At 60.2% G+C, this 57,671-nt stretch carries 50 protein-coding genes (2 of these 50 cut by a window edge); 26 read left to right on the top strand and 24 right to left on the bottom strand.

Going from position 1 to position 57,671, the window contains the following annotated elements:
- On the top strand, positions 1–304 hold the 3' portion of the coding sequence (locus LQE90_RS10155) for an HNH endonuclease family protein (protein ID WP_216529637.1). Its footprint begins 917 nt before the window's first position; the window shows 304 of its 1,221 coding nt (coding positions 918–1,221); the start codon falls outside the window, past its left edge; it ends in the stop codon at positions 302–304.
- Between the two features lie 882 nt (positions 305–1,186).
- Here LQE90_RS10155 and LQE90_RS10150 read toward each other — a convergent pair.
- Positions 1,187–1,600 (bottom strand): helix-turn-helix domain-containing protein, encoded by a 414-nt coding sequence (locus LQE90_RS10150; RefSeq protein ID WP_022349661.1) that lies wholly within the window; start codon positions 1,598–1,600, stop codon positions 1,187–1,189.
- Between the two features lie 140 nt (positions 1,601–1,740).
- Here LQE90_RS10150 and LQE90_RS10145 point away from each other — a divergent pair, with 140 nt between their 5' ends.
- The 3 genes from LQE90_RS10145 to LQE90_RS10135 are packed head-to-tail and all read left to right on the top strand — an operon-like array spanning position 1,741 to position 3,447.
- A complete protein-coding gene (locus LQE90_RS10145; RefSeq protein WP_006681531.1) occupies positions 1,741–1,944 on the top strand; it encodes a hypothetical protein in 204 nt (67 codons plus the stop codon).
- Position 1,945: 1 nt separating this feature from the next.
- The gene (locus LQE90_RS10140) at positions 1,946–3,016 is read left to right on the top strand and encodes a site-specific integrase (protein WP_022349660.1); all 1,071 of its coding nucleotides are present in this window, start codon (positions 1,946–1,948) and stop codon (positions 3,014–3,016) included.
- Between the two features lie 5 nt (positions 3,017–3,021).
- Positions 3,022–3,447: a plasmid mobilization protein gene (locus LQE90_RS10135; protein WP_032746262.1), complete on the top strand. Its 426-nt coding sequence runs from the start codon at positions 3,022–3,024 to the stop codon at positions 3,445–3,447.
- A gap of 3 nt (positions 3,448–3,450) precedes the next feature.
- Here LQE90_RS10135 and LQE90_RS10130 read toward each other — a convergent pair whose 3' ends face one another.
- The 4 genes from LQE90_RS10130 to LQE90_RS10115 are packed head-to-tail and all read right to left on the bottom strand — an operon-like array spanning position 3,451 to position 10,124.
- Positions 3,451–5,154, bottom strand: a complete 1,704-nt coding sequence (locus LQE90_RS10130; RefSeq protein ID WP_216529636.1) for a DUF262 domain-containing protein — start codon at positions 5,152–5,154, stop codon at positions 3,451–3,453.
- Positions 5,155–5,205: 51 nt separating this feature from the next.
- The gene (locus tag LQE90_RS10125) at positions 5,206–6,333 is read right to left on the bottom strand and encodes a DUF4238 domain-containing protein (RefSeq protein WP_087190429.1); all 1,128 of its coding nucleotides are present in this window, start codon (positions 6,331–6,333) and stop codon (positions 5,206–5,208) included.
- A gap of 1 nt (position 6,334) precedes the next feature.
- A complete protein-coding gene (locus tag LQE90_RS10120) occupies positions 6,335–9,397 on the bottom strand; it encodes a type III restriction-modification system endonuclease (protein WP_216529635.1) in 3,063 nt (1,020 codons plus the stop codon).
- A gap of 1 nt (position 9,398) precedes the next feature.
- Positions 9,399–10,124 (bottom strand): hypothetical protein, encoded by a 726-nt coding sequence (locus LQE90_RS10115; RefSeq protein ID WP_200799569.1) that lies wholly within the window; start codon positions 10,122–10,124, stop codon positions 9,399–9,401.
- A gap of 600 nt (positions 10,125–10,724) precedes the next feature.
- On the opposite strand from LQE90_RS10115, the gene tet(W) reads away from it, so the two are divergent.
- Positions 10,725–12,644 carry a tetracycline resistance ribosomal protection protein Tet(W) gene (gene tet(W) / locus LQE90_RS10110; protein ID WP_216529634.1) on the top strand — a complete coding sequence of 640 codons (1,920 nt, stop codon included), beginning with the start codon at positions 10,725–10,727 and terminating at the stop codon, positions 12,642–12,644.
- 28 nt (positions 12,645–12,672) lie between these two features.
- On the opposite strand, the gene LQE90_RS12570 is transcribed toward tet(W), so the two are convergent.
- The 3 genes from LQE90_RS12570 to LQE90_RS10090 all read right to left on the bottom strand — a co-directional run bounded on the left by LQE90_RS12570 (position 12,673) and on the right by LQE90_RS10090 (position 16,093).
- Positions 12,673–15,432, bottom strand: coding sequence for a helicase-related protein (locus LQE90_RS12570; RefSeq protein ID WP_216529633.1), 2,760 nt, complete (start codon positions 15,430–15,432; stop codon positions 12,673–12,675).
- A 4-nt stretch (positions 15,433–15,436) separates the two neighbouring features.
- On the bottom strand, positions 15,437–15,649 hold the full coding sequence (locus LQE90_RS10095; RefSeq protein WP_227561562.1) for a YlcI/YnfO family protein: 213 nt from the start codon (positions 15,647–15,649) through the stop codon (positions 15,437–15,439).
- Between the two features lie 168 nt (positions 15,650–15,817).
- Positions 15,818–16,093 carry a hypothetical protein gene (locus tag LQE90_RS10090; protein ID WP_052118776.1) on the bottom strand — a complete coding sequence of 92 codons (276 nt, stop codon included), beginning with the start codon at positions 16,091–16,093 and terminating at the stop codon, positions 15,818–15,820.
- A 547-nt stretch (positions 16,094–16,640) separates the two neighbouring features.
- On the opposite strand from LQE90_RS10090, the gene LQE90_RS10085 reads away from it, so the two are divergent.
- The 4 genes from LQE90_RS10085 (at position 16,641) to LQE90_RS10070 (ending at position 19,172) form a co-directional block, all read left to right on the top strand.
- Positions 16,641–17,012 (top strand): YraN family protein, encoded by a 372-nt coding sequence (locus LQE90_RS10085; RefSeq protein ID WP_096227021.1) that lies wholly within the window; start codon positions 16,641–16,643, stop codon positions 17,010–17,012.
- Between the two features lie 205 nt (positions 17,013–17,217).
- Complete coding sequence (locus LQE90_RS10080) at positions 17,218–17,982, top strand: ParA family protein (RefSeq protein ID WP_033499416.1); 765 nt, start codon at positions 17,218–17,220, stop codon at positions 17,980–17,982.
- Positions 17,969–18,193, top strand: a complete 225-nt coding sequence (locus LQE90_RS10075) for a hypothetical protein (RefSeq protein WP_216529632.1) — start codon at positions 17,969–17,971, stop codon at positions 18,191–18,193. The genes LQE90_RS10080 and LQE90_RS10075 overlap by 14 nt, the downstream gene beginning before the upstream one ends.
- Positions 18,183–19,172 carry a hypothetical protein gene (locus LQE90_RS10070; RefSeq protein ID WP_216529631.1) on the top strand — a complete coding sequence of 330 codons (990 nt, stop codon included), beginning with the start codon at positions 18,183–18,185 and terminating at the stop codon, positions 19,170–19,172. The genes LQE90_RS10075 and LQE90_RS10070 overlap by 11 nt, the downstream gene beginning before the upstream one ends.
- A gap of 593 nt (positions 19,173–19,765) precedes the next feature.
- Here LQE90_RS10070 and LQE90_RS10065 read toward each other — a convergent pair.
- Positions 19,766–20,950, bottom strand: coding sequence for a Fic family protein (locus LQE90_RS10065; protein WP_216529630.1), 1,185 nt, complete (start codon positions 20,948–20,950; stop codon positions 19,766–19,768).
- A 653-nt stretch (positions 20,951–21,603) separates the two neighbouring features.
- Between LQE90_RS10065 and LQE90_RS10060 the strand changes: the two genes are divergently transcribed.
- Positions 21,604–21,798 (top strand): hypothetical protein, encoded by a 195-nt coding sequence (locus LQE90_RS10060; RefSeq protein ID WP_216529629.1) that lies wholly within the window; start codon positions 21,604–21,606, stop codon positions 21,796–21,798.
- Here the strand turns inward: LQE90_RS10060 and LQE90_RS10055 are convergent.
- Positions 21,795–22,712: a DUF5655 domain-containing protein gene (locus LQE90_RS10055; RefSeq protein WP_231088286.1), complete on the bottom strand. Its 918-nt coding sequence runs from the start codon at positions 22,710–22,712 to the stop codon at positions 21,795–21,797. The two genes, LQE90_RS10060 and LQE90_RS10055, sit on opposite strands and share 4 nt — an antisense overlap.
- A gap of 239 nt (positions 22,713–22,951) precedes the next feature.
- Between LQE90_RS10055 and LQE90_RS10050 the strand changes: the two genes are divergently transcribed.
- From LQE90_RS10050 to LQE90_RS10030, 5 genes are all read left to right on the top strand, one after another.
- The gene (locus LQE90_RS10050; protein WP_216529628.1) at positions 22,952–23,386 is read left to right on the top strand and encodes an SWIM zinc finger family protein; all 435 of its coding nucleotides are present in this window, start codon (positions 22,952–22,954) and stop codon (positions 23,384–23,386) included.
- A 420-nt stretch (positions 23,387–23,806) separates the two neighbouring features.
- The gene (locus LQE90_RS10045) at positions 23,807–25,333 is read left to right on the top strand and encodes an amidase family protein (RefSeq protein WP_216529627.1); all 1,527 of its coding nucleotides are present in this window, start codon (positions 23,807–23,809) and stop codon (positions 25,331–25,333) included.
- Positions 25,334–25,635: 302 nt separating this feature from the next.
- Positions 25,636–26,658 carry a DUF5692 family protein gene (locus LQE90_RS10040; protein ID WP_216529626.1) on the top strand — a complete coding sequence of 341 codons (1,023 nt, stop codon included), beginning with the start codon at positions 25,636–25,638 and terminating at the stop codon, positions 26,656–26,658.
- A gap of 103 nt (positions 26,659–26,761) precedes the next feature.
- Entirely contained in the window at positions 26,762–27,721 is a 960-nt protein-coding gene (locus LQE90_RS10035; protein ID WP_216529625.1) for a DUF5692 family protein, read from the top strand.
- A 90-nt stretch (positions 27,722–27,811) separates the two neighbouring features.
- The gene (locus LQE90_RS10030) at positions 27,812–28,504 is read left to right on the top strand and encodes a TetR/AcrR family transcriptional regulator (protein ID WP_225749468.1); all 693 of its coding nucleotides are present in this window, start codon (positions 27,812–27,814) and stop codon (positions 28,502–28,504) included.
- A 120-nt stretch (positions 28,505–28,624) separates the two neighbouring features.
- On the opposite strand, the gene LQE90_RS10025 is transcribed toward LQE90_RS10030, so the two are convergent.
- Positions 28,625–29,545 carry a LysR family transcriptional regulator gene (locus LQE90_RS10025; RefSeq protein WP_216529624.1) on the bottom strand — a complete coding sequence of 307 codons (921 nt, stop codon included), beginning with the start codon at positions 29,543–29,545 and terminating at the stop codon, positions 28,625–28,627.
- 246 nt (positions 29,546–29,791) lie between these two features.
- On the opposite strand from LQE90_RS10025, the gene LQE90_RS10020 reads away from it, so the two are divergent.
- Positions 29,792–31,336, top strand: coding sequence for a flavocytochrome c (locus tag LQE90_RS10020; RefSeq protein ID WP_225749470.1), 1,545 nt, complete (start codon positions 29,792–29,794; stop codon positions 31,334–31,336).
- A 13-nt stretch (positions 31,337–31,349) separates the two neighbouring features.
- Here LQE90_RS10020 and LQE90_RS10015 read toward each other — a convergent pair whose 3' ends face one another.
- The 6 genes from LQE90_RS10015 to LQE90_RS09995 all read right to left on the bottom strand — a co-directional run bounded on the left by LQE90_RS10015 (position 31,350) and on the right by LQE90_RS09995 (position 38,527).
- Positions 31,350–31,625, bottom strand: a complete 276-nt coding sequence (locus LQE90_RS10015; protein WP_369412409.1) for a hypothetical protein — start codon at positions 31,623–31,625, stop codon at positions 31,350–31,352.
- Between the two features lie 470 nt (positions 31,626–32,095).
- On the bottom strand, positions 32,096–32,296 hold the full coding sequence (locus LQE90_RS12565) for a TOTE conflict system archaeo-eukaryotic primase domain-containing protein (RefSeq protein WP_418831147.1): 201 nt from the start codon (positions 32,294–32,296) through the stop codon (positions 32,096–32,098).
- Positions 32,297–32,687: 391 nt separating this feature from the next.
- Positions 32,688–34,193, bottom strand: a complete 1,506-nt coding sequence (locus LQE90_RS10010) for a SpaA isopeptide-forming pilin-related protein (RefSeq protein WP_216529621.1) — start codon at positions 34,191–34,193, stop codon at positions 32,688–32,690.
- A 228-nt stretch (positions 34,194–34,421) separates the two neighbouring features.
- Complete coding sequence (locus tag LQE90_RS10005) at positions 34,422–36,944, bottom strand: homocysteine S-methyltransferase family protein (protein ID WP_216529620.1); 2,523 nt, start codon at positions 36,942–36,944, stop codon at positions 34,422–34,424.
- A gap of 16 nt (positions 36,945–36,960) precedes the next feature.
- A complete protein-coding gene (locus tag LQE90_RS10000; RefSeq protein ID WP_216529619.1) occupies positions 36,961–37,653 on the bottom strand; it encodes a vitamin B12 dependent methionine synthase in 693 nt (230 codons plus the stop codon).
- Complete coding sequence (locus LQE90_RS09995) at positions 37,640–38,527, bottom strand: methylenetetrahydrofolate reductase (protein ID WP_216529618.1); 888 nt, start codon at positions 38,525–38,527, stop codon at positions 37,640–37,642. The genes LQE90_RS10000 and LQE90_RS09995 overlap by 14 nt, the downstream gene beginning before the upstream one ends.
- Positions 38,528–38,824: 297 nt before the next feature.
- On the opposite strand from LQE90_RS09995, the gene LQE90_RS09990 reads away from it, so the two are divergent.
- From LQE90_RS09990 to LQE90_RS09970, 5 genes are all read left to right on the top strand, one after another.
- Positions 38,825–40,516, top strand: a complete 1,692-nt coding sequence (locus LQE90_RS09990; RefSeq protein ID WP_216529617.1) for a SulP family inorganic anion transporter — start codon at positions 38,825–38,827, stop codon at positions 40,514–40,516.
- A gap of 229 nt (positions 40,517–40,745) precedes the next feature.
- Positions 40,746–41,192, top strand: coding sequence for a zinc ribbon domain-containing protein (locus LQE90_RS09985; RefSeq protein WP_216529616.1), 447 nt, complete (start codon positions 40,746–40,748; stop codon positions 41,190–41,192).
- Between the two features lie 196 nt (positions 41,193–41,388).
- Positions 41,389–41,808, top strand: a complete 420-nt coding sequence (locus tag LQE90_RS09980; protein WP_216529615.1) for a peptide deformylase — start codon at positions 41,389–41,391, stop codon at positions 41,806–41,808.
- A 228-nt stretch (positions 41,809–42,036) separates the two neighbouring features.
- Entirely contained in the window at positions 42,037–42,489 is a 453-nt protein-coding gene (locus LQE90_RS09975; protein WP_255713268.1) for an arsenate-mycothiol transferase ArsC, read from the top strand.
- A gap of 76 nt (positions 42,490–42,565) precedes the next feature.
- A complete protein-coding gene (locus LQE90_RS09970) occupies positions 42,566–42,976 on the top strand; it encodes a peptide deformylase (protein ID WP_216529613.1) in 411 nt (136 codons plus the stop codon).
- Between the two features lie 73 nt (positions 42,977–43,049).
- Here the strand turns inward: LQE90_RS09970 and LQE90_RS09965 are convergent, their stop codons facing one another.
- Complete coding sequence (locus tag LQE90_RS09965) at positions 43,050–44,051, bottom strand: asparaginase (protein WP_216529612.1); 1,002 nt, start codon at positions 44,049–44,051, stop codon at positions 43,050–43,052.
- Positions 44,052–44,366: 315 nt separating this feature from the next.
- On the opposite strand from LQE90_RS09965, the gene LQE90_RS09960 reads away from it, so the two are divergent.
- The 3 genes from LQE90_RS09960 to LQE90_RS09950 all read left to right on the top strand — a co-directional run bounded on the left by LQE90_RS09960 (position 44,367) and on the right by LQE90_RS09950 (position 46,911).
- Positions 44,367–45,788: an amidophosphoribosyltransferase gene (locus LQE90_RS09960; protein WP_216529611.1), complete on the top strand. Its 1,422-nt coding sequence runs from the start codon at positions 44,367–44,369 to the stop codon at positions 45,786–45,788.
- A gap of 161 nt (positions 45,789–45,949) precedes the next feature.
- Positions 45,950–46,312, top strand: a complete 363-nt coding sequence (locus LQE90_RS09955; protein WP_216529610.1) for a hypothetical protein — start codon at positions 45,950–45,952, stop codon at positions 46,310–46,312.
- Positions 46,313–46,332: 20 nt separating this feature from the next.
- Positions 46,333–46,911 (top strand): hypothetical protein, encoded by a 579-nt coding sequence (locus tag LQE90_RS09950; protein WP_181792605.1) that lies wholly within the window; start codon positions 46,333–46,335, stop codon positions 46,909–46,911.
- Here LQE90_RS09950 and LQE90_RS09945 read toward each other — a convergent pair.
- From LQE90_RS09945 to LQE90_RS09925, 5 genes are all read right to left on the bottom strand, one after another.
- Positions 46,878–47,861, bottom strand: a complete 984-nt coding sequence (locus LQE90_RS09945; RefSeq protein ID WP_216529609.1) for a helix-turn-helix transcriptional regulator — start codon at positions 47,859–47,861, stop codon at positions 46,878–46,880. The two genes, LQE90_RS09950 and LQE90_RS09945, sit on opposite strands and share 34 nt — an antisense overlap.
- Before the next feature lie 123 nt (positions 47,862–47,984).
- Positions 47,985–48,974, bottom strand: coding sequence for a diaminopimelate dehydrogenase (locus LQE90_RS09940; protein WP_216529608.1), 990 nt, complete (start codon positions 48,972–48,974; stop codon positions 47,985–47,987).
- 365 nt (positions 48,975–49,339) lie between these two features.
- Complete coding sequence (gene fdhF / locus LQE90_RS09935; protein WP_216529607.1) at positions 49,340–52,051, bottom strand: formate dehydrogenase subunit alpha; 2,712 nt, start codon at positions 52,049–52,051, stop codon at positions 49,340–49,342.
- Positions 52,044–53,888 (bottom strand): NAD(P)-binding protein, encoded by a 1,845-nt coding sequence (locus tag LQE90_RS09930; protein ID WP_253288238.1) that lies wholly within the window; start codon positions 53,886–53,888, stop codon positions 52,044–52,046. Before LQE90_RS09930 ends, fdhF begins: the two co-directional genes overlap by 8 nt.
- Positions 53,889–54,072: 184 nt before the next feature.
- Positions 54,073–55,053, bottom strand: coding sequence for a C-terminal binding protein (locus LQE90_RS09925; protein WP_216529605.1), 981 nt, complete (start codon positions 55,051–55,053; stop codon positions 54,073–54,075).
- A gap of 94 nt (positions 55,054–55,147) precedes the next feature.
- Here LQE90_RS09925 and LQE90_RS09920 point away from each other — a divergent pair, with 94 nt between their 5' ends.
- Positions 55,148–56,107 carry an L-lactate dehydrogenase gene (locus LQE90_RS09920; RefSeq protein WP_216529604.1) on the top strand — a complete coding sequence of 320 codons (960 nt, stop codon included), beginning with the start codon at positions 55,148–55,150 and terminating at the stop codon, positions 56,105–56,107.
- 66 nt (positions 56,108–56,173) lie between these two features.
- Here the strand turns inward: LQE90_RS09920 and LQE90_RS09915 are convergent, their stop codons facing one another.
- On the bottom strand, positions 56,174–57,010 hold the full coding sequence (locus LQE90_RS09915) for a TrmH family RNA methyltransferase (protein ID WP_216529603.1): 837 nt from the start codon (positions 57,008–57,010) through the stop codon (positions 56,174–56,176).
- 152 nt (positions 57,011–57,162) lie between these two features.
- Here LQE90_RS09915 and LQE90_RS09910 point away from each other — a divergent pair, with 152 nt between their 5' ends.
- Positions 57,163–57,671, top strand: the 5' portion of a protein-coding gene (locus LQE90_RS09910) for a hypothetical protein (RefSeq protein ID WP_216529602.1). The gene runs 73 nt beyond the window's last position; the window shows 509 of its 582 coding nt (coding positions 1–509); it begins with the start codon at positions 57,163–57,165; its stop codon lies off the right edge, out of view.

The raw sequence follows: 57,671 nt of genomic DNA, 5'->3' as shown, positions 1-57,671 counted from the left end.
GGGATCTCGCTTCACCGCGAAGACGTGGGTTGACATGATCTGCGGTGTTCTCTCCATGGTTTACGAACTCGATCCAGTTGTCTTCCATAAGTTCGTTCCTGAGGGTTCCGAATTCCCAGGAAGGTATTTCTCTTGGAAAGAAAGTGACTACTGCTTCAAAGTCGGAGAGGGGATCTACTTCAACCCAGGCAGCTCCACTTCGGTAAAAATTGAAACTCTCAAAATCATTTTTGAGGCAGCGGGCATTGATTGCTCGGAACTTTTGATTGAACTGTACAAGTCGAAGACCGAGGATCCCGATTAGCTACCAGGGGAGGGTTTGGTGGAGTTCGCTCTACCCCGCCCTCCCTTGGTTATATAATGCCAAACAGAGCCAAATTGTTACACGAATCGCCGTGACCCCCGTGACCCCAGAGAACAGCCCAAATGACCCGAAAAACCGTGACCCAAATTTGACCCCATGGATTTTCGGCAATTTTTGAGACTGGGTGTAAATAGGATTCACTAGAACAAACTGCGACAAACTGGGACAAACTGGAGAGAGTTTTTAACTATTGAGTGGGAGTAGGCTGATAGGGTTCTGACCTGCATTTTTGAGTGCCGCACTGTGCCGCTGAGTTTCGTTTCGTACGAGAGTCATGGCAAAGCCGCCAGCGATGTTGGTGAGTAAATACGATAACCGAGCCTCCGTTCCCGCGTTGGGACGGAGGCTTTTTCTTTGTCGTTTTACTCCCTTTCACCTGCGATTTCGCAATTTACTCCCCCGTGTTTCAAGACGGCAAGGCACGGTGCGGCATTCGGAGGAACGGGAGTAAGGATTCATCCCAAGTGAGTAGACGCGCGATTTTTGTCTCCGAGAGCCAAACGGGGCCGTTTCGGGGCCTGTGAAACTCAAATCGAACTCAATAGGCTTTTCGGCGGTCTTCTCACAGCGTTTTCCCAGGTGGTTAATGGGGAGTAAAGAATCTCGCCGCCTCAATGAAAACGGGAGTAACCAGGGGAAATGCCGCGGCGTACTGCCGCGTGCCGCCGTGTAAGCCACCGCGTCATTTACTCCCCAGGTGCGCCGGAAATGCCTTGGCATGCAATGGGGAGTAAAAACTCAGCTTACGCAGGCCCGAGCGGCGCTCGCCGCCTGGTCCACCGTCCTGATTCGGTTGCGTTGATCGCGAAATGCGGAGAGCCGCTACAGCGAGGCTTTCCAGTCCTCGTATTCGTCGGCGTCGATCTTGCCGTTTTCGAGCTGCGCGCGCTTCTCTGCCCACAGTTCGATCGCCATCGCGGCTTTGGGCGCGTGCGGCGCCTTGGGGTTCAGGGAGAGGCCCGTGCCGTCGGCTGCGGGCACGATGCCGAAGGAGTCCTCGAGCCGCACGAGCAGCGACATGAGGTCGCCCGCAGTCTCGACGCCGTAATCCTTGAGGGCGTTGACGGACACGCCGAGCGCCGCGGAGATGGACTCGAGCAGCTCGGGCTTCACGGCGCGGATGCCGCTCTCGTAGTGGCGCACGGCCCCCTCGGTCAGGCCGACCGCCTCGGCGAGCTGCGCCTGCGTCATGCCGCGCGACTTGCGGTACCGCCTTATGTTCTCGCCTACGGACATGAGCCCTCCTCCTGGAATTACGTACCAGCACATCTTATCAGCGTACGCAAATGTACGCAATTCTATTGACAGTACAGATATGTACGTTTACTCTGAATCTGTGAACCGTACGTATCCGTACGCCATTGATTGGAGGAGCCATGGACGAGAAGGTGGCGAAGACGCCGAGGCCGCACATGCTGGACGCCGACGAGGTCGCGGAGCTGCTGAGGATCAAGAAAGGCAGCGCCTACGAGGTGATCAGGAAGATAAACGCCGAGCAGGAGGCGCGCGGGCGCGTGGTCATCCGCGGGCGCGTTCGAAGCGACGTCTTCGACGCCCTGTACTTCCCGGAGGTGGACTGACATGCCCGTGTACAAGGACGACGGCAACGGCACGTTCTACGTGCAGTGCTACTACCGCGACGCCCGCGGCTCGAAGCGCCACAAGACGAAGCGCGGCTTCTCCTCCGAGGTGGAGGCCGCAGTGTGGGAGAGCCAGTTCAAGAGCCTTAACGGCGGGGCCATGGACATGACGTTCTCCGAGTTCGTCGAGGTGTACGCCTCCGAGGTGAAGCCGCGCATACGCGAGCACACGTGGATCACCAAGGAGTACATCATCAACGACAAGCTCGTGCCGTTCTTCGGGGACATGCGCATGTGCGACGTGAGGCCGATCGACGTCATCAGGTGGCAAAACGAGCTCACCGAGCACCGGGACGCCGACGGGAAGCCCTGGGCACCGACGTACCTGCGCACAGTGAACAACCAGCTCAACGCCATCTTCAACCACGCCGAGCGCTACTACGGCCTCAGCGACAACCCGGTGCGCAGGGTCGACAAGATAGGCTCGAAGAAGGGCGGCGAGATGCAGTTCTGGACCAAGGACGAGTACCTGAGGTTCAGCGAGGCCGTCATGGACAAGCCTCTCTCATTCCACGCCTTCGAGCTGCTTTACTGGACGGGCATACGCTGCGGCGAGCTCCTGGCGCTCACGCCGTCCGACTTCATGCTGGAGAGCTCGCGGCTGCGCATCAACAAGTCGTACCAGAGCCTCAACGGCGTTGACACCGTGACCGACCCCAAGACGCCCAAGTCCGTGCGCACGATCGTCATGCCCGCCTTCCTGCGCGACGAGATGGCGGACTTCATCGAGATGCGCGACGACGTCGCCCCCGACGAGCGCCTGTTCGCCGTGACCAAGCACTTCCTAGCCCACGAGATGGAGCGCGGGTGCAAGGCGTCGGGCGTGAAGCGTATCCGCATACACGACATACGCCACAGCCATGTGAGCCTGCTGATAGAGATGGGCTTCTCCGCGCTGGCCATCGCCGAGCGCATGGGCCACGAGGCGGTGGACATCACCTACCGCTACGCGCACCTGTTCCCCACGAAGCAGGACGAGATGGCCGCCGCGCTCGACGGGGCGAGGGGGTAAGAAGGATGCCGTGCGAGAACAGCGCCCGCAAGCGCAGCAAGACGATGGCGTTCCGCTGCACGCCCGAGGAGCGCAAGCTCATATGCGAGATGGCAGCCTGGAGCGGCATGAACAGGCAGGACTACATCATCGCCAAGCTCACCGATACCCAGGTCGAGGTGAGGCCCTCCGTGAGCGTGCAGAAGGCACTGAGGGACTCGATGGCGGAATTGGCCAAGGAGGTGCGGCTGGCGGCCTCCTACGGCGAGCTGAGCGAGTCCCTGCAACAGAGAATTGAGCACGTGATGAGGTTCTTCCTAGCGCTCGGCGAGCCTGTTGACGCGCCGACGGAAGAGACATCGCCACGAACTACGTTTTTGGAAGAGCCGGTTCCATCCGTCATCGATGCGGGTTCCGACACCGCAAGCATCTTCGAGATGGGACGCAGGTAGGGCCTAGCGCCAGACCTCCAACGCCTTGTCCGCAAGCCATTCGGCGCGATCGGCGATATCGCCCTCGTTCCAAGACTCCTTCTCTAGGGCGCCGGCCATGGTCGCAAGGCCGGCGGCGCAGAGGACAAGGCCGTCCTTGTATCCCTTTCCCTGCTTCTTGGTGGGCCAATCGGCATCGCGGATGGAGGCGTTGAGCGAATGCGTGATGATGGCGAGGTTGCCGAGCGTGAGGAGCTTCCGGTCCCTTCGCGTGGCAGCCTCATCGTCGAGGGCTCCCCATTTGTTGCGCCACTTCTTGGGCATCATGTGCTCGAGGGTGTACTGGTTGAACCCGAGCAGGGCCGTGCTGCTCATGCCTGGGCGAATGGCGCTTTCCAGCAGATAGAGGACGCCCTTGGACTGGAGGTTGTACAGACACGATTCCTCGAATGCCGCTCGAACCTCGGCGTCGCCGGGCATGTACGTCGTCGCCTCGTCATTGGCTTCGAGAGCCTTCCTCAGCGCCTCCGCGTCCTTCACCTCGTTCAGGATCAGCGAGGTGAACAGCCTGTTGTAGTTCTTCGTGGTCGCCTGAACCAGCGTTCGGCGGACGATGTAGCTCTCAAGCAGGGCGTAGATCTTAGATTCCTCGCCCGAAGACTCCGCGTTCTTTCGAACGTAGAGCACGTACGGGATGAGCGTCGAGTTCTTGAGGCCGAATATCAGCACGTTCAGGCGCTCGACGCCGGAAGCGGAGGGGATGTCCGCGTCGCAGTAGCCAGGGTCGAACGTGGACTCGAACGCCTCGGCATACGCCTTCATGTTGTCGAGAATCTCGACCTTGTCGCCGTTGCAGTACCTGCCGATGAAATCCTTGTAGGACTGGAAGAGGTTCGAAGTACGCGAATAGAAGAGCTTGTCCTCGGTCGTGACGCCACGCCTCTTGTCCTGGACCAGAATCTGGAGGAACGCGTCGAAGAAGAGGTCGACGAGCGTGCGCTTGATGCGCCCGGTAACGATCTCCTGCTCCCAATACTCCCTCTTCTCAGCCGTGGGCTCGAAGACGTCTTCCCAGCACTCCTTGAACGCCTGCTCGTTCTCGCGGTTGAAGAAGTAGTTCTTAAGGAGCTCCGCCGTCGTCAGGCGCACCCCGAGCGAGTTGATGGTGTCGAATATCTGCTGCTCGTCCTCGCCCTCGGTAAGGTCGATGCAGACGAACTGGACGTTCGACTTGATCGTGTTCCTGTCGACCTTCTCCGGGTCGATATTCTTGAGGAAGTAGTTGTAGGCAAGGACGATGGCCGAGGAGCCCTCGAGGGGTTCGCAGCCCGTGGCGCTGACGACCTTTTCGAAATCCTGCCGGTCGTACTTGCCGTGCCGCAAGGCGACATCGCCGGTCTCCAGGACGAAATCTCGCTCAAACAAATTGTTGGTGCCGTTTTTTGCACAGAGTGCCTTGAAGAAGATGACCATGGTCGTGAGTCGCTGCTGGCCGTCGATGACGGTGCGAACCTCGGAGACCTCGGACCAGGTGTTGCCGGAGGAGGCCTGCTTCAGGATGATGGAGCCCAGGAAATAGGGCCGCTTCGAGGCCGTGACGAACTCCATGTCGCCGAGGAAACGCTCCCATTGCTCTTCTCCCCAGACGTACGCCCTTTGGTAGAAAGGTATTTCGAGCAGGCGCGATCCGTTGAACACGCCGCTTATCGTTGCTTTTCCTGCATCCATCCTTAAAGCCCTATCTATCCTTTGCGGTTATTGCTGGCGGGGTCAATTTTATCAATACGCTGCTTGACCCTTTAATGTTCCCGGTCCTTGCCGTCTTCTCCCCAGAAGGTGCTCGAAGATGATGCGCAGGTCCTCGTCATCAAGGCAGCCGCCCTCGAGGCAGCCACGGTCGATGGTATCGATCATCGTCTGCCCCTTCTTCTTCGAGCGGTCGTAGATCACTGTGTCGAGGGATAGCTCCCTGCCGTCGCGCGTGAACATCTCGTGCATGAATTCGGCACTGTTCGCTTGACTCCAATCGCGTACCGCGTGCTCGAGCGGGCCGCTTCCCCTCGATATGGCGACATCCCAATGCTCGCAGTTAAGCAGAAGAAGTCGGTTCATGAACTCGACGCCCGAAAAACCGAGTCTCGCAAACGGCGGAAATAGAGGGTCATCTGAAAAGACCGCAGCATACTCACTGCTCAACGGCATATACGCGAGATGAAAATCGTACGAGTCGTCCTCGGGCCCGATGATGAACATAGGCATCGACGTCGTAACGAACCCTGAGCCGACGGGTGCCCTAAGGATGGAGAAGCTCTTCTCAAAAAAAGCCTTTCGAATACGGTTAACTGGCACAATATCATCGTTGGAGAAGAGCATGGTTGCGGCGGCGGCAAGCTCGACCACCGCTTGGGAATCCCCGCGCCAATCCGACCAATCGAGCAAGCCGAGCTCATAGGGTGTCAGATGAACGTTTCTGAGCAGCTCTTCGGCAGTCTCGCGTGACCATTTCTTGTCGACGCGCATACTGATAGGGTGCCGGACGATGATATTTGCTGCCAGCTCGCAAACGGCGGCTTTCCCATCAGAATACCCTTCGTCTTCGCACTGGTCTTCTTTCTGGCGTTCCAAAAAGCGATCGTAAAGCGGCGCGATGCGGCTCTCGAGCTCAGATAGCTTAACCTCGATGAGGTTCTGCGCATAGAATCTGTCTGTCGCATCGCCTGTCGCATCGGCATGCTCGACCTCATAAAGATCGCGCATGCTGCAAAGGTTCTCGCAATTCGTGCGGAAGAAGGAGCCCTTCTGTCTGCTGTAGGCATGAAGCTGCCCGGAGGAATCCGCGAAATGGCGCAGGTAGAACCGCGGCACCCAGTGCTGCTTTCGCGTCATCTTTCCGGGCAGCTTCGACATCCTAAGCCTTCACCGCCTCGTATTGGTAGGTCGTGCGCACGTTGTAATGGAAGTCGTTTCCGAGGTCCAGCGCCTCGAAGTGCTTCTTGGCGCAGACGATCTTGATCTTCTCCGCGTCGCGCAGGGCGGGCTCGCCGTTCTTGCCGCCCTTGGTCTCGGTCACGAAGTACACGCGGCGCTCGCCGTCGGCCTCCTCGACGTACGCCCAGTCGGGGTTGTAACTGCCGAGCGGCGTGTCGATCTTGAACGCCGAGGGCAATTTCGCGAACACGAGAACCTCCTCCTGCTTGTCTAGAGCCTCGGCAAAGGAGCGCTCGACCCCCGCCGAGTCGTAGACCACGTAGTTGTACAGGCTCTTGCTCGTCATGTCCGGCTTCCACGCGTTCTGCCCAAGGTAGGCCGTGTAGTCGTCAAGCTCGAGGTCGCGCATGGTGTACCACTCGTCCTCGGGAAGGCGCACGTACTTGATGCCCTGGGCGATGAGGTCGTTCTTCACGCGGTTGATCTTGTCGCCGACCTGCGCGAGGAAGGTCGCGGGGTCGATCTCGAACTCGTCGAGGCGGCTGCAGCCCTCGAGGATCGCCTTGATGGTGCCGCGGGTGAGCCCGACGGCGTCCTGCAGCTCTGCGATCGGGTCGGGAAGGTCGTATTTCACCTTTCCCGAAACGGACACCACGGAGGTGCCCGTGCCCTCGGCGCTCACGCCCGCGTCGTCGATGCCCAGCGAGGCACGCTCGCTCGTCACCTGGGGCGGGCGCACGGCGAGCATGCCGTCGACAGCTTCGATGGCATGCTCGATGAGCTTGCCGGAGTCGACCTCGACCTGGAAGCGCGTGCGCTGGCGGATGCGGTCCCACAGGGCCTGGAACGCAGGGTCGAGCGTGACGTCCTTCTGCAGCTCGACCGAGACCTCCTTGGCCTTGTCACGGATCTGGACCCTCTGGGACTTGTGGATGATGATCGCCTCGACCTGCTCCTTGGCAGGCTCGAGCTCGGCGGGGAGCTCGACCTTGCCCTCCTCGGCGGCCGCCTTCAGCTCGGGCGTCACCGCGCCCTTGCCGTCGACCATGCCGGTCGCGACGAGGTGGTCGTAGACCTGCTTGGACTTCTCGTAGCCCAGGCGCTCCTCGACGCCATCATCGCCCTTGACCGTGACCTTCGTGAAGCTCTCCGGAGTGATGACGCCGAACTTGAAGTCCTCAGCCTCAAGCTCCTTCTGCAGGCCGTTGGCGAAGTCGTCGTAGCTCTCGTTCGCGATGACGGTGAGCACGTTCGCCTCTGGGTCGTACAGGCGCTCGCCATCCTGGTTCACGCACAGGCGCAGACCGCGGCCGATCTTCTGGCGCTTGGTCAGGTTGTCCTTTGTCTCGACGAGCGTGCAGATCTGGAACACGTTGGGGTTGTCCCAGCCCTCCTTGAGCGCGGAGTGGCTGAAGACGAAAGAGACGTCCTTGTCCGCGTCCTTGCCGTCCGGGAAGGAGATGAGCGTCTCCTTCTTCTGCATGATGAGCTCGAAGGCCCCGGCGTCGTCGGCGGTGCCGGCGGCTCCCTTGGAGTCCTTGAACTTGCCCTTCTTGTCCTTGGCGAAGTATCCCTGGTGCACGGCGTGGGGGTCGCGCACCAGCGGGGCGCCGACGGCTTCGTAGCACTCGAGCCACGTGCCCTTGCCGATCCCCGCCGCCTTTGCGATGCGACGAGGCGCCTTCGAGTTCAGGGCACCTGCGTACTCCTCCTCAAACATCAGGGCGTACAGGCCGCCGTGGACTTCGGGCTCGTAGACGCGGTATCGGTCGACGCGGTCGATGAAGAAGAGCGAGAGCACCTTCACGCCGCGCGGCCACAGCTCGAACTGGCGGGCCAGGTGGTCCTCGATGGTGCGGCGGATCTGCGCGCGCTTGACGACCTCCTCGTTGACGTCGCCCAGCGCCTCGCCGAGCTCGAGCACCTCGCCGTTCTGGAACTCTATGAACTCGTCGCCCACTGCGGCGCCGATGTTGTTGACCACCCAGCCGCTCTCGTAGTCGCTGTTCTCGCCGCTCTTCTGGTAGAGGTCGTTGCCGGTCTTCACCGTGACGGCCTTGCGCTTCTGCGTGCCGTCGGCCTGGCGCACGTCGATGGACACCTTGGCGGAGAACGGGTCGGACTTGACGGACTCGAGCCTCACGTACGCGCCGTTGAGGTTCGCCTCGGCCTTGATCGAGTCCACGCAGATGCCCTTCACCAGGTGGCGCTCGAAGGCGTCGACCGGCGTGAGGCGGTAGATCATGTTGTAGGCCTGCTTGTGCGTGGCCGAGTAGCGCAGCACGAACAGCGGGTTCAGGCTCTTGATGGCGGCCTTGGCCTGCTTGGTGTTGTCGACGCTCTGGGGCTCGTCGATGATGACGACGGGCTTGCAGGCGCTCACGAGCTCGCGAGGGCTGAAGCCGCCGGTGAGCTTCTCGCTGGGACGGTGGAAGAGGTTGCCCTCCTTCGCGGTGCCATCCTTCTCGAGGCCCTTGTTGAACGCGTCGATGTTGATGACCATGACCTGGATGGAGCTCGACGTGGCGAAGTTACCCACCGGCCCCATGTCCTTCGAGTCGTACACGAAGTAGTCGAGCGGCGTGCGGTCGTAGAGCGTCTCGAAGTGCCTGCGGGTGGTCTGGAGGCTCTTGAGGACGCCCTCGCGGATGGCCACGCTCGGCACGACGATAACGAACTTGGTGATGCCGTAGCGGCGGTTTAGCTCGTAGATGGAGCGGATGTAGACGTAGGTCTTGCCGGTGCCGGTCTCCATCTCGACGGTGAAGTCTCGCAGGCGCCCATCGGTGAGGACGTCGGTTGCCGGGAGGCAGCCCTCCTCCTGCACGGCGTGCAGGTTGTCGAGGAGCTGGCCCGGCGCCACGCGAAGCTCGTTGCCGTGGCCGACCATGAGCTCGCCGATTGCCGTCTGGCCTTTGCGGCCGGAATCGGCGGAGAATACGCTGCCAATAAATTGTTGTCCGCGGAACAGGTCGCAGGTTGCTTCGATGGCCTCCAGCTGGTGCTGCTGGTCGGATGAGAACTTGAACTCGAGCGCCGCCATGCTAGACCGTCCTCAATTCGATCTCACAGCCCATGCGCTCGCCGGCGTGCTTGAAGATCTGCACGGCGTTGAGCTTGAGGGTGTCGTCGAGGACGGAATCGAGGATGAGAACGCGCCTGGGCTCCATGTCGGCGATGGCCTCGAGCGCCTCAATGGTGAGGCCTCGGGACATGCAGCAGACGAGCTCGTCGCAAGCGACGGACCAGATGGGATAGCCCGCGGCTTCAGACTTCTCGACGGGCAGCGTGAGCTCGAGGCCCCATTTGAGCATCATCTCGAAGACGATATCCATATCGGAGCGATCGGGCTTGACCACGTCGAAGAGGAGCTGACCGGGCTCGGGCTTCTCAATGCCGGACTCATCGAGCTCGAACACACGGAAGCCGATGTCGGGAAGCTGCTTGGGTCCCTCGCCAAGCTTGAGTTGACGGTTGGATTCCTCGAGCTCGGTTTTGATTTTGTCGCCTGCGCGGCGAATGCGTCCTTCGCCTATGTCGCAGAGAGTCTCATACCCGTCCTTGTAGGCGTCGCGTTTCGGGTCACAAGGCTCTGGAAGCTGGACAAGGATAAACTGATAGCGATCATCTTTTCCGAGCTCCTGCAGGAACATGGCATGGGCGGTCGATGCTGAGCCTGAGAAAAAATCAAGCACAATATCACCCGTGCTTAAATGCTCATGTACGGTAAGGAAGCAAGCAACCGAAAACAAGAGATAGACCGCCAGCACTACACTATTCCGAACCAAAGACCAAAAGATAAGCATTGTGGGAAAATCTAAACTTTTGGATTTTCCTACAATGCCAACTACGGCGGAATCCCTCCCACTCCTTATATCTTTCTGTATACATTGAATTTGTATTTAGTAAAATGCAGACAACACCACGGATCGGCTTTTGGTTGGACAATTCCAACCAAACACCACAGCAGACAGCAGAAAACATTCTGAACGCTAGGAAGCCGGTATGATTGTTACATATAAGGGGAAGAAAAATTTCTTTTAGGTACTTGCTTTCCTAAAACTGATGTGATACAATGATTTAATCCAGAAAAGGAGTAAAAAATATGCGGCAAGGTATTCTTAAATAAAACTATAATCAAATAGTGGGAACAAAGGATTATGATAGCTCCTTTTGTAGGGGCTTAGTTTTTTGTACCCAATTTAAGAATACTTTTGCCTTATCAATTTTGACATATCCCCAAAAACAGCAATCACAAACAGGTGTATGCTGTATATGTGTATGTCCGCAACTTATAATCCCCAGTGGTAAAAGTATTTTACTGCTGGGGATTTTTATGCCCTTTGGGGCTGTAAAGGGAGGACAATCACATGAAAATAATCAATATTGGAATTCTTGCCCATGTAGACGCTGGAAAGACGACCTTGACGGAGAGCCTGCTATATGCCAGCGGAGCCATTTCAGAACCGGGGAGCGTCGAAAAAGGGACAACGAGGACGGACACCATGTTTTTGGAGCGGCAGCGTGGGATTACCATTCAAGCGGCAGTCACTTCCTTCCAGTGGCACAGATGTAAAGTTAACATTGTGGATACGCCCGGCCACATGGATTTTTTGGCGGAGGTGTACCGCTCTTTGGCTGTTTTAGATGGGGCCATCTTGGTGATCTCCGCTAAAGATGGCGTGCAGGCCCAGACCCGTATTCTGTTCCATGCCCTGCGGAAAATGAACATTCCCACCGTTATCTTTATCAACAAGATCGACCAGGCTGGCGTTGATTTGCAGAGCGTGGTTCAGTCTGTTCGGGATAAGCTCTCCGCCGATATTATCATCAAGCAGACGGTGTCGCTGTCCCCGGAAATAGTCCTGGAGGAAAATACCGACATAGAAGCATGGGATGCGGTCATCGAAAATAACGATGAATTATTGGAAAAGTATATCGCAGGAGAACCAATCAGCCGGGAAAAACTTGCGCGGGAGGAACAGCAGCGGGTTCAAGACGCCTCCCTGTTCCCAGTCTATCATGGCAGCGCCAAAAATGGCCTTGGCATTCAACCGTTGATGGATGCGGTGACAGGGCTGTTCCAACCGATTGGGGAACAGGGGGGCGCCGCCCTATGCGGCAGCGTTTTCAAGGTTGAGTACACCGATTGCGGCCAGCGGCGTGTCTATCTACGGTTATACAGCGGAACGCTGCGCCTGCGGGATACGGTGGCCCTGGCCGGGAGAGAAAAGCTGAAAATCACAGAGATGCGTATTCCATCCAAAGGGGAAATTGTTCGGACAGACACCGCTTATCAGGGTGAAATTGTTATCCTTCCCAGCGACAGCGTGAGGTTAAACGATGTATTAGGGGACCAAACCCGGCTCCCTCGTAAAAGGTGGCGCGAGGACCCCCTCCCCATGCTGCGGACGACGATTGCGCCGAAAACGGCAGCGCAAAGAGAACGGCTGCTGGACGCTCTTACGCAACTTGCGGATACTGACCCGCTTTTGCGTTGCGAATTGGATTCCATCACCCATGAGATCATTCTTTCTTTTTTGGGCCGGGTGCAGTTGGAGGTTGTTTCCGCTTTGCTGTCGGAAAAATACAAGCTTGAAACAGTGGTAAAGGAACCCTCCGTCATTTATATGGAGCGGCCGCTCAAAGCAGCCAGCCACACCATCCATATCGAGGTGCCGCCCAACCCGTTTTGGGCATCCATAGGACTGTCTGTTACACCACTCTCGCTTGGCTCCGGTGTACAATACGAGAGCCGGGTTTCGCTGGGATACTTGAACCAGAGTTTTCAAAACGCTGTCAGGGATGGTATCCGTTACGGGCTGGAGCAGGGCTTGTTCGGCTGGAACGTAACGGACTGTAAGATTTGCTTTGAATACGGGCTTTATTACAGTCCGGTCAGCACGCCGGCGGACTTCCGCTCATTGGCCCCGATTGTATTGGAACAGGCATTGAAGGAATCGGGGACGCAGCTGCTGGAACCTTATCTCTCCTTCATCCTCTATGCGCCCCAGGAATACCTTTCCAGGGCTTATCATGATGCACCGAAATACTGTGCCACCATCGAAACGGCCCAGGTAAAAAAGGATGAAGTTGTCTTTACTGGCGAGATTCCCGCCCGCTGTATACAGGCATACCGTACTGATCTGGCCTTTTACACCAACGGGCGGAGCGTATGCCTTACAGAGCTGAAAGGATATCAGGCCGCTGTCGGTCAGCCGGTCATCCAGCCCCGCCGTCCAAACAGCCGCCTGGACAAGGTGCGCCATATGTTTCAGAAGGTAATGTAAAGATACATAATCGTCAAGACGGCAACAATCAGAAGTTATGGAGGGTAACAATGGAATATAGTAAGGAAGATTTAATGGAAGCAAAAAAGCAAATTTGGGGAGTGGGAGAGAACATGGGAACAGAGGAAAGTAAAAAAATCTGGGAGGAGAACGCACAATTTTGGGATAATGCATTGGCCTCCAGCACGTTCTCCTCGCCGGTTGCCGACGCGTCGAGCAGCGCCATGCGCCCCTTCACGCGGCCCTCGAGCTGGATGTACTCGTCGAGCGCGATGTCCGGCCAGAAGTTGACCAGCTGGATCTGGGAGTTCTTCGATCCCAGGCGGTCGATGCGGCCGAAGCGCTGGATGATACGCACGGGGTTCCAGTGGATGTCGTAGTTCACCAGGCAGTCGCAGTCCTGCAGGTTCTGGCCCTCGGAGATGCAGTCCGTCGCGAAGACGACGTCGATCTCGCCGAGCTCCCGCTGGCTCTCCGGCAGCTCCTTTGAGACGGGAGAGAACCTCGCGAGGATGTTCTCGAAGGTGGTCCTGGGAAGCTTCAGCGAGTAGGTCCGGTTGGAGCTGCCCGCCACCTCGGCGCACTCGATTCCGAGCTCGCGCTTCAGCCAGGGCGCCAGCTGCTCGAAAAGGTACGCCGTCGTGTCGGCGAACGCGCTGAACACCAGCACCTTGCGGTTGCCGGGGTTGTACGGCTCGCTGACCTTGCCCGCGATGAAGTCGCGCAGCTTCACGAGCTTGGCGTCGCGCTCGGGCGTCACCGCGTCGGCATAGGTTAGCAGGGCCCGGAGCACCTGGATGTCGAAGTCGAGGTCCTGGCCCAGGCGCAGGGCGTCGACGTCTCGCAGGTCGACTCGCACCTTGCCGCCGGCCTCGAACTCCTCGGCATCGTCGTCGTCGAACCCGTCCTCGAGGCCCTCGGTGCCGTAGGCGACCCCCGACGCGTCGGCGTCGAGCCTCGCGCGCAGGTCGACGCAGCCGTCGAGGATTCGTCGCAGCGTGATGCGGAAGCTGTTCACGGAGGACTCCATGCGCTTGAGGACGTTGACGCGCATGAGGTTGGCCACCGCCGTCGTGCGGTGGACCTGGCTCTCGAAGTCCTTGCCCCACGTGTCCCCGTAGCGGTCCTCGTACTTGCGGCGCTGGTCGGCGCGCACGTAGGAGAGCACCTGGTACTGGGCGAACGTGAGCTGGGCGATCATGTCGTTGAGCACGGCAATCGGCGGCAGCTCGCCTTCTAGGTCAATGGGCGTCTGAAACGACAGGGGCGGCCGGCGCGCCGGGAAGGTACCGCTCGCGGCGCCGTAGTACTTCGTGATGTGCTTGCGGCTGCGCGCGATGGTCAGCACGTCGAGCAGCTTGAAGTAGTCGGCGTTCACCGCGTTCACGAAGCTCTCGGTCGTGCGCTCGGAGTCGGAGAGCTTGCTCCACTCGTTGAACCTCTGCTGGGCGACGCGCGTCACGTGGGTGATCGACGGGATGCCATCGGTATCGGCGAGGTACGCGTCGTCTCCCTCGGTGATGAGCTCGATCTGGTTTCGCAGGTCGAGCAGGCGGTTGTTCACCGGGGTGGCAGAGAGCATGAGCACCTTCGTGCGCTGGCCCGACTTGATGACGTCCTCGATGAGGCGCGTGTAGCGGTCGGTCTTGTCCGCGTCGGTGCTCTTGTTCCTGAAGTTGTGGCTCTCGTCGATGACGAGGAGGTCGAAGTGGCCCCAGCGCAGGTGCTCGAGGTCCACCTCGCCGCTCATGCCGTGGTAGCGCGACAGGTCGGTGTGGTTGAGCACCGTGTAGCTGAAGCGGTCGTCGGCCAGCGGGTTGCGGTCGTCGTTGTCCTGCGTCCACAGGGTCCAGTTGTCCCGCAGGCGCTTCGGGCACAGCACGAGGATGCGGTCGTTGCGCTCCTGGTAGTACTTCATGACGGCGAGCGCCTCGTAGGTCTTGCCCAGGCCCACCGAGTCGGCGATGATGCAGCCCTTGTACTTCTCCAGCTTGCGGATGGCGCCCACGACGGCGTCCTTCTGGAAGTCGTAGAGCTTGCTCCAGACCACGGACTCCTCGAACTTGAGGCCGGGGCGGATGCCGTTGTCCTCGTCGTCCTCCATGAAGTCGCGGAACAGGTGGTACAGGGTCAGGAAATAGATGAACTCGGGCGGGTTCTCGCGGTAGAGCGTCTCGACCTGGGCGGCCACCTGCGCGGTGACCTCCTCGACCATGGCAGGGTTGTCCCAGACCGACTCGAACATCATCTTGAGGCCGACGGCCTCGGTCGCGTTCTCGAAATGGCTCACGCAGGTCACGGTTCCCGGACGGCGCTCGTAGCCGAGGCCCTCCTGCGTGAAGTTCGCGGCGGCGCCCATGAAGGCGTGGTCGTCGCCGGATGGGTTCTCCACCACGTAGGTGCCGCCCGGCTGAATGGCGCCGGACGTCTTGGCGGACTTGAAGACGCCCTTCTCGCGGATCCACTCGGCGCATTCGCGGGCGAGCGCGCGTTGGTTTAGGTTGTTGCGCAGCGTGAGCTCGAGCCCCGAGCCGCCGACGCCGACCTCGCGCGCGCGGCGGGCTACCTCGAACTCGCGCGGCTCCTTCGAGTCGGCCATGCGCTTGATGAAGGTGGGCTCGCTGAACAGGAAGCGCACCTCGTCGACCTTGGAGAGCTCCTCTTTGAGCTCCCCGTAGGCGAACACGGTGAAATACGAGCTGATTATCGACAACTTCGCGCCGTCGTCGATGGATTCGCCGAGGGCGTCTCCCAGGCGCTCCGCGCCGACGTTGCTTAGCGACTTCACGCCTCTATGCCCCCTTTTTCGCGAGCTCTTCGATCATGCAGGTGCGCACGAAGGCGGAGAAGCTCATGCCCCGCAGGGCCGCCTCCTCCTTCGCCGCGTCGCGCAGGGTGTCGGGGATGCGCAGGGTCACGGAGACCTGGTCGCCGTCCACCAGGAAGCTTCTGATCTCGGTCTCGTCGGGATTGCTCTTGATGAGCTCCTTGTAGCTGTCGGGCATCTGCGCTCCCATCGCTCGAAATGCAATACAAATGCGTTTGCAGCATTATAACGCGACGGCACGCGGCGGCACTGGGAATGCGAGGACAGCCGATGTCCAGGCTTTATATGAGCGCGGACGGCGATGGACGCCCTGATCGGGCTTGGATGGCCGCTTTCGTTCGGGTCCTCATCTCTCGTTTTCGCGAGGTTTGGCGTTTGCCCATTCCTCGGCGTAGAGAACCTCGTTCTGAGCCTCCAAGATTCGCGCGGCGTCGCCGATGCGCTCGGCGCACCTCTCACTTATCGACTTCAGGGCCAGAATCCCCTCGACGTCGAGCGGGTCCAGCTGGTCGGCATGCGCCAGGGACTCGAGCAGCTGGTCCAGGCCCCTCGCCAGCCTCCCGGCATCGCACACGGCATCGATGAGCTCGATGCGCTCCAACTTCTCTTCGTGGCTCAACATCAGCTCGCCTCCTTCTCTCAACGGACGTGTCGCGCAGCACCGTAGCCGTTCCATGCGGAGAACCATCTCGCCGCCCGCGGTCCCGTGCGCATATCGGCCGCAAGCGGCACGGGAAAGCCGTCCGTCCCGACTCATGCCGCGGCGCCGCGACTCGGGAACCCGCCTCCGTCCCCGCCACGACGTCGTCGTCAATCCCCGCGGGAGCCCAGCAACCGCCGATGGGCCGCATCCCATGCCCGGAGGGTCTCGGCGCCCACGCCGGATTCCATGCCGCACGCCTGCGCCCCTTTGATCCGAATACCCGCCCCGGCGCTCCTTGGACGCGCAGGGTCGCACGCCGGCAGGCGGCCAGCAAGGGCCGCGACACTTTTTCGGGTTCTTCGCCCCATGCGCTCCGCGCGCGAACAACGCGAAAAACTGCCGTCGGGAGACTTCTATTTCCATGCCTGACTTCGCTTCCTCCCTTGCAGGCACGCCCGCGCTGCATGCGACTCACGCGGCGCAAGGCACGCCACAGGGGCGGGCCTCAGAGTCTAAGGAGCAAGACATGAACGACATGAAGGAAAAGGCGATGGGCGCGGTCAAGGCCTTCCTCGAGCGCAAGGGCTACGAGATCGTCGACGAGGCCTGGCAGGGACCCGAGGGCATCGGCGGGATCGACCTCGTGGCGGTGGACGAGGACGGGACCCTGGTCTTCGTCGACGCCACGGTCCGGATCGGGACGGACGGCTTCCCCGAGGCCCACAGGGCGCGCGGGCTGCGCGAGGCGCTGGCGGCGAGGTGGCTCGCCGGCAACGGCGACGACTACGCCGACACCCCGGTCCGCTTCGACGAGGTGGCGATGATGGTCGTCAAGGAGAACCGCGCACTCCTTCGCCACCACATCAACTGCTTCGGCGAGATGGAGCCGCTCTCCTAGGCGGCGCGCCCGGCCCCGGGCTCCCGGGGCCGGGCTTTCCCCCGAAACCGGCCCCTGTACCACGAAAACGTACATATACGTACGTTTTCGTGGTACACTCCGCTTGTCGGACAAATCCGTACGGTTTTGTCCCGACGCTCCGAGACTCGGGGCGCGCCGGACCGGATGCGGCGAGGCGCGCCCCACGCTAGAGAGGACGCGACCCATGCGCACGATAGCCATTTCCAACTACAAGGGCGGCGTCGGCAAGACGACGACCGCCGTCAACCTGGCGGCCATCTTCGCCGCCAGGGGCCTTCGGACCCTGCTCGTCGACCTCGACCCGCAGGCGTCTGCCACCGACTTCTTCGGCCTCTACGACCGCGCCGCCTCCGAGCGCCGCACCTCGGTCGAGCTGCTCTACGGCGGCGCGCCCGTGGAAGAGGTCGCTTACGCCGCCGGGGAGGGCCTCGACGTGGTGGCCTCGACCATCGACCTCGTCGACCAGAACGAGATGCTCCTGCGCGAGCAGCGCCTCAAGTTCGCCCTCGACGACGCCTCGGGCTCCTACGACGTCTGCCTCATCGACTGCAGCCCCGTGATGCGCAGGCTCGCCTTCAACGCCTACCTCGCCGCAACGGAGGGCGGCATGGTCGTCATCCCCGTGAAGCTCGACTCCACCGTGATGCGCGGCACGGCGCTCACCGTGGAGGCGACGCGCTCCATCGCGGACGCTCTGCGCATGCCCACGCCCAGATGGAAGATACTGCGCACCTGCGTGCCCGGCCGCATGACCAACGCCGAGGCCACGGGCGCGGCCGTGCTCGACGGGTTCTTCCCGGGCGAGCAGTTCGAGACGGTCATCCACGCGAGCAGCAAGGTCTGCGAGGGCAGCTGGCAATGGAAGCCGGTGGCGGCCTTCGAGCCGGGGAGCCGCCCCGCACGCGACTACGAAGCTCTCGCCGACGAGGTGTCCCGTGAGCTCGCCTAGCCAGGTGGCCGCGGGCTTCACCATCACGGGGCTTCTCGACGGCGCGTCGCGCACCCGCGGGCGCTACCCGGTGTCCGAGATAGCGGTGGCCGACATCGCCGACCACCCGGCGAACGCCGCCTACTCCATGGACCCAACGGGGATAGCCGAGCTCGCCGAGTCCATACGCGAGGACGGCCGACCACTGGCGCGAACGCAGGGTGTGTCATAAAGAGCTTTTTGAGGGTTATTTTAGCGGGCGATCGGAAGAAACATGGCTGTCCAATCGAAATATCGCGAACGCTCTTTACGAGGGAAACACCAACCAGTTAAAAGAACTTGCAGACGCCAGCATCGGCCAAAACACTCTTCTCGTTTTTCTTGAAGAAATAGATTGCCGAGTTGATTTGCTGAGCAGCACAATATTAGACCAACTAATTCCTCTTCTCTTTTATCTTTTAGGGCAGAATACAGAGGAAACGGAGGGATTGCTTGGCTTCGTAACACCCAACGGAAAGATTGAATACATTTTCGAAAAACTGTTTGAGAAAATCGGCAAACAAAGCACCGAGGCAAAAGTTCTGGATGCTATATCGAACATGAACCTAGACGCACTAGCAGCTTTTTCAGCATTCATCAATGGCGAAGAACTCGCTCATGGAAGATTAGCTGCAGAGTCTTCCGATGAAGCAAAACAACATTTGAGCCTGGATGGACTCGTAAGAGTTGAAGGCGCATTTATTGACAGGCTTAAGAAGTTAAGAGAATCCGACAGTTTTTGCTTCAACGAAAAACTCTACATGCTCATGTATCTATGGTCCTGTTTTGACGAACCGGATTTTGTCGAATACTGGAATAGCCTGATCAAAAAAGACCCGGTCAACATATGCCACCTCATAGATGCTGCCTCTGGAAAATGGACTTCATCAACTGGAGCATACGGTTGGACCTTCGGAGCCGATCCCATTGAAAAAGTCGCATCTGAAACAGCGATCGATTCCATGCTGCTATCATTAAAAGAATCTGGAAGGTTTAAAGATATGCCTGATCGAGTGCTCGAAAAAGTCATATCTTTTTATCACGACGGCTTTAAAGATCTTAGGTACAGCAAAAAGAGCGCTCAAGAATGCCGGAAGCATTTCTCAGAATGGAGACAGGAAGCTAAAAAATCCAATCATGCGATAACTATGTCTTGCGAGCGCAACAACTAGAAGGGGACGGCGTGCGACGGCTTTCGAGGAATACAACTGCACCCTTATGACGAGTCGCGTGAGCTCCACGCCCAGGTCAAGCCAGTGCGGCGTAGGCCCGTCCAAGCCGTACTGCCGATCGTTGCACGAAGCTCTCTCGACGCGCTCGAAACAGAGCCCGCACCGCGCTGGAGCAAACGCCTAGAGCCACTTCATCCTTCAAGAGCGATCTAAAAGGATATTCATGAAACGCGATAACCACTGCGCAGAGCTCCTCAAGGCAATGAAGTCGACTAGGGAGCCGTAGACTTCACACTCTGCAGAGGGATCGGCAATTCGGCTTGCACGCAGCATGGAGCTGCGCTCCTCCGCGTACAGCACCTCGTTCTAGGCACGCAGGACGCGCTCGGCCTCCTCGTCGCCCCCGAGAAAACGATACAGGCCGGATGTCAAACAGTTTTGACGAGATTGCGGCCACACGCCAGCCCATCAGGCAAACAATGTAGATCGAGCGCATCAGGTAGGATCAGAAAGCCCGGAAGGAAGACCGTACGGAAATCGGCAACGCAATCCGTAGCCCACACACGAAATCCCCTCGGAATCCCAGCGGCTCACTAGCGGGCGGCGATTCTCCGAATGCCCTGGAGGCTCGATACCTCCTCGAGTATCCCTATGAGCTCGCCCGCTTGGTAGAACGCGCCCCGCTTCGCATTGCCCATCTTCGAGAGAATGCCTCTCTCGCAAGCAGTTTCAACAAGGGAGCGCGCAGCGCGGTCGGTGATTTCGAGATGCTCTGCGACGTATGCGACGTTCACGACGGGTTGCTCCACTAGAAGCGCGGGCAGGTCATGGGAAGCCGACCCTGCGCGGTCCGTGTTGGCAGCGCTCCATGCGTCGAGAACGGCGTCCACGTCGAATGCGATACGCGAACCTATGACGACGGCGAGTTCCAACGCGTCGACAAGGCAGCAGATCATCGGCTCGATATCCCCCGCATGATAGGCATTGAGCGCCCCCATGTACCGCCCCACGTCGTGCAGCAGCCCCGCGGAAACGGGCAAGGTCGAATGCAGGAGGATCTCATCGTTCGCCAGCATGCGGTGCACGAGCGCACGACCCGTGCGGCCGTTGCCATCCGTGAACGGGTGAATGGTCTCGAACTGCGCGTGAAAGATCGCCGCCTTGGCCACGGGCGAGACGTCTTCACGCCCCCCGAACGCGATAAGGTCGTCGAGGCATCCGGGGATGCGCTTTTCATAGGGGGGTACGAAAGACGCCCCATGCGGGCTGTAGGGCGAGCCTCCGATCCACACCTGCTCGTTGCGTAGCCCCCGCCGCTCGGCGGTTCCCGCCATGAGCGCGTCATGAATGCTGCAGATCGAGCCGATGCTCACGGGTCCGCTCTGCCCGACGGCCTCGCGCATGGCAACAACGTTACCCGCAATGAGCAAGGCGTTCGCAGGCGCCTTTTCCGTGAGCTCCGCGAGCGCCACGTTGCTCACACTCGACGTAAGCCGCTCGATCTGGGAACTCGACGAGGATTCGCTCCTCAAGAGGAGCGCTGGAAGATCCCAGTCACGCGCGCCCTGAGCCTCATCGAAGCGCGCCACCGCGACCTCAACCTCGGCGATTCGCCGTTCAAGTTCGGGAGACAGACTGACCGCCTGCTGGGCGATTGCCGCCGGGACCGCCGCTTCGTAAATCGGCAGGATCTTGCGCCTGCGACCCTTGGGTATGAGCGCAAGATCATCGTAATCCCTGTTCCATGCGCACGTCTCGTAGGTAATGCTTGGCCACATGGTCCCTCCCAGCAGATTTAATGCCGATTCCTATTCTTTTACGGAAGTAAATATTAGTTCACTTCCGTTATCTTGGCAAATCGGAATCCGCACGTTGCAAAGCGCATGCCGCTAAGGTGGTAGCCGCGTGCCGATCCCGTGGAAGTACGCAGCCATATGCCACAATCCATCGTATACGCAGCTCAGACACTTACTTCCTCGTCAGCAGCGCTTCCGTTCGCTTCGCCTCCATCCGCCAACGTTGCTGCAGTATCGTGGCTTTATCTGCCTCTTCGAAAACAAATCCGCATCATCTATTGCAATACGATGCAGATAATCGGCCCATGCCGCAACAAAGGCGACTGGATGCGACAATTCGACTATTCGAGTGTCCCTCAAGGGCTTCTGACTCCGAAGACGATGGAGCTGCTCTCGGCAGTCCACGAGCATAGGGGCAAGCAGGCCCTCTACCTCGCCGCTAAGCCGGACGCCCTGGAGGCGCTGACCAAAGTCGCGAGGGTCCAGTCCACCGAGGCGTCCAACCGTATCGCGACACCCTCGCCGCGAGTTCCGTGGGCTGGCATGAGAGCAGCAACTATGTTGGGCCGTTCGTACGCTCCATGCTGGGCGTAATCCTAGCAACATACCGAGAGTTCGAAGAACGCATACCCCCGGTGTCGGAAACCAAGCTCATCAAGACCGAGCGCGAAGAGGCTGCGCTGCGCGACTCCTTTGGCAAGGTGACGAAGCGGCACAGCTCCCAAGCCTGTCCCGACATCAGCACCACCATCGAGCGTGCGCTGGCGAACTTATTGGCGAATGGCAAGGCCGAAAAGACCGAAGCGCCCGCGCTCCCTACCAACCCCTAATTCTCCAAGTACGCCCTATCGAGCAGCGGCTTGACGCTGTCGAGCTCGTCCATGGTGCGGATGCTGCACTCCAGATCGCCCGTACCCCAATGGCCTTTTTCGCGAGCATCGACAACGATGCCGCCCAGCTCAACCGTATCGGGATTCAGATGCATGTGCAGAATCACGCGCGTTCTGTTCACCTCGACGCAAACGATGTTGCGAACTTTTTTGATGGCCAAGTACAACTTGAGCTCGTTTTCGGATACGTCGTCACCCCGTTCTGCCATGTAACGGCGAACCTCATCGACGATCTCACGCAATTCATCCGTCGTTCCGGCGTACTGCTGCGCAAAGGTTTTGTCGTTCGACCTCGACCTCGCAAAGCTTCCGTCGATCGCAGGGGAAGCCAGCGCAACGGTAGACGGCGAATTCAGATACTCAAACATCACCATGTCGCCACCGTTCGCATAGCGGATCAAACGGATATTGCGGTTCATCTGCTTAATCGCATGCAAATCGTACCTGCCGAACGCGTTTGCAATGCAATAAACGGCGGGCGAACTCCAATCTATAGCGTCGGCGGCTTGCCTGCCGAGCTTTTCGATCACCAGTAGCTTGAAGTCCGCACGATGATCGATAAGCCAATCGAGATAGAATAACCCTTGGTTGATGACATTTTCATTGACGTCACGTTTGTATTCGAATATTACCGGGCAATTGTTCTCATCGATCCCAAGGCTATCGATGCGTCCGCCTTGGACATCGGCACCATCGACAAGCGAAACAACATACTCGCTCGCCAGGAATCGCACTCCGAAGAAGGTTTCCATATTCCGTTCGATAAGCCGCTGTATCTCGCGCTCCAAACGTACAGCCTGCAACGCAATAGGCTCGACCTCGGGCTTCAATCGAAAAAGAGTGATGTCGCTCATCGTAAGTCCTTAATCGCAGTAGTAGCGCGAACGAATTCTGCACGCATTGAGATACCGGATTTCCCCGAGATGACGCACGACCTCGAGAACCCGCCTTCACCACCTATCCTAGCACCTATTCCAGCAAGACGAATACACGACTCCCGCCGACTTCGCTACCAGCCAGCTTGCATCTTTCCCCTTTCGAACGTACACTTCAGCTCAACCGATCGGTGACAACGGCAGAAACGAGGGCTTTCATGAGCTTCTGGTCTTCAGCAAGCGGAGCTTCTGTCTGGCGAGGCTACGACTACTTTAAAGAAGGAAAGGCTAAAGCGTACGAGCAGCTGGCCGAAAGTATCTTCGAAAGCTACATGCAGGGATCGGCGAAAGACCCCTACCACACCATCATCGACATCGAGCACCCCAAGCGCTCTCGCTGCAATTGTCCTTTCGCAAAAGACAGACGGGTTATCTGCAAGCACATGATCGCATTATGCTTCACCGCGTTTCCCAGCGAAGCCGATGCCTTCCTGAGCGAAGTCGAGGAATCGAAAAAGGAAGAGGAGCGTCAGCAGCAAGAGCATTACAAAGAAATCGAATGCTACGTCAAAAGCCTGAAGAAGGACGAGCTACAGAAGCAGCTCTACGATGCACTCATCGAGCTTGAGGAGAGGAATAACCGGTACTGGTAGCTTCGCTTAGACGCTAGCAAGCCTTTGAAAACAGGCTCAAGACCTAGGCATCTTGGCCAGATACATCCACACCTTCGCCACTATGATTATTGGAGCAAAAAGCAGCGCGGAAAAGCCCTGGAACATCCCGGCCTCCTCACGCCCTCCCCTTCCGACAAATCGCTCCCTGCGGAACTCAGAATATCACAATCGATGCGTCCACCATGCGCCAAGCATCGGACAACAAGCTCTCCCACACCCTCCCGCTTCCTCGTTCCAACCTTAAAAAGACCTGAAATCCCATTTGCCGTGGTATAAAGACCCCAAGCAACGAAAGACCCCCTTGGGGAATCAGCCTTCCGGACGGAACACCATTGCCCATAGAGCAACCGGAAACGCAAGAACTGCGCCGCATTCCCCAAACGAAGTGAAGAGGCATCGATGAAAACAACCGCGAAGATCGCATTGATCGTGATACTTGCCCTAGCCGGCATCTCCCTAGCTGCGTTCATGCTCCTGAAATCGCTCACCCCCAATCAGGAAGAGCGCATAGCCTACGACAAGGACAAGCAGGTCGCGCTCATCGACTCGCAGCTTGCCGGGATGGACCTCGAAAAGATCCGCGCGAAAAAAGACCTGATCATGGAGAAATCCATCGAAGACCTGCATGCGGCAATCTCTAAGGGCGAGCTAACCTACGAAGAGCTGACGGCGTTTTACCTGGACCGCATCAAAACGTACGATGCCGGCGAAAAGGGGCTCAACGCAGTGGCGGCAATCAACCCGAAAGCAATGGAGGAAGCCCGCGCCCTCGACGCGAGCCCCGCAGCCCCGACGGGCATGAGGGGAATCCCCGTCCTCGTCAAAGACAACATCAACACGAACACCATGCCGACCAGCGGCGGCACCTACGCGCTCAAGGACTTCACGCCAAGCGACAACGCCGAAATGGTAACCGCCCTCGTCAATAGCGGCGCCATCATTTTGGGCAAGTCGAACCTGTCGGAGCTTGCAAACTTCATGGACACGAGGATGCCAAGCGGCTACAGCTCCAAGGCCGGCCAAACCCACAACCCCTTCAATCCCCTCGAGCTCTCGCCGGAAGGCTCCAGTTCCGGAAGCGGCGCAGCCGTTGCCGCGAACCTCTCCGCAGTGGCGATCGGAACGGAAACCACGGGTTCGATCATCGCCCCGTCGGCGATCCATTCGATCGTCGGATTCAAACCCACGAAAGACGCCATCTCCGCCGCGGGCGTGATTCCGCTGTCATCCACCATGGACACCGTAGGGCCCATGACGAAAAACGTGAAGGACGCAGCCGCTCTCTACAACGCATCCATATCGGATACGTCGAAGGCCGTGAACGAAAACCTCGACGCCGACTTTCTCAAGGGGAAGCGAATCGGCATTGTCGGCAAAGATCCCGACCAGGCCCTTGCCAACAAGATAAAGGCCTGCGGCGCCGAAGCGGTAGCGGTCGAGCTTCCGGAAGAAGGAATTGACAACGAGCACATCATCAACCAGGACTTCAAAAACGACCTCAATCGGTACCTGCAAACCTACAATGCGCCGGTGAAAAGCCTCGCGGAGCTGATCGCCTTCAACAAAGAAGACGAGAGCAGACGAGCAAAATACGGCCAGGACCTCCTTGAAGAGGCAAACGAGGTGAACGAATTCGACAAAGCGAAGGTCGAAGCGATGGTTAAAAAGGCACAGAGCCGAATCGACGACCTGCTTCGCGACAACAAGCTCGACGCACTTGTCTTCTACGACAACGAAGGCGTCCTTCTGCCCGCCGTGGCAGGATACCCCGAACTGACGGTGCCGGTCGACGTTTCCGAAGAAGGCGCCCCCAGAGGAGCCACTTTCATCGGAAGCCAGAACGAGGACGAGAAGCTGCTCAACATCGCCTACAGCTTTGAGCAGAAAACCACCGGGCGCGCGATCCCCCAAAACTACCTGAAGTAGGATTGCCCGCAATCAACGAGCGCCGGATTGCGCCGTTGACGAGCTCCCTTCTTAGCAAACGATAACTGCGCTTCCCAAAATCCCTCAGCGGGCGGGCTTCCTTCTAGCCCGCCCGCACGCGCTGGACACCGCACGCACCGCGAAGCGCGATTTGACGTTTCAAGATCAAATCGTCAAGCCCACGGAAAATCTCCTTGCTATGCTGTGCCTCAATAGGAGCGAATCGCTCTGAGCGAAAACCGCATCGATTTTCGAGCGTTTTCCCAAGACGGTTCGCACGCATTCGAAGGGAAGGGGCTCCTATGTTCTTCTATGAACCGCTTTCGGCAACGGCTTTCATAAGCGTAATCGTCTACCTGGTGTTTCTCATAGGAATGAACGAGCTTTCGCGTCTAAGCAAATGGGTCGGCGCGGCGATGTTCATCGCGTTGCCCATCGTGTTGACGGTGTTCGTATGGCCGAACACCGCCGTCGAGGGAACAGGCGCGGGCACATGGTTTCAGTGGGTGAAAACGTACTCGTGCTTGGCCGGTGCCATTCTGGGATGGCTCATCGTGTACTTTCCCGCGTTTCAAAAGAAGCACATCGTATGCATTCCTCCCATCATCTTCGCCATCAACATCCTGGAAGCGTGCATCCGCGACTTTCAGCTGGCAGGCGTGACGGGCATGGTGGACGGCTACATGGTAGTGGGCGGACCATGGAACGTCATCAACGGTGTGGCGGGCATCCTGAACGCGCTGTGCATCTGCGGGTTTTTCGGGATCATCGTAAGCCGCGGAAAGAAGAAAGACTATATATGGCCCGATCAAATGTGGTTCTGGATCATCGGGTACGATCTGTGGAACTTCGCGTACACCTACAACAGCGTGTCGGACCGTTCCATGTACTGCGGCTTGGTTCTACTGCTCGCCTGCACCATCCCGGCGTTCTTCATCAAGCGCGGTGCCTACGCGCAGCATCGCGTGCGCACCTTGGCCGTCAACATGATCATCACCATGACGGTGCCGTGGTTCTTCTTGCATCCCATGTTCATAGTGCATTCCACCAACAGCCCCGCAGCTCACATGACCATCTCTGTGATCGCGCTTGCGTTCAACGCATGCGTGGCGGTCTATCAAGCGCGCACGATGCTGGCAAAAAAGCGCAATCCGTTCAAACGCGAGCTATTCATAGACAGCTCGCGGTATCGCAGCGTCTACCTTGACAACATCGACGTTCCCGAAGGCGAACGCGAAGCGGCGCTGGCGAACCTGGAACAATTCGGCTATGCCGCGGCTTGGGACGACAAGGGCCGCGTGGAGACGATGGTGACACGTCCGTAGCAACAGCGGCGCAATTGGAACCAGGGCGAACCGTACGCGGCAAGCCACGACGAGCCCTGCGAGCAACAAGGCCCCGGCATCGCGCGATCCAAGGAGGCAATCCATGGGAATCCTGTACCAGGCAAGCGACCCTACGGTGTGGGCCGTATGGCTGTTCGTGCTGTTCGCCCTGATGGCATTCAACGAATTAGGGCGCACGAGCGCATGGGGCGGCGTGGCGCTGTTCATTGCCGCGCCTATCGTGCTGACCGTGTTCGTATGGCCCTACACCGCCGCGCCCGGAAACGCCTACGGCACGGGCAACTGGTTCAACTGGGTGAAAACGTATTCCGCTCTAGCCGGATGCGTGGGCTTCATGGCGCTCAGGTTCGTGAAATGGCGCGGTGCCGACGGTCGGACGCATCACCTGTACGAAAAGCGTTGGGCGCTCTGCTTCCCGCCGCTCATTCTGGCAGTCAATATAGCCGAGGCCGTGGTTCGCGACGTCCAGATGTTCAGTTTCGGATTATGGGACGGCGCCGTGGTCGACCATGTGTGGATGATTTCCGGTCCGTGGAACATCATGAACGCGATAGCCGGCGTTCTGAACATCATCACCATCTGCGGCTGGTTCGGCATCTTTGTTTCCAAGGACAAGTCCGAAGACATGATCTGGCCCGACATGATTTGGATGTGGATCATCGCCTACGATCTGTGGAACTTCGCGTACACCTACAACTGCATGTCCGACCATTCCACGTACACGGGCTTGGCGCTATTGATCGCCTGCACCATCCCCACGTTCTTCACGAAGCGCGGCGCATGGCTGCAACATCGCGCGCAAACGCTGGGACTGTACGCAATGTTCGCCATGGCGGTACCGCAGTTCTACACATTTGCGGAAATTCCCACCACGCACAATCCAACCGCGTTCTTCGCAGTAAGCTTGGTGGCACTTGCCGCCAACATGGCGCTTGCCGCCTACCAGGTTCACCGGATTCGTTCGCGGCATCTTAACCCGCTGAAAGACGAGCTTTATACTGACACCAGAAGCTATAGGGAGGTCGTCGAGGAAAACCGCTGATCCGCTCGTCCGATATCCTCGCGAAAGCGGAGCGCAGCCGCACAACGGCACGCACATGCGGCGACTTCCCAAACGAACGAAGGAGCCGTCATGCCCATGCAGAGCAGCGCGCCCATGCCGGGAGTCGATCCGCACCTGCCGCGTCCCGTCACGCGGCAGGTGCGCGAAAGCGCACGGCTAGACGGCACGGCGGGCGACATCATGCTGGCTGCGCGAGAATTATACGAACGCGCGGGAGTGGCAGCCACCAGCTTGGCCTCAATCGCTCGCGAGGCCGGCGTGAGCCGTAGCCTGGTGTACTATTATTTTCCCGACAAGCAGGCCGTGACTGCTGCCGTATTGGACGATTACCTGGAAGACCTGATTGAAAGCGTGGCCACCTGGAACGAACTGCGCGCATTCGGCGACACGCCCTCCGAGCTGAAGAAATGCGTGTCGGCGTTTCGCCGGGCGCTCTACACCGCATCGGGCCGACCGCGCCCCATGATAACCGTCCTGGAAGAACTGGGCATGCGCGACAAGTTCGCCACACGGGCCGTACGCGAAATCGTCGCATGCATCCAGCGCTACATCGTGTCCGAATACGCGGCATACCGCACCGTCGATATTCAGCTGGTGCCCGAAACGTTCGGATTGCTGCTCTTCGGCCTGGAGGGGATGATGAAAGCCAAACCCGACATCACCGATGACGAGTTGGCGCTGCTCATCGCGCAAACGCTGCACCTGGACATGCGGGTGATGGACCCGCCCCCGTGGCCGGAGCACCCCGCTGCTTCGGAATGAGAAGCGACGACCTTTCCCCGCACAAGGGAAACAAGCAGGAAGGAAAGCCGCTCTTTTGGAAAGTTGGCGACAAACACCGAGGCACATTCGGAAACCGAAGCGAACTCCTTGGCCAGGCGCTCAAAGGTACAGGGAGCGGACAAACTCAACGAACTCAGAATCCAAATTGCTGAGATGACGCGACCTCCGCCAAAACAAATGCAACGGCATTTCTATGGTATTCCCACAGCCGTCCACGATGGGAAGAACAAGCAGGTGCCCGTTTCTTATCGTTCGTCTTGCATGCTGCAAAGGACGTATCACGTACAATTCTCTATCAATGACGAAATCGATGTCGCTATGAGAGCTAACCTGCAAGGGAGAAACGTTCACCGAGCTCCCCTCGGACCGCACGCGCTCGATGAAGAATTCGTTGAAATCCCGCTCCCCCGAAAACAAGACCAATTCACCTTGCACCAATTCCTCAATCGCAACGACGCCTCCTGCGGCGAAGCGCGCACAATGATCGGACACCAAAGCCGCAATGGGGAACTTTTTCAGCAGCAAACCTTCCGATAATCGAAAATCGCCTTTCGACACCACACTGATGCCAAGATCGACTCTTCCCTCGGCAACAGAATCAACTATTGCGTCCCCCTTCATCTCAGCGAAGCTCAGATCGGCCGTTTGATGGGCTTCCTGAAACTCGAGAAGAGCACTGCGGTCGATGCTTCCACCGTTTTCCCTGAAACAGAGGGAATGGATGCCCACCGTAAGGGAGAGGGTTCTCTCCTTCTTGTACTGATCGGCAAGAACCTGCAACCTCTCCAAAGAAAGAAGCGCTTCTTCGGCTTTTTCTTTGAATAATTCGCCGAAGGAGGTTAAGGCTATCCCGTTAGGGCCCCGCTCGAAAAGCGAAACGCCCATGCGGCATTCGAGAACCTGAACCCCCTTGGAAACCGCCTGCGGAGACACGTAAAGCATCTTTGCAGCTTGCGAATAGCTCCCCGCCGAGGCTGCCGCCACAAAGTACTCCAGTTGGCGCATTTCGAATTCAATCAAAGCCCCTCCCTTACCCCAGTGAAACGCGAAGCTTTCAAAACATCATAGCAAAGCACTTGCCCGCTTTCGCTTCATCTATTCAACAAAAAATTGCGCTGCATCAACGCGACATTGAAGCAAATTGTTTTTCGTTGGGCTGCCCAAAGAATCACTGCTTTCCTCAAGGCGCTTGCCGCCTCTATAGTAAATACCCGAAGGTCAATCTGACTGCACGAACTTCGTTGGAGGGTAAAAGAGAGGAAAGCCATGTCGGTAGGAAGAAGAGAGTTTCTCAAAACCATCGGTGTAGCCGGTGCCGCGCTTGCAGGAGGCGCCGCGCTTGCTTCTTGCGCACCTGCGAAGTCGTCTTCGGAAGACACGCAGGGCCAAACGAACAACCTCGATGCTGCCTCGGTTGCATGGGACAGCGAAACCGACGTCTTGGTAGTGGGCACCGGGTTCGCAGGGCTCGCCGCAGCCATCGAAGCAAAAAAAGCCGGCAGCGATGTCGTCATTATCGATAAAATGACGACGTACGGAGGCAACTCGAGCATCAATGGCGGAGACATGGCCGCTGTCGGCACCCCCTTGCAGAAAGAAGCGGGCATCGAGGACAGCGTCGACCTTATGATGGCGGATATGCTTAAAGCCGGAAAATACTACAACCATCTGGATAAAGTGAAAGTGCTTGCAGAAAATTCCGGTGCCGCCGTCCAATGGCTTACCGATATCGGAGTCAAATTCACAAAGCTCAATTTCCATGGAGGCCACTCGGTTCCCCGAACCAACACGACCGAGAATGCAACGGGGGCGGACATCGTCAAGGCCGAAGTCGCCTATCTGGAGAGTCTGGGAGTTGAACTGACGCTCGGCACCAAAATGGAACGGCTCGTCGAGGATGCTTCAGGACGCATCGTCGGTGCCGAAGTTCGCAAAAAGTACAAGTTCGGGCAAGAAAACAGCGGCACCCTGGCTTACATCAAGGCAAAAAAAGCCGTCGTACTCGGAGCAGGCGGATTCTCCCAAGACGTTCCCATGCGGGCTATACACGAACCGCGCCTGACAGACTCCTTTGCAAGCACAAATCACCAAGGAGCAACGGGCGAGGCTTTGAGGGAAGCGCTCAAGCACAAAGCCATGGACGTGCACATGGATTGGATCCAGCTGGGGCCGTGGACCAGTCCCGACGAAGAGGGCTTTGGCTATTGCCCGCAATTTTGCGAACGGCTTGTGGGCTACGGGCTGATGATCGACCCCGCTACGGGAAAACGATTCGTCAAGGAAACAGGGGACCGCAAAGAGCGTGCCGACCTCATGCTCGAGATCAACCATCCCACACTTATCATCGCGGACGCCCCAACGGTTAAAAAGCAAGTGGCCCAGCACATCTTCGAAGGAGGTCTTAAAAAGGGCGTGATTATGGAATTTCAAACCCTCGATGCGATTGCGGACAAGTTTGAAATACCCGAAGAAACGTTCCTTGCCGAAGTCCAACGATGGAACGGCTTCGTGGCCCAAGGAAAGGACGAGGACTTCGGCGCAAAGGTGCAAGTTGGCGCAGAACCGACGCAAACGCCTCCGTATTACGCCGCCAAACTATGGCCGAAAGTCCACCACACCATGGGCGGACTGCATACCACTTTGCAGGCGCAGGTTATCGACCAAGACTTCAAGCCCATTCCCGGATTGTACGCAGCTGGCGAAATAACGGGCGGAACGCACGGCGCCGTGCGCTTGGGAAGCTGCGCGATTACCGATTGCACAGTCTACGGGCGCATCGCCGGGCAAAACGCGGCGAAAGAACAATCGTAAGCCTGCACAAAGATCAAGCACCGAATACGTGGTGACGCCAGAAATAGATCGCGCTCCGGCAGGACATCCGTCGGGGCGCGATGGAAAAAGGGCACCAAGAGGATAGGTTGCACCACCGTGCCCCTACCATGAGCGCTTGCGGTACCAGAAGAATTCCGCCGAAGACAAGAAGGAATACGAATTTCAACCATTTCGAGCACTTCATGCCCAACATGGCAAGCGCTGCAAGCACAAAGCCTGTAGGCGCAAGGCAAAGCATCGCGCATCGGTTCCGCCAATAGGAGCACACGACGGATAAGCCGTGGCCGATCTCCCTTGCATTATCAGCCTCGAAAGAAATCCTATGGCGCCTGCCGCCGCAGGATGCTCCAAGAGGACCTTGCCAAACAGCTCGGCAGCGCTACCGTTTCGAGCGCCCCGGCGGAGCAACAAGAATGCCGACATCGCAAGTCGCCAGCGCCTCAACAGCAAGCTCCTGCTCGGAGCGCAACGCTCCTTTGAACTCAACTCTAATCGACCGGCCCTTGCAACGCCTGCCCCCAAACGCAGGTTGCGCGCCTTATCCGGCCAATCGCTGCAGTTGCCATCCCCTCTTTTGACACGTACGGCAGATTCGACCGCATGATCCGCACGCTCGCAGGCATGTCTTTCGAATTAAGCTTTAAACTGACTTTCGACGTCATGCGTTTGAGCGATGATGGAAACCGCCGCTGATCATCGTAAGTTTGAAACGATGCTCCCATGAACAAGGGTTTACCGTCATGACATGCGCCACTCCGAAGCGGCAACGCAAATCGCATTGCCGAAACCACCAATCGGAACAGAGCCCTGACGGGGAAATAAGCGGTCGTACGATTTGAATCGCGCGCTCGATCCGATGAGCACTGCATGTGCCGACAAGGCGCAGCAAAGCTTGCGAACATCCGTCGCTGCCACCGGCTCGGCGAAAAATGCCCTCATGTGGGCACATCGCCCGATCGCGAACGCTCGACCGCCGCAGGAGTACCCTCCCGATCGCGCGCGATCCGAAACGCACTTACCGCCCGCCGTTAATCATCCTTGTCGAAATCAACCGCAAGCAAACGCGCATTGCCGTCATCGACAAGCGGATAACCCGCCGCAATCCCCGCACTTCCTCAACCCGATCCTCGAAAACGAGCCAGAAGGACCGCGTCTTCAAGCGGCAAAAGCTCGCGACGCGAGCGGTTCGAACACTCGATGCGAGGCTTCCATCGCGCAGACCGCTCCATCCCGACACGCGGCAGCAAAAAACAACTCGCCCCTGGAAGCAAGCGTTACTTCCAGGGACAAGCTTTAGTTCAGGCAATGCGAAACGATCTGCTTGCTTCCTTTAAATTTCCCTCTTCCTCAAAGCCATAGCAAGAACACCGCCCGCCGCAACAACCGCCGCAAGAGCAGGCGAAAGAGGACTGTGATCCCCCGTGCGAACGAGACCCTTGTAGCCCACTGCAGCCCGCTTGCCCTGACCGTTGTCATCAGTTCCGACGTTCTTGCCGGTTTCGGGAGAATCAGGCTTCTCCTCATTTTTGTTAGAGCCAGGATCGGCTATCTCGCGGTCCTCCATGCGCACCACGGACCCGGCCGCGGCGGCCCACCCGTCCCCGGAGCGGACCTCCACGGCGCCCTCGCGCACGCGGAACACGATCGACTCGGCCACCTCGTAGCCCCGCGGGGCGCGCGTCTCCACCATCGTGTAGACGCCCGGGGCCAGCTCCACCGAGCGCGGCTCGGGGCCCGAGACCCACTCGGCCACGGCCTCGCCGTCGGCGGAGCCCCCCTTGACGACCTTGAGGGAGGCGCCCTCCAGCTCGCCGGAGCCGGCCACGGCGGTCTTGCTCATGAGCGCGGTCGCGCCTTCGTCGGCAACGCTTACGCGCAAAGCGACGGTGCGCTGCAAGCTCTCCGAAAGGGCAAAGCTGCCGATGGTCTGGCTTCCCGGAGCAACGAAGCTTATGCTCTTGCCCATGTCCTGCGGCTTGAACAGATTAATAAGAATCTCGTTCTCGCCAAACGAAACCGACTCCGTCGCCTGGATGAAAAGACCTTCGGGCCTCTTCTCCACGCGCAGCCCCTCGGGCACGACGATATCGCCCAACTCGTCGTCCGAAATCACCTTGTCGGACTTCTCGCTTACCACGATCCCCTGAAGAAGTTCCTTTTTGGAAACGGTCAGGGTTCCATCGATCTCGTTTCCATTGAACATGAACTGCGGCACGTACGCCATCTTTTCGCGATAATCCGCCACCTTGTCCTTGATGGACTGCTTCATGCTGTCGATGGTCTGCGCTATTTCGGCAGGCATCTGTTCGGCAGACCCCGAACCGTCATTCTTGACCAAGGCGAACTCTTTGAAATTCGAGTTTCCCAGCTCTTCCCAGATAAGAAGCTGCGCGGCAACGTACCACAGCTTGTTCTGACTGTCGTCGTTGTCTTCGTTGCCGTATCCAAAATGAGAATACAGGCTCATGGTGTTGATCATATCGGAAGTGAGCGTCAAATCCGAGGGCTGGTAATCGCCCATTTTAAGGGGGTCGACCATCACGTCGGCCTCAAGGCAATAAACCGGCTTTTCCTCGTGGCTGATAACAGCCACGGCAACGTAGTTCGTCTTCTTCAAGTGCCCGGGATTCTGCTTGTCTTCGACCATAACCCCCAGCGTGTTTCCCGAGGGGTCCTTCGCATTGATCGCGTACACGTCTTTCCCGTCGAAAATGCTGGTAATCTCAAGAGGGCCGGCTGCAACCCCAACCGCTGAAGCGGGTGCAGCATATACCGGAGACAAGCCTATCAGCGCCATCAGAAGCAGCGCAATTACGGGCATTCTCATTCTTGTCATAAGCAATCCTTACTTAATACGAACGTAAGGCGACAAGACAACCCCCGTCGTCATAGCCGCCCATCTTCCATTTCCGGTCGAATAAATCGACCCCGAATTATGCCAGGCGGAGTCTACTATAGAATTGTTTATACATGAAAGAGTTTATATACAAGCAAGGATAAATGATCCATTGCGTAAACCATCTGCTCTGCACAGAGGCGAAAGCGCCGCGAGCCAATGCAAGCCTCAGCTCGCGGGAACCGCTTCCGCATGCAGGTCAGAGAAGTATTGCTCCGCTATGCGAGCGGACGAAGCGGCATCCTTTGCGTAGTAATCCGCGCCGATGATCCGAGCGTACTCTTCCGTCAAAACCGCGCCGCCCACCATTACGGCAGCACCCGGGACCTCAGCGTGCAAAAGCGCGATCGTCTGCTCCATCGCCTTGACGGTCGTCGTCATCAAGGCGGACAATCCCACCAACCTCGCATGGCACTCCCGAACCCCGTCCACAACCGCTTCAGGCGAAACATCGCGCCCAAGATCGACCACGCGATACCCGTAGTTCTCGAGCAGCATCTTGACGATGTTCTTCCCTATGTCGTGAATATCGCCCTTCACCGTAGCAAGCACGATAACCTGCCCGCGGTCAAGCTCGCTCGCACCCGCCTGGTCTTTGATCACGTCGAAACCGGCCTTGACGGCCTCCGCCGAAGCCATGAGCTGCGGAAGGAAGAACGTGCCTCGTTCGAACCTGTCGCCAACCTCATTGAGCGTAGGAATAAACACGTCGTTGATCAGGGACAGCGCGTCTCGCGACCGCAAAAGGCCCCGCGTCGCATCGGCCATGGGCCCCTTGCGCCCCGTAAGGATCAGCTGCTCGATTGCGCGCACCTCGTCGTCGGCCCCAGCGCTTACGCCGCTCGAATCATCGGCGCTCGGCACCGGCTCCCGCGATCCCTTGGCCGCGTCTTCAGACCCGCCGGCGCTCACGGCATAGCGCTCAACGTACGATGCGGCGTTTTCGTCTTCGCCGCTCAACACGCGAAAGCTCTCTACAACGTCCCGGCAGCGCACGGACATCGGATTGAGGATGGGCATGTCGAGCCCCGCCCCCAAAGCGGCCGCAAGGAACGTCGCCGTCATCAGCTCCCGCTCGGGCAAGCCGAAGCTGATATTCGACACGCCGAGCACCGTGCGCACGCCCAAACGCTCCTTGACCATGCTTACCGCGCGCAAAATCTCGCATGCTTCGCGTTGGTTCGTCGCCACCGACATGACAAGGCAGTCGATGGCGATGTCCTCGCGCGGAATCCCGTGCGAAACCGCCTGATCAACAATGCGCTTAGCCAAGGCGAACCGCTCCTCGGCACTTGACGGAATGCCGTGCTCGTCAAGCGTCAAGCCTACCACCGCGCAGCCGTAGCGCTTCACGATGGGAAGGATGGCCTCCAAGCTCTCCCGCTTCGCGTTCACGGAATTGACGAGCGGCTTGCCCGCATAGCCGCGCACCGCTTCCTCGATGGCGCAAGGGTCGCTCGAGTCGATCTGCAAAGGCAGCGTCGACGTTGCCTGCAGCCTCAAAACGGCGCGCGAGAGAACGTCCGCCTCGTCGAGCTCGGGTAGCCCCACGTTCACATCGAGGATCTTGGCTCCCGCCTCCTGCTGGACAACCGCCTCCCCCACCAGGTAATCGTAGTCGCCGTCGCGCAAAGCGGCCCGCAAGCGCGGCTTGCCCGTCGGGTTTATGCGCTCGCCGATCATCGCGACGCGATGCGCGTCCTTTTCGAGCACCACCGCTTCTTGGGCGCTCGTGACAACGAACGCGTCAACCTTGTCGCGCGGGGCAACCGACCGGCCCTTCGCCAGCCGCGCAAGACGCTCCACGAACACCGGGGACGTTCCGCAGCAGCCCCCGATCACGGTCACGCCCGCGGAAACGATCCCGTCCATCGCGCGCTCGAACTCGTCAGGCTCGACGTCGTATACCGTGCGCCCATCAACAATGCGCGGCATGCCGGCGTTGGGGCGCACCACAACGGGACAGCGCGCGAACCTCAAAAGCTCGTGCGCAACAGGCACCAGCTCATCGGGGCCCAGCGAGCAGTTGACGCCGACCACATGCGCGCCCAAAGCGGAAAGCGTCGCCGCCGCCACCGAAGGAGGCGTCCCCAAAAACGTTCGGCCGTCCTCCCCGAACGTCATCGAAACGAATACGGGAAGATTCGAACAGTTCTTAGCGGCAAGAAGAGCCGCTTTCGCTTCCCGCAGATCGGTCATGGTCTCTATCAGCACGATGTCGCACCCAGCCGCCACGATCGCTCGCACCTGTTCGCAGAACATATCGTAAGCATCGGAAAACGACAGCGTGCCAAGCGGTTCCAGCAAAACACCGAGCGGGCCCATCCCTCCGGCCACGTAGCGCGCGCCCGCGGCACGCGCGCAAGCGGCGGCCGCACGATACACGTCGGCCACCTCCGCACGGCCCTCCAGCTTATGAGCGTTCGCACTGAACGTGTTGGTGGTGACCATTTCCGCGCCCGCTTCAACGTAAGAAGCGTGAACAGCGGTAATGGCGTCGGGATTCGCGAAGTTCAGCAAATCGGGAAGCTCGCCATGGGCAGTCAGCCCCTGCTTTTGAAGCATGGTGCCCATGGCGCCGTCCTGCACAAGAAAGTCCAAGCCTTGCAGCACGCGCTCCAGATGCGCATCCTTGATAACCAAGCCCTCCAAGCTGTCCGGCATGCTCGCTCGCCCATCGTTCGCCATCATGTTCTCCCTCCGCACGCTAGGCGTCGTCGCCGCAGCATGACCTTCCCTGTTTCCTCCACGCGCAGCGCCCTTCAAGCGCGCACGTTTCGCACGACGCTCGCACCGCATCGCTCACCGCGCCGTCGAACACCCCCATAACGGCCGTGATGCTCTTCGTCGGGACAAGCAAGCACTCCGACGTCGCCGTCAAGCCAATGCTTCGCGGCGCATCGAGCGCGTCGAGCAACCCCTTCTGCACGGTCAGGGGAAAGTCACCGTATCCAGGGCTGTAGCGGCGGTTCACGGCGCACGCGCGCTCAGCGGCATAGCAAGTCACCTGTTCCTCCGCATCGGATGCGGCGGATTCGACCAAGGCGGAAGCCGCCGCATCGAAGAACAGCGCCTCCGTTGGACTGACCGCGACCCTTCGCTGGTACTCTCGCTCGTACGACGACCCCAGCGTGCAGGCGATCAAAACGGCTTCCCTCGCCCCCTGAAGATGCGCGGCAATGTCTTTTCCCTCCAGCGGCTGAGGCACGCCCTCAAGCCAAACGCACATATCGCTTCCCCGTTCTCGATCAAGGGGAAACGCCCGCCAAATGCACCGCGGCTTCACGGCTTTCTCGCACGCACGCATCACGTCCTCGAGTCGGGCCAAAAGCTCGGCATCGAGAGCCTGGCCATGATATCCCAGGTAACGCAGCACTTCAGCGCGATCAAAGCCCGCCATGCCGACCGCCTTCCGCACCCCAGGAGCCCCTGAGCGCGCCCACGCAGGCGCGCGCGATGTCAGGCTGGTTCATCGTGTAAATGTGCAATCCGTCAACGCCGTGCTTCTGAAGATCGACCAGCTGCTCGCACGCGAACTCGATCCCGGCCGACCGCAGGGAATCGGGAGCGTTTTCGTATTTCGCCAAAAGCTTGATGATGGGAGACGGCAGCGAGGCGCCGCACATGAACACCATGCGCTGTATCTGGGCCTTGCTCAGAAACGGCATGATGCCGCACGTTATGGGCACCGTGACGTGCGCTCTTTCGGCCGCTTCGCGAAAGCGGTAGTAATATTGGTTGTCGAAGAACAGCTGCGTGACGAAAAAGCTCGCACCTGCATCTTGCTTCTGCTTCAGATGAGCGACGGACGCCTTGAAGTCGGTGCACTCGATATGGCCTTCGGGATAAGCCGCCGCTCCAATGCAAAACCCCTCGTCAGCCAACCTCATGATAAGGTCCTTGGCATACTTGAACGGCGACGGGTCGCAGGCGGACACAAGGTCTCCGCGCAAGGCGAGCACATTGGAGACCCCGCGACGACGCAGATCGTCGATCGCAGCGGTCAACGCCTCCTCGGTAGAGTTGATGCACGTCAGATGCGCAACCGAAGGAACATCGAAGTCGTGGTGGATAAGCGAAGCGACTTCAGCCGTAGCCTGCTGGTTGCCGCTCCCTCCCGCCGAATACGTCACGCTGATGAAGTCGGGAACAAGATCGGCCAAAGAAGCCGCAACCCCATGAGCCGCATCGAGCGTCAAATCCCCCTTCGGAGGGAAAATCTCGAAAGAGACCGGCTGCTTGCGCGTAGCGAATATGTCATCTATCCTTCTCATGCCTCCATTATTGCGAATCGCGACGCTCCGAGCAAGGACGTCGGGGGCATCGGGTCGAACACGGCAGCACAGTCGCGACAAAAGGACACCCCTTCAGGGTTTCGTCAACCCAGAACGGCTCCCTATCGTACAACGGTTGCCATATTGTCATTTGCGCGATAGAATGCACATTCCCGTCGCAAACACCAACTGCAAAACGAACACGTTCGCGTTCCGCCCGGCGCCACGCTTGGGCGGAACGTCTTGTTTGCGGGGGCGCAACACCGCAAAGCCCGACACGACCCAGAAGAATCGACCATGCAACGCGACAAAATCAAACCTATCCTGTTCAGCATCATCAAGCATTCCAGCAAAGAAGAGCTCAAGAAGCAGCTGCCCAAAGACATCGTTTCGGGCATCATGGTGGCAGTAGTGGCCCTGCCCCTCTCCATCGCCCTCGCCATTGCCTCCGGCGTCAGCCCCGAAAAGGGGCTCTATACGGCCATCGTCGCCGGGTTCCTTATCGCTTTCTTAGGCGGAAGCCGCGTGCAGATCTCCGGTCCCACCGCGGCGTTCGCCACCATCGTAGCCGGCATCGTGGCCGCCGACGGCATAGACGGCCTGATCGCCGCCACCATCATCGCTGGCGTCCTGCTTATGCTCATGGGATTCTTCAAGCTCGGCGCCATCATCCGCTTCGTGCCCTACACCATCACCACGGGCTTCACCGCGGGCATCGCGGCAACGCTCGTCATCGGACAGGCGAAGGACTTCCTAGGGCTCACCTTTCCCGCAGGCGCGCCCACGGTTGAGACCATGGACAAGCTGCAGGCCGTAACCCAAAGCATCGCCACGGTCAACTGGCAAGCGTTCGCAGTGGGCGTCGTGTGCCTTGCAATCCTTTTTGCCTGGCCCAAGGTAAGCGAAAGGATCCCCGGCTCCCTGGTGGCGCTGATCGCCGGAGTGGCCATGGTGAACGGCTTCGGAATGAACGTGAACACCATCGGGGACCTTTACACCATCAACAGCGGACTGCCCGCCTTCCACGTTCCGCAACTCAACCTGGACATATTCCGCGAGCAGATGATGAACGGCGTCACCATCGCCATTTTGGCCGCCATAGAATCATTGCTGTCCTGCGTGGTCGCCGACAGCATGATCAGCTCCCACCATCGCAGCAATATGGAGCTGGTAGCGCAAGGCGCGGGCAACGTCGCGTCGGTGCTGTTCGGCGGCATCCCCGCAACGGGAGCCATCGCCCGCACGGCCGCGAACGTCAAAAACGGCGGACGCACCCCCGTCGCCGGCATGACCCATGCGCTGGTGCTGCTCATCGTCCTGGCGTTCTTCATGCCCTACGCCGCCTTCATCCCCATGCCCACCATCGCGGCCATCCTGCTGCACGTCGCATACAACATGTCCGGCTGGCGCAACTTCGCGCATCTGTGCAAAACCACGTCGAAGGGCGCCGTCGCCACGCTGCTTCTAACCTTCACGCTGACCATCGTGTTCGACCTGGTGGTAGCCATCGGCGTGGGCATGCTGATCACCGTGGTCCTGTTCATGAAGATGGTCAGCAAGGAAACCGAGGTCCGCGGCTGGAAGTACTACTGCGACGAGGACTCCGAGGTCACCCACCTTCGCGAACTGCCCAAAAGCGTGCGCGTGTACGAGATCAACGGCCCCATGTTCTTCGGCATGACCGACCGCATCACGGACATTTCGGTAAAATCGTTCACGAAGTACCTGATCATCCGCATGCGTGGCGTTCCCTCGCTCGACTCCACGGGCATGAACGCACTGGAGAACCTGTATGACTACTGCCGCGAAAACGGCGTGAGCCTCATCTTCTCGCATGCCAACGAGCAGCCCATGAAGACCATGCGGCGCGCAGGCTTCGTGGATTTGGTCGGCGAAGATCATTTCCGCGGCAACATCGACGACGCCATAGCCTACGCGCACCAGCTGCTTGACGAGGAGAGTCGAGCGGTGCGAAAGCGCGCGCAGTAGCGCAAGCGCACCGCCAAGCCAAGCCTCAACGTTGCCCGAGCGCCACGTGCGCAAGTTCCAACCTGCGCGCGTGGCCTCGACGGTCGCGCCTGGGCCACGCGAAGCGACCGCAAGAACCCTAGCCGCTGCCACCGCGCCGCAACAACTCGTTGCTTTACGTTTTCGCACCTCGCATGGTTCAATGTCCTTGCGGCGCATCGCCGCTTCCGCCCGCCTGAAAGGACGCCCCATGACCATCGCAGACGCCCTCGTAACCATGCGCAAAGAGCGCAACCTCACGCAGCAAGACGTCGCCCGCAAGCTTTTCGTAACGCGCCAAGCGGTATCTCGCTGGGAAAACGGCGAGACCACACCCGGCATCGATATGTGCAAGCTGATCTCGGCCACCTTCGACCTCCCCGTCACCCACTTGCTCGAGATGCCCGACGGAGACTACTGCCAAAGCTGCGGCATGCCCTTTTACCAACCGAAAGACTACGGCAGCGAAGCCGACGGCGCACCTTCCGCCGACTACTGCTCATGGTGCTATCGCGACGGCGCATTCGTCGAAGACGAGTCGCTTGAGGAGCTTATCGAGCGTTGCGCCCCGTACATGGCCGAATCCTGCCACGTTTCACGCGACGAGGCCGTCTCGTTCATGGGCGCGCTGCTTCCCCACCTCAAGCGCTGGAAGTAGCAACCGAAGACGCCGCGGACCGCACAACGTGCCGAACGCGCCGGGCCAACCTTGCTGCGTGCGCGCTCCGAACGCGCCTCGTGCATGCTCCCACGCCCCCTCAGGCTTCCTCGTGATAGAATTCGTCCAGGAAAATCAACCCCGCAGCGCGCACGCAGCACCGCGGGCGTTTCAAACCCACGAAGACGGGAGCATCATGATCAAGGAACTGGTAAAGGACGAGGCCATCCTCTCGCAGCCCTGCGCTGCAGCCACCGCCGAAGACGCGTCGGTTGCGCAGGATCTGATCGACACGCTGATCTCGCTCGAAGGCGCCGCATGCTTGGCGGCCAATCAAATTGGCGCCGCCACCTGCGTTGTCGCCTATCTTGACGACAACGACCAGCCGCACGTCATGTACAACCCCAAGCTGCTGCAGGCGCTCGGCGCGTTCAAGACCGTCGAAGGCTGCCTTTCCTTGGAGGCCGATTCCAAGGTAACGCGCTACGATCGCGTCAAAATCGCCTACGAAGAGCTGGTCGACGGCACGCTTGTTGCCCGCAAGAAGGACTTCAACGGCTGGACAGCCCAGATCATTCAGCACACGATCGACCATTGCAAGGGCAAGCTGGTCTAGCTCGCGCGCTCAGGCAGTCCGAACCATCATGGCAAAACCGTCCAGCAACCCCGATCGAGACCGTTGGATTCGCGCGCTCGCCGCAAAAGGCGGGCGCGCCGCTTCGGCTCCCCTCAATCGCAACCCGCGCGCAGGCATCGGCCCGAACAAGGCCTCGGGCCACAAGGGCGGCATCAGCCGCCAAGGATCCAAGCGCGGTTGATGCCGCACGCCTAGAATGGAGCACCCTTGCACGAAGCAGAGCCTTTCGGTCCCGAACGCAGCCATCCCCAAACGACAAGCCGCCCGATTCCTCGAGTTGCTTTCGTCTGCACGCACAACTCATGTCGAAGCCAAATGGCAGAAGCAATCGCGAAGCAGATCGCAAAAGGCACCTTTGCAGCTTGCTCGGCCGGCACGCACCCCCGGGAGCACATAAACCACCAGGCACTGCAAACGCTTGCCAACCATGGATACGGAACCGACGGGCTTCGGTCAAAGCCGCTCGACGATATTCCGCCCGTCGATTGGGTTGTCACCATGGGCTGCGGGGTTGCGTGCCCGGCGCTTCCATGCGCGCATCGCGAGGATTGGGGGCTCGAAGACCCCAGCGGCAAAGACGATAGCTCGTTCGAAACCTGTCTCGCCCTCATTGAAGATCGCATCGCCGACCTCAAGAAGCGCATGGAAGCCGCCCTTTGACCGTTTGCGCCGTATCCCGTTCGCGCAAGCCACCGACCTCCCCGAATCCCGTCGCCTCATCCCGAAAGGCCCTGCCGTGATCAAGCCCATCATGAGAAACCAAACGTTTCTTGCGCAGCCCTGCGCACCGGCGACAACCGCCGATGTCCAAACGGCGCAAGACCTGCTCGACACGCTGGCCGCCCACTCGCACGAATGCGTCGGAATGGCCGCCAACATGATCGGCGTACCGAAGCGCATCATCGTATTCGACGACGAAGGCACGTCGCGCATCATGTTCAATCCGGAAATCATCAGCTGCGCAGGCCCCTTCGAAACGGAAGAAGGCTGCCTCTCGCTGCTCGGCAGGCGCGCCGCCACACGCTACCGAACCATCAAGGTTCGCTACGAAGACGAGGCGTTTCGCTCCAAGACGAAGTCGTTCGCCGGATGGACCGCGCAGATCATCCAGCACGAGATCGACCACTGCAACGGCATCGTGATCTAGCCCGGCGGGCGGCTGCGCGATCCCGCAGCCGCTCGCGCAGCGAAGCCCCGCGCGAGCAAGCCGTGCGAAAGCCTTAGCCCTCTACCGTCCGATCGTGATTCACCACCCGATAGAACAACGATCGAATCTCGTCCGCATCGGTCGTTTGCCCAAGGGCCCACATGGTCTTCGCCACCAAAGCCTCGGTGGTCATATCGCCGCCCTTGAGAATGCCGGGATGGTTGGCAAAGGCTCGTCCCACTTCGTACACGCCCAAATCGCACCCCTCTTCGGGCACCTGCGTGGTCATCACCAGGGTTTTCCCGGCATCGACCCAGTCGAAAAGGGCCTGGTGGAAGTCATGGTACGCAGGAATTCCCCCAATGCCGAACGTCTCCACGATCACCGCATCGTAGTCGCGTTCCAAAAGTTCGAACACGCTTGGGCTCATTCCCGGCGTCAATTTGAGAACGAACACGCGCTCGTTCAAGCGATCGAACAGACGAAGCGACCCCTCGTCCGCGCATCGAACGGGCGAGGCCGCCCGGATCACGCGATCGTTCCTGATAAGGGCTATCTCGGGAAAATTAACGCTCGTAAACGCGTTGAAGCTCATGGTGCGCTGCTTGCGCGCACGAGTACCCGCGATCACCGAGCCGCCGAACGCAACGGACACGTCGCACGATCGATCGTCAAGCGCGTACAGAAGGCTTTGGTACACGTTGAGCTTCGCGTCGGTGAACGGACTGCCCATGGGCTGTTGCGAACCGGTCAGCACAATGGGCTTTCCGCTCCCCTGGATCAGGTACGAAAGCGCCGCTGCCGTGTACGCCATGGTGTCGGTGCCGTGCAGCACCACGAACCCGTCGTACGCATCGTAGGCACGCGCGATTTCGTCGCGAATGAGCATCCAATCAGCAGGTCGCATGTTTGTGCTGTCGATGTTCATAGGCTGCACCACGTCCAACGCGCACAAGCCCTCCACCTGCGGCACGAACCGAGCCAGCTCCTCGCCGGTCAGCGACGGGGCAAGTCCGCAGCCATCCTCGGCTGAAGCGATGGTGCCCCCGGTTGCAATCATCAGAATCTTCTTCATGCGCACGCTTTCCCTCGAATCCTTTGAACGAAACAACAGTACCTGCCTCCACGCAAGTGCGAACGCTCCGATCGAAAATTCCATCAAGCCCCCAGCTGCGCCCAACGCCGCCAGCTCGAAAGAGCGAAACGCCCGCCCCTTCGACCCTGCGCGCAACCTTGGATACGGCTTCGCAAAGTCGACGGCGCCACCGCTGCCCGCGCTTCTCGTGCAGAAACCGCGAATCGTCCCACGACCTCGGCCTTGCAAGGCTCCAGGAGCTTTATACTGATGCTTTTGCAGGACGAGGCGGCAGGGCAAGACGAAAGGTACATAATGGGCGGATTCTTCGGGGCTGCATCACATCATGATGTGGTGCTGGACGTGTTTTTTGGCGTGGACTACCACTCTCACTTGGGAACGCGGCGCGCGGGCATGATTTTCCACGACGACGAGGGCTTCCAGCGCGAAATCCATTCGATCGAGAACACGCCGTTCCGCACGCGCTTCGAAGACGACCTTCCCGGATTCCACGGATGCAGCGGCATCGGCTGCATCAGCGACACCGATCCGCAGCCGCTTCTGGTGCGATCGCATCTGGGCACCTTCGGCATCACCACCGTAGGCGCCATCAACAATGCCGAACAGCTGGTGGAATCCTACTTCACCGACGGCAACCGCCAGTTCATGGCCATGAGCTCCGGTGCCGTCAACACCACCGAGCTGGTGGCTGCGCTCATCAACCAGAAAGACGACTTCGTCTCGGGCATCAAGCATGCTCAGGATGCGATCGAAGGATCGCTCACCTTGCTGATCATGACCGAGGACGGCCGCATCATCGCAGCGCGCGACAAGATGGGGCGCCTCCCCGTGCTCATTGGCAAGAACGACGACGGGTTCTGCATCTCGTTCGAGTCGTTTGCGTACCACAAGCTGGGCTACGACGACGAATACGAACTGGGCCCCGGCGAAATCGTGCGCATCGACGCCGACGGGTACCAGACCATTGCCCCCGCAGGCGACAAGATGAAGATCTGCGCATTTCTGTGGGTGTACTACGGCTACCCCAACTCGAATTACGAAGGCGTGAACGTCGAGGTCATGCGCTACCGCAACGGTGCCGTCATGGCGCGCAACGAAGCCGCTGCCGGTACCCTGCCCGACCTGGACTACGTGGCGGGCGTGCCCGATTCCGGCGTACCGCACGCCATCGGATACGCAACGGAATGCAAGACGCCGTTCGCCCGCCCGTTCATCAAGTACACGCCCACGTGGGCGCGTTCGTTCATGCCCAGCAACCAAGAGGTTCGCAACCGCGTGGCCAAAATGAAGCAGATCCACATCCCCGAGCTCATCCGCGACAAAAAGCTGCTGTTCGTAGACGACTCCATCGTGCGCGGCACCCAGCTGCACGAAACGGTGGACTTCCTGTACGAATGCGGCGCGTCCGAGGTGCACATGCGCTCGGCTTGCCCGCCCATCATGTTCAGCTGCAAATACCTGAGCTTCTCAAGCAGCAAGTCCGAGATGGATCTGATCGCGCGCCGCGTAGTGCAGCAGCTCGAAGGCGACGAGGGTCAGGAGCACCTGGAGGAATACGCCGACAGCTCCACCGAGCGCGGCCAGTGCATGCTGCACGCAATCTGCGAGCAGATGGGCTTCGATTCGCTGGGCTACCAGTCGCTTGACGGCATGCTGGAAGCCATCGGCATCGATCGTGACCAGGTATGCACCTACTGCTGGAACGGCAAGGAATAGCCTTTCCCGACAACGCTTGCTCGACGAAAAGAACCGCTTCGGCGGTTCTTTTTTCATTCTCCCATTTTATTCAACAATTGTACCAATAGTGGTACTCATAACTCACCCCTTCTCCGGTACACTGCGCAGCATACTCGCCAGATCCAAAGCAAGGAGGCCCCATGAGCACCGCAGCCATCGCAACCCGGCATATCGATACCGACCATTCCTCCCGCACAACCGCGCACGCCTCGCACGCGCAGACCTCAGCAGCGAACCCGGAAATCCGCGCGATAGCCGGCGGCCTCTACCCTGGCCGCAAGCAAGCGCTTCACGCGCGAAACCAGCACAACGTCGCAGAGCATGAGCCTTCGAGCGAGTGCTTCGATCGACGCAGGGCCGCTCGAAACGACACCGCAGCGAAGCCGCGCCTCCTTCAGGGAATGCAAGGCGTCAGCTACAACCTGTCGTCAGGCGAGCGCGTCATGGCGGCAAGCGCGGGAATCCTGTTTTCCCTGGCGGCAATCGCAGCCATGATGCTCTAAAGGAAGGGGGGGGGGATACCGTGAAGGACGCTTTAACACCGTTGCGATCGCAGTCTCGACCATCGCTTCGCCCGGCCTCCGCAGATGCGGCGGCCGTCTTCGCAAGCCTGTACCGACGCTGGAGCGGCGATGCTCGTCGCCTCTCGCGCGAAAGCATGCAGGCTGTCCGCAGCGCAACGGGATCGCGCATCATCGACGTGCTTTCCATATGGGACGAACGGGAAGCATGCTGGCTGGCCGACGCACCCACCATGATCAGGCTCGACACTTGCGACATCACCGCATTCGCCATGCACAGCCCGCTCATAGCCATCCACCGCGGCCACGTCGAGACCGACTCCCCCATTGCAACCTTCGGGTCGCGCAGCAGCCCAGAAAACAGTTCGCACGCATCGCAGCCCTTCTTCTGGAGAAGCGTTCGGCCCTGCTCCTACGCATTAGGGCGCACGGTGGAGCGATTCGCGTTCGAAACCGACGGAAGAAAACGCCTCCTGGCCCTTGAAGCCCATCTGGACGACGGAGGATGGCTGCGCATGAGCAGTTTCGGCATCGACTCCGAGCGATCCTATTCGTATGCGTCGAGGATGTTCTTCAAGTAATCGCGATACGCATTCGCAAGCGCCGCGGGCTTTTCGATGCGCACCCGACTGCCGAACTGGGCTACCCAACCGAAAAACGCCGGACTCTCGACAACGGCCACGTGCACATGCGCATGCTCCTCCCCCGCCGATGTGACGGGAACGTCTTCGCCGAATCGGTCGATCACGCCGCCCATGGCTTCGCCGGATACCAAAAGCGTTGCGGAAACCGGCTCGCCTCCGTACATGCCGAACGCGCGCTGCTCCAGCTTCCCCGCATCGAACGTGGCAATGCGGTCGTTGCGCGAAGCAGGCTCGTCAAGCAGGGCGATATGCTCCATGCGGTCCACTCGGTAATGAGGGAACCCGTCGTGCTTCTCGTTGTATGCCACCAGGTAGTAATAGCCGTCTGCGTACACCAGCTGCACGGGAGTTTCCTCGTAGCGCCGACCGTTGCGCTGCCGAACCCGACGCTTTTGCGCATCGTATTTGAAATAGAGAAACGACACTCTGCAACGCTGCGCCATAGCGCGCTGAAGCTGATCCACGTTGGCCAGCACCGACTCGTTCTGCATCTTGATGCGACCCTCAACATGCAAACGCCTGGTCAGAAGCGCCCGCTGGCGCTCGGGAGCCAGCCGCTTCACGCTGCGAACCAGCTTGTCGCTCATGCGCTGCGTCAGGAAGCGCGAGCTTTGCACTGCGTCCACCAACAACGCAAGCTCCGAAAGCGTGAAATCTCGCGAAGCCAACGCGTACTCGACCGGGGCGCAACGCCGCGTGCGTATATCCATGCCGAAAGCGCGCAACGCCTCGATGTCGCGGTATACCGACTTGCGTTCGGCCGAAACACCGAGCGCCCCTAGCCGCTCGAGGATCTCGGCCATAGTAAGGCCGCGCTCGTCATCGGTTTCATCTTGAAGCATCTTCATGAGATGCAGCAGCTTCAGCTTCTGGCGGTTGACGGCCATGCACGCTCCTTTTTCAGCCACGTCTTCAAACCCCAGTATACAAGCGCGCCCCAAAACTATCGCAAAAAAGGCCCTGCCGCTTTGAATAAACGGCAGGGCCTTTCCATGCATAACGTTTAACGGCTACAGCATTTCAGCGCGCAGCTCCTCGCCGCTTTTGGAGGACAGGTACGCCGGAGCGATGTCGAACATCGTCTTGCAGCCCATCTGGCCCTCGCGGCTCAGGCGATGCGCCGCACGAGCGCACGCCGTAAGCACGCTGCCCGTAAACTCGGGGTTAGAATCCAGCTTCAGCGAGAACTCGACCACATGACGATGCTCGCCGTTTTCGCCGGTCAAGCCCGAACGAATCACCGAACCGCCATGGGGAATGCCCGCATGGTCGCGATCAAGCTCTTCCTGCGAGATAAACGTGACCGTAGTGTCGTAGTCGGCAAAGTAGTTCGGCATTTCAACGATGGCCTTTTCGATGGCCGTCAGATCGGCGCCCTCCTCGGCCACCACGAAGCACTCGCGCGTATGCTTCTCGCGCGTGGTCAACTGAGGATTCCGACCAGCCCGAACGGACTCGAGCGCCGCAGGAACGGGAACCGTGTACTGACGAGCGTCGGCCACGCCCTCGATGCGACGAATCGCATCGCTGTGACCCTGGGAAACGCCGCGACCCCAGAACGTGTAATCGGCGCCTTCGGGCAGAATGCAGTTCGCGTACAGGCGCGCAAGCGAGAACATGCCCGGATCCCAGCCGGCGGAAATGACGGCGACCTTGCCGCCTTCCTTTGCCGCTGCGTCCACGTTCGCAAAATGCGCGGGTATGTTCGCGTGCGTGTCGAAGGAGTCCACCACATTGAACAACCCGGCGTACGCCGGCGTCTGCTCGGGCAGATCGCGCGCGCTGCCACCGCACAGGATAAGGACGTCCACGTCGTCCGCATGCGCCGCCAAGTCGTCGGCAGAGTACACCGAAACGCCCTCGGTCAAAGGCTTCACGGAAGCAGGGTCGCGTCGAGTGAATAGAGCGACCAGCTCAAGATCATCGTTTTGACGGCAGGAAAGCTCCACGCCCCTGCCCAGATTGCCGTACCCCAAAATGCCGATGCGCGTTTTCGTCATATGCTGCTCCTTGTACTCGTTTGCACCCATGCATTGAATGTATAGGTTAATGATGGACGACCACAACCAACGTCGTCAACGAACGCGATGCGACTTCAAGAAAGCCCCATCGTGCTGAAACGAATTGGAAACCTTATCAGAATGAATGTACCGCACGACCGTCGTGCGAGCCAAAAGGCCGGCGCGTGGGCGCAAATCGGCACCCGTGACAGCACCCGCCCCGCATACAGCCCCCTAGAGCCGCACGCCTGCCGCATCCTAAGATGCGGCAGGCGTTTTGTCGGCGATCTCTCCGAAAGCACGCTTTCAGCACCCAGCGCATTGCCATAGGCGCCGGGTTGCTCCCACACGCCGCCCGTCCGCCTCTACGCCTTCTCCACCCGAATGGCGCACACCTTGTACTCAGGCGCCTTCGACACGCGGTCGAGCGCGGCGATGGTCAGCCAGTTGCTGTTGCCGTCCTGGAAATGGAACGGCATCCACGTTTCACCCGGGTTGGTCTTGCCCGACACGCGCGCCGTCGTCTCGATCTGGCCACGACGCGACGACACGCGCACACGATCCCCGTCGGACACGCCCAAAGCCGCCGCATCGCATTCGTGCAGCTCGATGAACGAACGATCCGCAACCTCGTTCACGCCCCGCGCGCGAGCGGTCATCGCGCAGGCGTTGTACTGGTACAGAATGCGCCCAGTGGTAAGCATGAGCGGGTATTCCGCATCGGGCAGCTCCACCGAAGGCTGATAGCTTGGCGTAGAGAACGACCCCACGCCCTGCGAAAACTCGCTCACATGCAGGATGGGCGTACCCGGATGCTCCTCGTTCGGGCACGGCCATTGCAAACCGCGCCCGGCAACGCCGTCGCCGTCAAGGCGCTTATGGCTCACGCCACCGTAGGTGGGCGTGACGGACGCCACCTCGTCCATGATCTCGGCCGGCGTCAGGCAAGGCTGGGCATACCCCATCCGATTCATGACCTCGGTGAATATCTCGGTGTCCGGACGCGCGCCCGCCAGAACGTCCACCGCCTTGCGCACGCGCTGCACGCGACGCTCGGTGTTCGTGAACGTGCCCTCCTTCTCGGCGTAGCTGCAACCGGGCAGAATCACGTCGGCGTACTTCGCCGTCTCGGTCATGAACAGGTCGTCCACCACGAAGAAGTCCAGCGACTCCAGCGCGCGGATCACGTGCCCCGTATCGGGATCGGTGCGCACAGGATCCTCACCGAACAGGAACAGCCCCTTGATGCCGCCCTCGATCATGGACGGGAAGCACTCAGTTGCCTTCACGCCGCGCTCGCGCGGCAAGCCGGTTCCCCACGCGCGCTCGAAACGGCGCACCACCTCGGGGTCGGCCACCTTCTGGTATCCCGGCAGGTCGTCGGGTCCGGCGCCCATGTCGCATGCGCCCTGCACGTTGTTCTGGCCGCGCAACGGATTCACGCCGCCGCCGCGCTTGCCCAAGTTACCCGTGATCATAGCGATGTTGGACAGCGCCATCACGCCGTCGGTGCCGGTGGAGTGCTCCGTCACTCCCAGACAGTACACGATGGCAGCCACTCGGGCCTTACCGTACATCTTGGCCGCAGCCACCAGGTCGCGTTGGTCGACGCCGCAGATATCCTCCACGCGCTCCGGCACGTAATCGCGCACCGTCGCGGACATGATCTCCACGCCCTCGGTGCGTTCGTGCACGAAATCCGCATCGTAGAGGCCTTCGCGCAGGATCACGTTCACCATGCAGTTGGCGAAAGCCACGTTGGTGCCCGGGCGCAGCTTCAAGTGAATGTCCGCCTGCGCGGCCAGCCCGATGTCGCGCGGATCCACCACGATCAAACGGCACCCGCGTTCCACCGCAGCGCGTATCTGCATGCCGATGACCGGATGAGCCTCCTCGGGGTTCGACCCCACCAGCATGATCACGTCGGCTTCGTTCACCACGTCTTCAATTGAGTTCGTCATCGCTCCCGAACCAAGCATGGTTGCCAGACCGGCAACCGTGGGAGCGTGTCAAACACGCGCGCAGCAGTCGACGTTGTTCGTCTGCAGCGCCGTTCGAGCCATCTTCTGGAACAGGTAGATGTCCTCGTTCGTGGAACGCGAACAGGCGAACGCCGCAAGGGAGGCTCCCCCATGCTCGTCGCGCAGCTCCGTGAAGCGACGAGCCACCAGATCAAGCGCGTCATCCCAGGTAGCAGGTTCGAATTCGCCCGTTTCGCGATTCTTGACAAGCGGCGTGCGCAAACGATCGGGCGCATCGACGAAGTCGAAGCTGGCCGAGCGTCCCTTCACGCACAGAAGGCCGTTGTTCGAAGGGCCGGGCGCTCCCTCCGCATCCACGATGCGCCCATCCTTCACCACCAGGTCAAGCTGGCATCCCACGCCGCAATGCGGGCACGTGGTGCGCACGCGATTCGTCTCCCACGAGCGGTACGCCGCGCGGCGCTTCTCCGTGAGGGCCCCGGTCGGGCATGCCTGCGCGCACGTGCCGCACGACTCGCAATCGGTCATGCGCCAATCGACCCCGAAAGGTGCCTCGATAACCGTGCGAACCCCGCGCTTTCCCGCCTGCAGCGTATGGTTGCGCGCAGCGCTGTTGCACGCGCCCACGCAACGCTGGCAACGGATGCACAGGTTGGGATCGTATGAAAGGAACGGATTGGCGTCCAGCACGGGCTCGCGCTTCTGCGCAACCTCGAAGGAAGACTCCAGCACGCCGTACTCGCGGCAAAGCGCTTGCAGCTCACACGCGCCGTTCTTGTCGCACGAGAAGCAGTAGTGCGTCGAATCAAGCCCATGATCGGCGATGATGAGATCGAGCGCAACGCGACGGTACGCCTCCACGCGCGGCGAATCCGTGGTCACGACCATACCGTCTTGCACAGGCGTCGAGCATGCGGGAACCGGATGGTCCAGGCCCTCCACGTCCACCACGCACACGCGGCACGACGAAACGGCTCCCGACCTCTTCAAATAGCACAGCGTGGGAATGCGCACGCCCGCCTCGCGCGCGGCGTCCAGCACGGTCGCCCCCTCGCGCGCCTGCACAGCGCTCCCATTGATCGTGATGCTAGGCATACTGAACCCGGCCCCCTTCCAACGTTCCCGGTCCGAAGCAATCACAGCGCAGGCAGCGCCCGCACTCCTGCACGGCTTCTTCGCGGCTCATCTCAATCTCGACGCCCTGGAAATCGCGTTTGCGCTCGCGAGCCGGACGTTCGGTTATCTCCACGCGCCCCTTAGGCGTGCGGTCGTTCGGGCGCGCAACGGGAACCTCCACGTCGCAGCGCAGTTTATGGCTGTACCCCAAGAACTCGTCGATGTTGCGCGCGGCGACCTTGCCCGCTCCGATGGCGCGAATGGCCGTCGCGGGTCCCGTCTGGCAATCGCCGCCCACGAACACGTTGTCGAAGCCCTCGGCGCGCAAGCGCTCGTCTGCGTTGAAGCAGCCCCAGGTGGTTGCCATGCCGAACTCCTCGAACGGGGCCGACACCACATTCTGCCCCACCGCAATCAGCACGATATCGGCCTCGATGCGGCGTTCGGGCTTGTCAGCCGCCACAGGGGCAGGTCGGCCGCCGCGCACCGCGCCGATCATCTGCGGTTGGGTGATAAGCGCCGCGCATCGCCCTTCCGCGTCCTTCTCGACGGCCACGGGCGCCTCCAGGACGATCATCTCGACGCCTTCGGCGATGGCGCTCTCCACTTCGATAGGCAAAGCGGTCATGTCTTCCTTGCGGCGCCGGTACACCACCGACACGTCGTCGGCGCCTGCGCGAACCGCAGTTCGCGCGCAATCCATGGCCACGTTGCCGCCGCCCACCACGACCACGCTCTTGCCCGAGAAATCAGGGTAGTCGCCGTCGCCGATGCGGCCCAACATATCGACAGCCGACATCACGCCCTCGGCGTCCGCGCCTTCGATGCGCAGGCTCTTGCCCGTTTGGGCGCCGATGGCCACGTACGCGGCATGGTAGGTGTCCGCGATCTCGCGCATCTCGGTCAGGCCGATCGCCTCGCCGCAGCGCGCGGTGATGGTGCCGGCGTTCATGATGCCGCGAATATCCTCGTCCAGCCGCTCGCGCGGGAAACGGTACGCAGGGATGCCGTAGCGCAGCATGCCCCCCAGCTGATCGCGCTCCTCGAACACCGTCACGCGATGCCCCATGAGCGCGCAGAAGTACGCGCAGGTCAAACCACTCGGCCCGCCGCCGATAACAGCAACGGTGCGCGCCGTGTCAACGCTGCGCTGCGGCACCGGCACGGTATCGGCGGGCGCCTGGTCCACGGCGAACTTCTTGATGCCGCGGATGTTGAGCGGCGCGTCGATGAGCGTGCGCCGACAGCGCTCCTCGCACGGATGCTCGCACACGAGCGCGCACGCCGTGGGAAACGGGTTGTCCTTGCGCACCATCTGCACGGCACCGGCGTAGTCGCCTTCGGCCACCAGCGCAATGTAGGCGGGCACGTTCACGTGCGCAGGGCAGAGCGTTTCGCAGGGAACCGACTGGCCCACGCCCGCTTGGCAGCAGCCTCGCTCCACGTGGCTTTCGTACTCCTCGGCGAACGCGTCCATGCCCTCGAGCAGCGCATTAGCCGCCTCGTAGCCAATGGCGCAGTCGGCCGTGTCGCGCACCATCTGAGCCAACGCGCGCAGTCGCTCCAACGCCCCGGCGTCGGCGTCGCACGCCACCACGCGCTCGAGCAACGCGGCAAGCTGCGGCAAACCGTCGCGGCACGGGACGCACTTGCCGCAGGTTTGCAGAGCGCCGTCGCGCAGAAGCGACAGCTGGGCGGCAAGCGGGCACATTCCCGGCGGAGCCGTCTCCACCCGTCGTCCGTGCCTGTTCAACTGTTGGGCGATACGCGCGTCGTCTTTCGACTTCGGCGCAATCGATAATGCGGCCACGTTCATCCCCCATGTTCGATGCGGTAGTTCGCTCGGCATGCCGTTGAGGCAATGCTCAAAAGTACTCGAATTAGCAGAATACCAGATGGCGCAGGTGCCCACCGACACGAAATCGCCGGAAAGCGGCAGAGGGCCGCTTCGGACGCGGCGCCTTCGAAGCGTTGGACGAAACAAGGTTGCGCGAAGCGTCTCACCGTCGCCGATCTTGCGCGAGCACTTCAGGGTTCAGGCAGTCGGCGGGACGGCGGCCCAGCACCACGTCGATCGCGCTGCGCATGGTGCGCGTGCGCAGTTCAAGCCCCGATTCCTCGGACCAGTACGCCGCATGCGACGTGAGCACGGTGTGAGGAGCGCGCAGCAGCGGATGGTCGAAGTCGACGGGTTCGCCCTCGTACACGTCGACGCCCGCGCCCCACAGCTTCCCCGATTCGAGCGCCGCCGCCAAGGCCGCAGTGTCCACCACCGCCCCGCGCGCCGTGTTCACCAGCACGGACCCTTCCTTCATGAGCGCCAGGCGATCCTCGTCCAGCAGGTGGTGCGTCTCGGGCGCGAGCGCCACATGCAGGCTGACCACGTCCGCGCAGCCCAACAGCTCGTCAAGCGACAGGATATCGTAGCCTTCCGGTGTGCGTCGGCCCGGCACCAACGAGCGCGACCAGCACACCACGCGAAAACCCAGCCCTGCGGCCTTGCGCGCAACGGCGCGGCCGATATCGCCCATCCCCACCACGCCGAACACCCGCCCGTACGCCTGCCCCATGGGCCGGCGGCGCGCATAGTCCCACACGCCTGCGCGCATGTCGGCGTCGATCTCGTTCAAACGCCTCAGCACGCACAGCGCCAACGCGATCGCATGGTCCGAGACGACCTCGGTTCCGTACCCCGGAGCAGTGCACACCGCAACGCCGTGATCCGTGGCGGCTTCCACGTCGATGTCGTCGTAGCCCACGCCGGTACGGCTGACCACCCGCAACCGAGGAAGCGCCTCGAACGCCGCGCGCGGCAACGCGCTGTACGAAGTGACCATTCCGTCGGCATCGGCCGCAAGTCGAACCAAGTCATCCAAGCCGCGCGAATCGAAACAGGCGAAATCCACGCCCGCATCGCGCGCCATGCGCTCTTCGAAGTCCATGTTCTCGAAATCGCTGTCGACCATAACGATCTTGGGCATACTCCGTCCTTCCTTGACGTGCAGTCTTGACGAACGCAATCGGTTCCAGTAGGGTCGCGTAAACCATAGAATCGTGCTTGGGAAAGGTCATAGTATGAAAAAATCGGTCGACGGCCGCAAGGTCGCCATCATCGGATGCGGGTTCGTGGGGTCGGCCACGGCTTTCACGCTGATGCAAAGCGGCCTGTTCTCGGAAATGGTGCTGGTCGACGTCGACCGCAACCGAGCCGAGGGCGAAGCGCTCGACATCAGCCACGGCATGCCTTTCGCCAGCCCCATGAACATCTACGCCGGCGACTACGACGACCTTGCCGATGCAGCCATCATCGTGGTCACGGCCGGAGCGAACCAGCAGCCTGGCGAAACGAGGCTTGACCTGGTGCACAAGAACGTGAGGATCTTCAAGTCCATCATTCCCGAAATCGCGAAGCGAGACTTCGGCGGCATCCTGCTGGTGGTATCGAACCCGGTGGACATCCTCACCTACGTGGCCTTGAAGCTTTCAGGGCTTCCCGAGGATCGCGTGATAGGATCCGGCACGGTGCTCGACACCGCGCGCTTCAAGAACATCCTGGGCGAGCACTTGGGCGTGGACCCGCGCAACGTGCACGCCCGCATCATCGGCGAGCACGGCGACAGCGAGATCGCCGTTTGGAGCTTGGCGAACGTCTCGGGCATTCCCGTCAACGACTTCTGCGAGATGCGCGGGCATTTCGAGCACGAGGAATCCATGCAGCGCATCGCCGAAGACGTGAAGAACAGCGCGTACGAGATCATCGCGAAGAAGAAGGCCACGTACTACGGCATCGCCATGGCGGTCAAGCGCATCTGCGAGGCCATCGTGCGCGACGAAAAGCCCATCTTGCCCGTATCGAACTACCAAAACGGCGGAGAGTACGGCCTGGAAGACGTGGTTTTGAGCTTGCCCGCCGTCGTAGGCAAAGGCGGCATCGAGTACCGCGTGCCCGCGCCCATCAGCCACGACGAACTTGCCGCCCTGCAAGCATCCGCCGCCAAGCTGAAGGAAGTCATCGCAGAGCTGGATCTGGATTAGAACAGCAGGGGCAAGCGCGGTCGAAGCCGCTCCGTCCTCGACCGCGCTTGCCTTACGGCCTTGCCCCTATCGCCACTTCGTGCGCAGCTCCCAAAAGGCGACGGCGCTGGCGGCAGCCACGTTCAGGGAATCCACGTCGTGATCCATGGGAATCTTCACCGTGTAGTCGCATGCCGCCACGGTGGACGGAGCAAGACCGTCGCCTTCGGTGCCCAGCACCAGCGCCAACTTCTCGCATGCGCGCAAGCGCGCGTCGTGCAGCGGGATCGAATCGTTGGAAAGCGCCAGCGCAGCAGCCTTGAATCCCAGCTCATGCAGCAAGGCCACGCCTTCGACGGCCCATTCGCGCACGCCGCCGATGCGCGTCCACGGCACCTGGAACACCGTGCCCATGGACACGCGGGCGGCACGACGGTACAGCGGGTCGTGGCACGAAGGCGTGATCAGCACCGCATCGATGCCGAGCGCAGCGGCGGAGCGAAACACGGCGCCGATGTTCGTGTAGTTCGTGATGTCCTCCAGCACCGCAACGCGGCTCGCATCGGCCAGCAGATCCTCCACCGACGGGAGCGGCGGACGCTCGAACGCCGCCAACGCCCCGCGCGTCACCTGGTATCCGGTCAACGCGTGAAACTGCTCGCGCGTTGCCACGAACGCTGGAAGTTCGGGATCGATCCGCAGCAGCCGATCGATCAGCGGCATCGTCTGGTCGAGCCAGCATTCTTCCACGAACAGCGAAATCGGACGCGCCCCGGCATCGAGCGCGCGCTCGATAACCTTGCGCGACTCCCCTATGAACAGGCCGCTTGCAAAGTCCGGACAATCCCGCAACTGCGCGTCGGTCATGCCGGAATACACCGCCAAGCGCGCGTCGTCCAAACCTTCCAAATGAATCAGCGGCATAGCTTCCCCTTTCAGTCGGCGAACATGGTACCACGCGAACGGAAGCGTCGAGCGTATGACGAATCCGCCCCATTGCAGACGCGCAGCCGCTCGCCGGTCGGCGATGCTCTATACTTTTCGCATGTAACGGGCACGGATTCAAAGGGGGCCTTATGGCCGCAACCGTCAAAACGCTTTTGGAACACCACGGCGAGCTGTACTGGGGCACGCGCCAAGCAAATCCGGGATACCACTACGGGCTGTCGCTCGATATCGGGGAAAACGGCGTTGCCGCGCAGGTGGTCTACGTGATGAGCGATCTCGATGAAAACGACAGCCCCGTCGTCACGCCCGAGATGCTCATGTCGTGCTATACCGTGGCCGACCTGGAAGCCAACGGCATCGTCCCGAGCGACCTCATGGACGAAGAAGGCAACGACTCCGTCAAAGGCTGGTACTGCATCGAAGAGTCGTTCTTCCCCGAAAACCAGGTTGAAGCGCTGCAGGAGAGCAACGCTCAGCTTGACGGCTACCTGGACATCGTGCTGGACATCATGCTCATTTCGCCCGAAGAGGTAGCGGCGGGCATGCCGTCGCTCGACGACATCTCGTTTTTCGACCTTCTGAGCGAGCTTGAGGGAATCGCGGAGCGCATCGATTCCGGCGCGCTGGCGAAACCGCT

The organism is Paraeggerthella hominis, from assembly GCF_021044775.1.
GTDB lineage: Bacteria > Actinomycetota > Coriobacteriia > Coriobacteriales > Eggerthellaceae > Paraeggerthella > Paraeggerthella hominis.
Note: the sequence above shows the minus strand (reverse complement) of the source record. Positions and strands in the feature narration are given on the sequence as shown.

What these genes read in the sequence shown, in the direction of transcription:
- LQE90_RS10055 (WP_231088286.1), bottom strand. Translation starts at nt 22,712, where the DNA reads ATGAGCGACATCACTCTTTTTCGATTGAAGCCCGAGGTCGAGCCTATT.
- LQE90_RS09990 (WP_216529617.1), top strand. Translation starts at nt 38,825, where the DNA reads ATGCAACGCGACAAAATCAAACCTATCCTGTTCAGCATCATCAAGCAT.
- LQE90_RS10065 (WP_216529630.1), bottom strand. Translation starts at nt 20,950, where the DNA reads ATGTGGCCAAGCATTACCTACGAGACGTGCGCATGGAACAGGGATTAC.
- LQE90_RS10080 (WP_033499416.1), top strand. Translation starts at nt 17,218, where the DNA reads ATGCGCACGATAGCCATTTCCAACTACAAGGGCGGCGTCGGCAAGACG.
- LQE90_RS12565 (WP_418831147.1), bottom strand. Translation starts at nt 32,296, where the DNA reads ATGAGGGCATTTTTCGCCGAGCCGGTGGCAGCGACGGATGTTCGCAAG.
- LQE90_RS10050 (WP_216529628.1), top strand. Translation starts at nt 22,952, where the DNA reads ATGAGCTTCTGGTCTTCAGCAAGCGGAGCTTCTGTCTGGCGAGGCTAC.
- LQE90_RS10040 (WP_216529626.1), top strand. Translation starts at nt 25,636, where the DNA reads ATGTTCTTCTATGAACCGCTTTCGGCAACGGCTTTCATAAGCGTAATC.
- LQE90_RS10140 (WP_022349660.1), top strand. Translation starts at nt 1,946, where the DNA reads ATGCCCGTGTACAAGGACGACGGCAACGGCACGTTCTACGTGCAGTGC.
- LQE90_RS09960 (WP_216529611.1), top strand. Translation starts at nt 44,367, where the DNA reads ATGGGCGGATTCTTCGGGGCTGCATCACATCATGATGTGGTGCTGGAC.
- LQE90_RS09920 (WP_216529604.1), top strand. Translation starts at nt 55,148, where the DNA reads ATGAAAAAATCGGTCGACGGCCGCAAGGTCGCCATCATCGGATGCGGG.
- LQE90_RS09930 (WP_253288238.1), bottom strand. Translation starts at nt 53,888, where the DNA reads ATGAACGTGGCCGCATTATCGATTGCGCCGAAGTCGAAAGACGACGCG.
- LQE90_RS09985 (WP_216529616.1), top strand. Translation starts at nt 40,746, where the DNA reads ATGACCATCGCAGACGCCCTCGTAACCATGCGCAAAGAGCGCAACCTC.
- LQE90_RS10095 (WP_227561562.1), bottom strand. Translation starts at nt 15,649, where the DNA reads ATGCCCGACAGCTACAAGGAGCTCATCAAGAGCAATCCCGACGAGACC.
- LQE90_RS10020 (WP_225749470.1), top strand. Translation starts at nt 29,792, where the DNA reads ATGTCGGTAGGAAGAAGAGAGTTTCTCAAAACCATCGGTGTAGCCGGT.
- LQE90_RS10145 (WP_006681531.1), top strand. Translation starts at nt 1,741, where the DNA reads ATGGACGAGAAGGTGGCGAAGACGCCGAGGCCGCACATGCTGGACGCC.
- LQE90_RS10005 (WP_216529620.1), bottom strand. Translation starts at nt 36,944, where the DNA reads ATGATGGCGAACGATGGGCGAGCGAGCATGCCGGACAGCTTGGAGGGC.
- LQE90_RS10090 (WP_052118776.1), bottom strand. Translation starts at nt 16,093, where the DNA reads ATGTTGAGCCACGAAGAGAAGTTGGAGCGCATCGAGCTCATCGATGCC.
- LQE90_RS10045 (WP_216529627.1), top strand. Translation starts at nt 23,807, where the DNA reads ATGAAAACAACCGCGAAGATCGCATTGATCGTGATACTTGCCCTAGCC.
- LQE90_RS10010 (WP_216529621.1), bottom strand. Translation starts at nt 34,193, where the DNA reads ATGACAAGAATGAGAATGCCCGTAATTGCGCTGCTTCTGATGGCGCTG.
- LQE90_RS09945 (WP_216529609.1), bottom strand. Translation starts at nt 47,861, where the DNA reads ATGGCCGTCAACCGCCAGAAGCTGAAGCTGCTGCATCTCATGAAGATG.
- LQE90_RS10035 (WP_216529625.1), top strand. Translation starts at nt 26,762, where the DNA reads ATGGGAATCCTGTACCAGGCAAGCGACCCTACGGTGTGGGCCGTATGG.
- LQE90_RS10085 (WP_096227021.1), top strand. Translation starts at nt 16,641, where the DNA reads ATGAACGACATGAAGGAAAAGGCGATGGGCGCGGTCAAGGCCTTCCTC.
- LQE90_RS09915 (WP_216529603.1), bottom strand. Translation starts at nt 57,010, where the DNA reads ATGCCGCTGATTCATTTGGAAGGTTTGGACGACGCGCGCTTGGCGGTG.
- LQE90_RS09925 (WP_216529605.1), bottom strand. Translation starts at nt 55,053, where the DNA reads ATGCCCAAGATCGTTATGGTCGACAGCGATTTCGAGAACATGGACTTC.
- LQE90_RS10135 (WP_032746262.1), top strand. Translation starts at nt 3,022, where the DNA reads ATGCCGTGCGAGAACAGCGCCCGCAAGCGCAGCAAGACGATGGCGTTC.
- LQE90_RS09940 (WP_216529608.1), bottom strand. Translation starts at nt 48,974, where the DNA reads ATGACGAAAACGCGCATCGGCATTTTGGGGTACGGCAATCTGGGCAGG.
- LQE90_RS10000 (WP_216529619.1), bottom strand. Translation starts at nt 37,653, where the DNA reads ATGGCGGGCTTTGATCGCGCTGAAGTGCTGCGTTACCTGGGATATCAT.
- LQE90_RS09980 (WP_216529615.1), top strand. Translation starts at nt 41,389, where the DNA reads ATGATCAAGGAACTGGTAAAGGACGAGGCCATCCTCTCGCAGCCCTGC.
- LQE90_RS10150 (WP_022349661.1), bottom strand. Translation starts at nt 1,600, where the DNA reads ATGTCCGTAGGCGAGAACATAAGGCGGTACCGCAAGTCGCGCGGCATG.
- LQE90_RS09995 (WP_216529618.1), bottom strand. Translation starts at nt 38,527, where the DNA reads ATGAGAAGGATAGATGACATATTCGCTACGCGCAAGCAGCCGGTCTCT.
- LQE90_RS09955 (WP_216529610.1), top strand. Translation starts at nt 45,950, where the DNA reads ATGAGCACCGCAGCCATCGCAACCCGGCATATCGATACCGACCATTCC.
- LQE90_RS09965 (WP_216529612.1), bottom strand. Translation starts at nt 44,051, where the DNA reads ATGAAGAAGATTCTGATGATTGCAACCGGGGGCACCATCGCTTCAGCC.
- LQE90_RS10130 (WP_216529636.1), bottom strand. Translation starts at nt 5,154, where the DNA reads ATGGATGCAGGAAAAGCAACGATAAGCGGCGTGTTCAACGGATCGCGC.
- LQE90_RS10125 (WP_087190429.1), bottom strand. Translation starts at nt 6,333, where the DNA reads ATGTCGAAGCTGCCCGGAAAGATGACGCGAAAGCAGCACTGGGTGCCG.
- LQE90_RS10030 (WP_225749468.1), top strand. Translation starts at nt 27,812, where the DNA reads ATGCCCATGCAGAGCAGCGCGCCCATGCCGGGAGTCGATCCGCACCTG.
- LQE90_RS10120 (WP_216529635.1), bottom strand. Translation starts at nt 9,397, where the DNA reads ATGGCGGCGCTCGAGTTCAAGTTCTCATCCGACCAGCAGCACCAGCTG.